Origin of the sequence: Ferruginibacter sp., from assembly GCF_049840995.1 — a bacterium.
Lineage (GTDB): Bacteria > Bacteroidota > Bacteroidia > Chitinophagales > Chitinophagaceae > Ferruginibacter.
The window spans coordinates 461,372-512,726 of sequence record NZ_JASGIP010000007.1 but is presented as its reverse complement, the minus strand read 5'-3'; the positions used below and the strand labels follow the sequence as shown (position 1 = coordinate 512,726).

The 51,355-nt window shown below is 42.5% G+C and carries 49 protein-coding genes, 1 tRNA gene and 1 pseudogene (1 of these 51 only partly in view); 25 read left to right on the top strand and 26 right to left on the bottom strand.

The genetic code is table 11. The features are described 5' to 3' along the window. Window positions 1–58: 58 nt before the first annotated feature. The 3 genes from QM738_RS20765 (at window position 59) to QM738_RS20755 (ending at window position 2,157) form a co-directional block, all read left to right on the top strand. Window positions 59–289 carry a hypothetical protein gene (locus QM738_RS20765; RefSeq protein ID WP_462278666.1) on the top strand — a complete coding sequence of 77 codons (231 nt, stop codon included), beginning with the start codon at window positions 59–61 and terminating at the stop codon, window positions 287–289. A gap of 292 nt (window positions 290–581) precedes the next feature. Then, window positions 582–1,448, top strand: a complete 867-nt coding sequence (locus QM738_RS20760) for a dihydrofolate reductase family protein (RefSeq protein WP_462278665.1) — start codon at window positions 582–584, stop codon at window positions 1,446–1,448. Window positions 1,449–1,812: 364 nt separating this feature from the next. Continuing rightward, a complete protein-coding gene (locus QM738_RS20755; protein WP_462278664.1) occupies window positions 1,813–2,157 on the top strand; it encodes a DUF5763 domain-containing protein in 345 nt (114 codons plus the stop codon). A gap of 22 nt (window positions 2,158–2,179) precedes the next feature. On the opposite strand, the gene QM738_RS20750 is transcribed toward QM738_RS20755, so the two are convergent. Both QM738_RS20750 and QM738_RS20745 read right to left on the bottom strand, forming a co-directional pair. After that, on the bottom strand, window positions 2,180–2,827 hold the full coding sequence (locus QM738_RS20750) for a hypothetical protein (protein WP_462278663.1): 648 nt from the start codon (window positions 2,825–2,827) through the stop codon (window positions 2,180–2,182). Between the two features lie 706 nt (window positions 2,828–3,533). Beyond that, entirely contained in the window at window positions 3,534–3,794 is a 261-nt protein-coding gene (locus QM738_RS20745) for a hypothetical protein (RefSeq protein ID WP_462278662.1), read from the bottom strand. Between the two features lie 10 nt (window positions 3,795–3,804). On the opposite strand from QM738_RS20745, the gene QM738_RS20740 reads away from it, so the two are divergent. From QM738_RS20740 to QM738_RS20705, 8 genes are all read left to right on the top strand, one after another. Then, complete coding sequence (locus tag QM738_RS20740; RefSeq protein WP_462278661.1) at window positions 3,805–4,818, top strand: hypothetical protein; 1,014 nt, start codon at window positions 3,805–3,807, stop codon at window positions 4,816–4,818. 99 nt (window positions 4,819–4,917) lie between these two features. Continuing rightward, window positions 4,918–5,382, top strand: coding sequence for a sensor histidine kinase (locus QM738_RS20735; protein ID WP_462278660.1), 465 nt, complete (start codon window positions 4,918–4,920; stop codon window positions 5,380–5,382). A gap of 264 nt (window positions 5,383–5,646) precedes the next feature. Further along, the gene (locus QM738_RS20730; protein WP_462278659.1) at window positions 5,647–5,853 is read left to right on the top strand and encodes a response regulator; all 207 of its coding nucleotides are present in this window, start codon (window positions 5,647–5,649) and stop codon (window positions 5,851–5,853) included. A gap of 450 nt (window positions 5,854–6,303) precedes the next feature. Next, window positions 6,304–6,993 carry a syntaxin family protein gene (locus tag QM738_RS20725; RefSeq protein WP_462278658.1) on the top strand — a complete coding sequence of 230 codons (690 nt, stop codon included), beginning with the start codon at window positions 6,304–6,306 and terminating at the stop codon, window positions 6,991–6,993. A 944-nt stretch (window positions 6,994–7,937) separates the two neighbouring features. After that, entirely contained in the window at window positions 7,938–8,486 is a 549-nt protein-coding gene (locus QM738_RS20720) for a hypothetical protein (RefSeq protein WP_462278657.1), read from the top strand. Window positions 8,487–8,901: 415 nt separating this feature from the next. Then, entirely contained in the window at window positions 8,902–9,219 is a 318-nt protein-coding gene (locus QM738_RS20715; protein ID WP_462278656.1) for a hypothetical protein, read from the top strand. A gap of 42 nt (window positions 9,220–9,261) precedes the next feature. Then, a complete protein-coding gene (locus QM738_RS20710; protein WP_462278655.1) occupies window positions 9,262–10,032 on the top strand; it encodes a type I restriction enzyme HsdR N-terminal domain-containing protein in 771 nt (256 codons plus the stop codon). A gap of 31 nt (window positions 10,033–10,063) precedes the next feature. Continuing rightward, window positions 10,064–10,411: a hypothetical protein gene (locus QM738_RS20705; protein WP_462278654.1), complete on the top strand. Its 348-nt coding sequence runs from the start codon at window positions 10,064–10,066 to the stop codon at window positions 10,409–10,411. A gap of 15 nt (window positions 10,412–10,426) precedes the next feature. On the opposite strand, the gene QM738_RS20700 is transcribed toward QM738_RS20705, so the two are convergent. After that, complete coding sequence (locus tag QM738_RS20700) at window positions 10,427–10,852, bottom strand: ABC transporter permease (RefSeq protein ID WP_462278653.1); 426 nt, start codon at window positions 10,850–10,852, stop codon at window positions 10,427–10,429. 165 nt (window positions 10,853–11,017) lie between these two features. Continuing rightward, entirely contained in the window at window positions 11,018–12,823 is a 1,806-nt protein-coding gene (locus tag QM738_RS20695) for an ABC transporter permease (protein ID WP_462278652.1), read from the bottom strand. A 240-nt stretch (window positions 12,824–13,063) separates the two neighbouring features. Between QM738_RS20695 and QM738_RS20690 the strand changes: the two genes are divergently transcribed. Further along, window positions 13,064–13,390, top strand: coding sequence for an ArsR/SmtB family transcription factor (locus QM738_RS20690; RefSeq protein ID WP_462278651.1), 327 nt, complete (start codon window positions 13,064–13,066; stop codon window positions 13,388–13,390). A gap of 737 nt (window positions 13,391–14,127) precedes the next feature. On the opposite strand, the gene QM738_RS20685 is transcribed toward QM738_RS20690, so the two are convergent. Both QM738_RS20685 and QM738_RS20680 read right to left on the bottom strand, forming a co-directional pair. Continuing rightward, the gene (locus QM738_RS20685) at window positions 14,128–14,964 is read right to left on the bottom strand and encodes a family 43 glycosylhydrolase (RefSeq protein WP_462278650.1); all 837 of its coding nucleotides are present in this window, start codon (window positions 14,962–14,964) and stop codon (window positions 14,128–14,130) included. Next, complete coding sequence (locus QM738_RS20680) at window positions 14,945–15,646, bottom strand: family 43 glycosylhydrolase (RefSeq protein ID WP_462278649.1); 702 nt, start codon at window positions 15,644–15,646, stop codon at window positions 14,945–14,947. The genes QM738_RS20685 and QM738_RS20680 overlap by 20 nt, the downstream gene beginning before the upstream one ends. A gap of 315 nt (window positions 15,647–15,961) precedes the next feature. Here QM738_RS20680 and QM738_RS20675 point away from each other — a divergent pair, with 315 nt between their 5' ends. Then, entirely contained in the window at window positions 15,962–17,422 is a 1,461-nt protein-coding gene (locus tag QM738_RS20675; protein WP_462278648.1) for a hypothetical protein, read from the top strand. Between the two features lie 15 nt (window positions 17,423–17,437). Here the strand turns inward: QM738_RS20675 and QM738_RS20670 are convergent, their stop codons facing one another. The 16 genes from QM738_RS20670 to QM738_RS20595 form a co-directional block, all read right to left on the bottom strand. Next, window positions 17,438–18,208, bottom strand: coding sequence for an ABC transporter permease (locus tag QM738_RS20670; RefSeq protein WP_462278647.1), 771 nt, complete (start codon window positions 18,206–18,208; stop codon window positions 17,438–17,440). Then, window positions 18,205–19,119, bottom strand: a complete 915-nt coding sequence (locus tag QM738_RS20665) for an ATP-binding cassette domain-containing protein (protein WP_462278646.1) — start codon at window positions 19,117–19,119, stop codon at window positions 18,205–18,207. Before QM738_RS20665 ends, QM738_RS20670 begins: the two co-directional genes overlap by 4 nt. 45 nt (window positions 19,120–19,164) lie before the next feature. Continuing rightward, the gene (locus QM738_RS20660; protein ID WP_462278645.1) at window positions 19,165–21,606 is read right to left on the bottom strand and encodes a TonB-dependent receptor domain-containing protein; all 2,442 of its coding nucleotides are present in this window, start codon (window positions 21,604–21,606) and stop codon (window positions 19,165–19,167) included. A gap of 85 nt (window positions 21,607–21,691) precedes the next feature. Further along, window positions 21,692–22,390, bottom strand: a complete 699-nt coding sequence (locus tag QM738_RS20655) for a hypothetical protein (RefSeq protein ID WP_462278644.1) — start codon at window positions 22,388–22,390, stop codon at window positions 21,692–21,694. After that, entirely contained in the window at window positions 22,377–22,754 is a 378-nt protein-coding gene (locus QM738_RS20650) for a GntR family transcriptional regulator (protein WP_462278643.1), read from the bottom strand. Before QM738_RS20650 ends, QM738_RS20655 begins: the two co-directional genes overlap by 14 nt. A gap of 17 nt (window positions 22,755–22,771) precedes the next feature. After that, window positions 22,772–23,593 (bottom strand): hypothetical protein, encoded by an 822-nt coding sequence (locus QM738_RS20645; RefSeq protein ID WP_462278642.1) that lies wholly within the window; start codon window positions 23,591–23,593, stop codon window positions 22,772–22,774. 9 nt (window positions 23,594–23,602) lie between these two features. Further along, complete coding sequence (locus tag QM738_RS20640) at window positions 23,603–24,436, bottom strand: ABC transporter ATP-binding protein (RefSeq protein ID WP_462278641.1); 834 nt, start codon at window positions 24,434–24,436, stop codon at window positions 23,603–23,605. A 300-nt stretch (window positions 24,437–24,736) separates the two neighbouring features. Next, window positions 24,737–25,423, bottom strand: a complete 687-nt coding sequence (locus QM738_RS20635; protein ID WP_462278640.1) for a hypothetical protein — start codon at window positions 25,421–25,423, stop codon at window positions 24,737–24,739. Continuing rightward, complete coding sequence (locus QM738_RS20630) at window positions 25,420–25,935, bottom strand: hypothetical protein (RefSeq protein WP_462278639.1); 516 nt, start codon at window positions 25,933–25,935, stop codon at window positions 25,420–25,422. The genes QM738_RS20635 and QM738_RS20630 overlap by 4 nt, the downstream gene beginning before the upstream one ends. A 96-nt stretch (window positions 25,936–26,031) precedes the next feature. Beyond that, window positions 26,032–26,472: an EthD family reductase gene (locus tag QM738_RS20625; protein WP_462278638.1), complete on the bottom strand. Its 441-nt coding sequence runs from the start codon at window positions 26,470–26,472 to the stop codon at window positions 26,032–26,034. Between the two features lie 268 nt (window positions 26,473–26,740). After that, window positions 26,741–28,942: a DUF5916 domain-containing protein gene (locus QM738_RS20620; RefSeq protein WP_462278637.1), complete on the bottom strand. Its 2,202-nt coding sequence runs from the start codon at window positions 28,940–28,942 to the stop codon at window positions 26,741–26,743. Between the two features lie 8 nt (window positions 28,943–28,950). Then, window positions 28,951–30,246 carry a DUF3526 domain-containing protein gene (locus tag QM738_RS20615; protein ID WP_462278636.1) on the bottom strand — a complete coding sequence of 432 codons (1,296 nt, stop codon included), beginning with the start codon at window positions 30,244–30,246 and terminating at the stop codon, window positions 28,951–28,953. A gap of 48 nt (window positions 30,247–30,294) precedes the next feature. Then, window positions 30,295–31,743: a DUF3526 domain-containing protein gene (locus QM738_RS20610; protein WP_462278635.1), complete on the bottom strand. Its 1,449-nt coding sequence runs from the start codon at window positions 31,741–31,743 to the stop codon at window positions 30,295–30,297. Window positions 31,744–31,778: 35 nt separating this feature from the next. After that, entirely contained in the window at window positions 31,779–33,368 is a 1,590-nt protein-coding gene (locus tag QM738_RS20605) for a TonB-dependent siderophore receptor (RefSeq protein ID WP_462278634.1), read from the bottom strand. A 38-nt stretch (window positions 33,369–33,406) separates the two neighbouring features. Continuing rightward, complete coding sequence (locus tag QM738_RS20600) at window positions 33,407–34,273, bottom strand: TonB-dependent receptor plug domain-containing protein (protein WP_462278633.1); 867 nt, start codon at window positions 34,271–34,273, stop codon at window positions 33,407–33,409. A 19-nt stretch (window positions 34,274–34,292) separates the two neighbouring features. After that, window positions 34,293–34,994, bottom strand: a complete 702-nt coding sequence (locus tag QM738_RS20595) for an ABC transporter ATP-binding protein (protein WP_462278632.1) — start codon at window positions 34,992–34,994, stop codon at window positions 34,293–34,295. Window positions 34,995–35,797: 803 nt separating this feature from the next. Between QM738_RS20595 and QM738_RS20590 the strand changes: the two genes are divergently transcribed. The 3 genes from QM738_RS20590 to QM738_RS20580 are packed head-to-tail and all read left to right on the top strand — an operon-like array spanning window position 35,798 to window position 38,331. Next, window positions 35,798–36,862 carry a hypothetical protein gene (locus QM738_RS20590; RefSeq protein ID WP_462278631.1) on the top strand — a complete coding sequence of 355 codons (1,065 nt, stop codon included), beginning with the start codon at window positions 35,798–35,800 and terminating at the stop codon, window positions 36,860–36,862. Beyond that, window positions 36,859–37,521, top strand: coding sequence for an MBOAT family O-acyltransferase (locus QM738_RS20585; RefSeq protein ID WP_462278630.1), 663 nt, complete (start codon window positions 36,859–36,861; stop codon window positions 37,519–37,521). The genes QM738_RS20590 and QM738_RS20585 overlap by 4 nt, the downstream gene beginning before the upstream one ends. 42 nt (window positions 37,522–37,563) lie before the next feature. Beyond that, complete coding sequence (locus QM738_RS20580; RefSeq protein WP_462278674.1) at window positions 37,564–38,331, top strand: MBOAT family O-acyltransferase; 768 nt, start codon at window positions 37,564–37,566, stop codon at window positions 38,329–38,331. 102 nt (window positions 38,332–38,433) lie between these two features. Here the strand turns inward: QM738_RS20580 and QM738_RS20575 are convergent, their stop codons facing one another. From QM738_RS20575 to QM738_RS20565, 3 genes and pseudogenes are all read right to left on the bottom strand, one after another. Then, complete coding sequence (locus QM738_RS20575; RefSeq protein WP_462278673.1) at window positions 38,434–38,922, bottom strand: FIST C-terminal domain-containing protein; 489 nt, start codon at window positions 38,920–38,922, stop codon at window positions 38,434–38,436. A gap of 66 nt (window positions 38,923–38,988) precedes the next feature. Further along, a pseudogene (locus QM738_RS20570) lies at window positions 38,989–39,572 on the bottom strand (FIST N-terminal domain-containing protein); the annotation flags it as partial. A gap of 202 nt (window positions 39,573–39,774) precedes the next feature. Continuing rightward, on the bottom strand, window positions 39,775–40,731 hold the full coding sequence (locus QM738_RS20565) for an FIST signal transduction protein (RefSeq protein WP_462278629.1): 957 nt from the start codon (window positions 40,729–40,731) through the stop codon (window positions 39,775–39,777). A gap of 801 nt (window positions 40,732–41,532) precedes the next feature. Here QM738_RS20565 and QM738_RS20560 point away from each other — a divergent pair. From QM738_RS20560 to QM738_RS20530, 7 genes are all read left to right on the top strand, one after another. Further along, window positions 41,533–43,014, top strand: a complete 1,482-nt coding sequence (locus QM738_RS20560; RefSeq protein ID WP_462278628.1) for a SusC/RagA family TonB-linked outer membrane protein — start codon at window positions 41,533–41,535, stop codon at window positions 43,012–43,014. After that, complete coding sequence (locus tag QM738_RS20555) at window positions 42,956–44,611, top strand: SusC/RagA family TonB-linked outer membrane protein (RefSeq protein ID WP_462278627.1); 1,656 nt, start codon at window positions 42,956–42,958, stop codon at window positions 44,609–44,611. The genes QM738_RS20560 and QM738_RS20555 overlap by 59 nt, the downstream gene beginning before the upstream one ends. Window positions 44,612–44,708: 97 nt before the next feature. Further along, the gene (locus QM738_RS20550) at window positions 44,709–46,436 is read left to right on the top strand and encodes a RagB/SusD family nutrient uptake outer membrane protein (protein WP_462278626.1); all 1,728 of its coding nucleotides are present in this window, start codon (window positions 44,709–44,711) and stop codon (window positions 46,434–46,436) included. Window positions 46,437–46,470: 34 nt separating this feature from the next. Next, entirely contained in the window at window positions 46,471–47,409 is a 939-nt protein-coding gene (locus QM738_RS20545; protein WP_462278625.1) for a BT_3987 domain-containing protein, read from the top strand. A gap of 220 nt (window positions 47,410–47,629) precedes the next feature. Continuing rightward, the gene (locus QM738_RS20540) at window positions 47,630–48,085 is read left to right on the top strand and encodes a helix-turn-helix domain-containing protein (protein ID WP_462278624.1); all 456 of its coding nucleotides are present in this window, start codon (window positions 47,630–47,632) and stop codon (window positions 48,083–48,085) included. An 84-nt stretch (window positions 48,086–48,169) separates the two neighbouring features. Then, window positions 48,170–48,487 (top strand): PIN domain-containing protein, encoded by a 318-nt coding sequence (locus tag QM738_RS20535; protein ID WP_462278623.1) that lies wholly within the window; start codon window positions 48,170–48,172, stop codon window positions 48,485–48,487. Between the two features lie 666 nt (window positions 48,488–49,153). Beyond that, a complete protein-coding gene (locus QM738_RS20530; protein WP_462278622.1) occupies window positions 49,154–49,516 on the top strand; it encodes a hypothetical protein in 363 nt (120 codons plus the stop codon). Window positions 49,517–49,781: 265 nt separating this feature from the next. Here the strand turns inward: QM738_RS20530 and QM738_RS20525 are convergent. After that, window positions 49,782–49,852 (bottom strand) — tRNA-Cys (locus tag QM738_RS20525). Window positions 49,853–50,006: 154 nt separating this feature from the next. Here QM738_RS20525 and QM738_RS20520 point away from each other — a divergent pair. Continuing rightward, on the top strand, window positions 50,007–50,885 hold the full coding sequence (locus QM738_RS20520; RefSeq protein ID WP_462278621.1) for a nucleoside phosphorylase: 879 nt from the start codon (window positions 50,007–50,009) through the stop codon (window positions 50,883–50,885). A gap of 57 nt (window positions 50,886–50,942) precedes the next feature. Next, on the top strand, window positions 50,943–51,355 hold the 5' portion of the coding sequence (dapF, locus tag QM738_RS20515) for a diaminopimelate epimerase (RefSeq protein WP_462278620.1). The gene runs 376 nt beyond the window's last position; only the first 413 of its 789 coding nucleotides appear in the window; the start codon lies at window positions 50,943–50,945; the stop codon falls past the right edge of the window.

Genomic DNA, 51,355 nt, shown 5'->3' with positions numbered 1-51,355 from the left:
TATTGCTTAAGGTTAATAGGGAAACACGATAGAATCCGAACAGCACCTGATAATCGATATGTTGAATCCCGAATTAATTATACTCGGCAGTATTTATGGACGCGCCTCTTCCCTGATAGATGAAGCTATGTGGAATGCGATCCGGCGGGAAGCATTTCATGATTCAGTGGAGGCATGCCGGGTTGTCAAGGCCGGGTTGGGTGAAAGCATTGGAGATATTGCGGCATTAGCTTTAGGTGCTATGGCAGCTGAAGAAGATGCATTGCTACCTAAACTTATTGTCAGCTGATAAAGGTTGTATCATAAGCAATCAATCGTTTACTTATCCAGCCCTCCTGTTCAGGAGGGCTGCTTGTATTGGTGCTGTCCGCAGCCAGAGGCTGCGGACAGCACCAATACAAGAATTTTTAGTCTCAACTACCAAAAATTACTCATTAATATATCAACTTTTAATATTCCACAACTTTTTTGCAGAACATAATCTTTCGCACTACTTAATCTATAATACGCTGGTTTATCTACAAGTCCTGCGACGACTGGATTATTATGTATATAGTTGATTTTTTGCAATATGAACACTGATGTACAACACTCTTTCGGATGGTTATCCTGTCAAACAGGTAAACGTGGCACTTAAAGCTAGAATATTCCGCGCGACAACCCTTAACTTAGAACTGGAAATAAAATATAAAAAAATGGGTAAAGTTAAAGTGGCTGCATTCACGATTTCGCTGGATGGCTATGGCGCAGGTGCATACCAGGACCTGGCGAACCCGATGGGTATTGGTACGAAGGAGTTGCATGCATGGATGCTATCGACGAAGATGTTTATGAAGATGACGGGAAGAGAAGGCGGCTCCGAAGGAGTTGATAATGATTTTGCAGAACAATCTATGCAGGGTCTTGGGGCGTGGATCATGGGGCGAAATATGTTTGGCCCGGTACGCGGACCCTGGCCGGATGAGGAATGGAAGGGCTGGTGGGGAAAGAATCCACCGTATCATGTGCCGGTGTATGTGTTGACGCAATATCCCAGGGATCCGGTTCATATGGAAGGTGATACTGTTTTTCATTTTGTGACGGATGGAATAGAATCTGCGCTGGCTAAAGCGAAAGTAGCTGCCGGTGATAAAGACATCCGGATTGGTGGAGGCGTATCGACGGTGCGGCAGTTTTTAAAGGCAGGATTGATCGATGAGATACATTTGGTGGTGTCGCCGGTTATTGTAGGCTCGGGAGAGAATTTGTGGGAAGGGATTGATTTGATTAAGATGGGGTTTGAGGTAAAAAGAAGGTGGTGGGCGCGAATGGCACCCACGTTATCCTGGAAAAAAAATAAGGCTAATACAAATATTGAGAAACAACTTTCAAGTTTAATATTTGCGTGCATAAGCATTTTTCACACGAGTATTAATAAAGCTATTCAGACCGCTCCCATTTCTCGCTAAAATTTTCATTTGCTCGACATTAGAACTGCCTACGCTTCCGTAAGTATATACGTATGTCGTTCCGTCACTAAATTGCACATGAATTTCATCTGCGCTGATTTGAAATCCATACACTCCTGATTGCCCTGATCGATTTCTATAAATTTCCATGACTAATATTTTCAGCGAATTACGCTGAATTAACTCATCAAAAAATACGGAAACCCGTACTCAAAAATATTTACCAAAATCAAAAAAGTATTTTCAGTATACTCAACGCTTGCATCTGATTTTAACTCAGATTATCTTAGAGCAAGAGATTGTCCAAATACTACGTAATTGGATTATCAATACTATATCTTAAATTATTAAACAAGACTTAAAAATGAAGTGGTTCCTATTCCTCCTGGCCGCATCTTCATTAATAGTCGGAGGTTACATTTTAAGGAATACAAATACCCGCAAAGACACGCATATGACCGAAAAAGTCGTGTCAACTTGTTATGGCTATACTCCATGTACCGCATGTTCTTCATGTAATTATTGTAAATGGTGTAAGGCAGGTGGTACCTGTGGTATTTGTGCGAATACAGAAAAGAAAAAAGATATCCCATTACAATCAAAGCCCCAGTTTCGATCTTCAAAACAGTGCCAGGCAACTACAAAAAAAGGAACAAGGTGCTCACGTTCTTCACGTAGTGGAGGATATTGCTGGCAACATGGTGGGTAAATCCCAATTGATGCACATGTTGTTATTTTGAAATTTTCACTGACGAGTCAGTTTTCGAAATTTGATATTTAACACTGTTATCACTAAGGTATTTATTGTACATATAATCTGTTAACCGATCTAAGTCACGTTTCGGATTCAGTGGATCAGGACAACCATATGTGTAATAGTCAATGCTGTCTTTACTTCTCTTTTTGTACCAAATACTACCAATGTGTTTTTCAGTAATTGTATCACGTTGTTTTATCCTACGCAACTTGTTTAAAATATTTTCCTCCACCCCAATTACTAATTTGCCAGGTACAGAAGAATCACATGCTATTCGTTCGTAATGATCATCCATCCAAATCATACATTGTTGCGAATTTGATCCTCTGGTGCTATAATAACCTCCGCCTATAATCGCTAACAAAATACCAATAACTCCCGCAATTTTCCATTTCCTTTTTGGGTCAATTGTATTGCTATTCTTTTTCAAGATCTGATTTGGCGAAAGGCTTTCAGTAGTGGTGTCAATGATATTAGAGCCATCTTCCTTATCTGTCGTATCAACAGAATCGCTCTCAATTTTATCTTTCTTAGATTTTTCTGATTCAATAGGATAAATGAGTTCATAATTGTAACCATCATCATACGGTCTTTTTGGAAAGTCCAGCAACCACGCCAGCAATTCAATAGTTGAGCGCTATATCCGGTTTTTCAGTTGACTCTTTTAGAAAATTTACAATTGGTCTAAACCTATCCCTATTAATGTTCTTTAAAGTTCGGGGCATTTCGCTTTCCTGTTTCTCTCCGAAAAAGTTTCTAAGTGTTTCGGCGTCTCTCGGACTGTTCCGGGTCATATAGACCGATATACACTCTTTTTTTATGTTTCCCGGGGTGGGATTTAATAATCGATGAGCAAGTTGCCTGGTTTGCCTCCTGCTTTTGTAGAATCTGAAAATCGCTTTACGATATTCTATATGATAATACATGACCGGAATTTTAGGAATTTTTTGTTTTTATTCTATTCTGATACAGCCTAACTCAATAATATCCGGTCTGAGATTATATTCCATTCGTTTCGAAACTAATGGCGTACTAAACTATCTAATATAATAACGGTTCGCCTCAAATAAAAGGGGGCGGAACCAACGGAAAAACAGGAAATACCGGAACGTCATATAAACCAACGCCTTACCTCACCATAGATTTGTGTCAGAGATTTTTCAATGCTAAGTAGCTACGGCATTAAAAATCCTAAAGGAGTGAAAATACGATGCTGGCTTACCGGCCAGGGAAGCAGTAATCCGGATCGTATTTCAGCTCCACTTCCCCAGGCGGCGCAATAATGCCCGCTTCCATTCTCACAAATCTTAAACAATGAGTTATATCATTTATCTGGTATGGGCAATGCTATGCCATAATCCCAACCATATACCCGGAAAAACAAACTGCAAATTGATACACGTTGTGACGGCCAATTCAGAGGGCAACGGCGATACCGGCAATACACCGCCCAAGCCACCAACCCCTCCACCACCTCCGCCACCAACATCCTGATTACTGAAAACTTCAAGAAAGGCAGAAGTTTCTGCCTTTCTTTTTTTGATTTTATAACTAATTCCAGAAAAATGATGGACTTTCGATTTAATCAAAATTCATCCCTTGAAAGTTCAGCTGCTTTTTCTGGTTGCACTACTGATCTTAAGTTGCGGAGATAAAGAAACTGAGAAACCTGCGACACCAGTAGTTCCCACTTCTCCGGATTTTCTTAAAGGAGAAAATTTTTTCTCTGCTAATAAACGGGATTCAGCATTTTATTATTTCAACAATGTGACTGAAGGTTCAAAAGATAAGTTCTTAAAAGCTATGGCTTATGCATACATGGCTTTTATACAAAAAGATGCTGGCGACTATTTCGGAGGACAAGAAAGCGCTCTTTCAGGTATTCAATTGATAAATAAAGACAGCGCTGTTCAACTTTACACGCTGGCATCCCTATACAATATTCTGGCGAGAAGCAACCTGAGCCTGAAAAATTATGATGATGCTATCAGATATTTCAAGTTGTCGTTGGAAATTCAGCCTGACCCTGTCCAGAAGAATATCGTAAAAAATAATCTCGCAGTAGCATTACGAGACAAAGGTGAATATTCAGCAGCACTTGGTGAGTTCCTGTCAATCCAGGCTGATCCAAAAGAAGATAAAGCAGATTACGCACGAAGGATCACCAATTTTGCAAGCCTGAAATGGAAGGCTGACAAACAGTACAATCCGGTACCGGATTTAATGAATGCACTAAAAATTCGCATTGATTCAAATGATGAAATTGGTGCCACTGCCAGTTACAACCACCTGGCCGACTATTACCTGTCAAAGAACACTGATTCAGCTCTCCTATATTCCAGAAAGATGTATTCTCTTGCAAAACAAACAAACAGTGCGGAAGACCAGCTGGATGCTTTAAGGAAGCTAACAACACTTGTTCCAACCTCAGAGTTCCGGCCACTTTTTGAACGTTTTGTATTTCTTAGTGACAGTATGCAAAACGCACAAAATATTGCGAAGAATCAGTTTGCATTGATCAGGTATGAAACTGAAAAAAATAAAAAAGAAATTCTATTCTCCGGGAGAATATACTTCGCCAACGTATTTGGATATATGGCAGCATACTATTGATAGTGCTTATTGTAATTGGCGCAACCTGGTGGTATCGCAAAAAAACGCAACAGGTCAAATTGGAATCCCAGGCAGCTATCCAGGGAAAATCAACTAAAAATGTCCCAGAAAGTACATGATACTGTTGCGAATGGACTTTATCGGATGATGAGTGAAATTGAATACACAGAGAAAATCGACAAAGAACCTTTATTGGATAAGATCGAATTGCTTTATGAAAAATCCAGAGATTTATCATATGAAGGAGTAGCGACCGAAAACAATACGGTAGAACGGATACGTCAGCTTCTCATATCGTTTGCTATACCCACTACAAAAGTTTCTATCGTGGGAAACCAAAATGAGCTGTGGTCGACCATTTCCCCTATCATTGTCAAAGAGCTCGAACAGGTGTTACAGGAATTGATGATCAACATGAAAAAGCACAGCGGTGCCCATCATGTGATTGTTCATTTTTCCATAACAAACGATAAATTAAAAATTCTGTATAAAGATGAACGGTCGTGGTTTCCCTCCAAATATCAAAAAAGGGAATGGTTTAACAAGTACGGAAAACCGTATTAATGAACTAAATGGCCGGATTACTTTCACAGAGCATTCTGGCGCAGGTGCCGAATTGTCAATCCTGGTTCCAATTAATACGCAATGATCAGAAAAGTCCTAATTGCTGAAGATCACGAAAGTGCGAATATATCAGTTCAAAAGACCCTGGAAGAAATAGGTGTTCAGGAAATTGACTATGTCTATTATTGCGACGACGCTATGCTCAAAATAGAATATGCCATAAAGCCAATAACTCTTATGATTTACTGATAACAGACCTGTTTTTTGAACAGGATTACCAGGCGCAGAAAGATTTCAGGTGGTGCAGCACTGATCACTGTAGCAAGACAGGCTCAACCTGATTTGAAGGTTTTGGTATTCTCGGCAGAAAGTAAACCGGGAGTAATTGATTCCTTGTTTCGCAATCAGGGCATTGACGGCTTTGTTCGAAAGGCAAGAAATGATGCGAAGGAACTAAGGCATGGCTATTAAGAAAATAGAATCAAATCAACAGCATTTTCCCCACGGCATATTGCCGAATTGGTCGAAGCATCAACATTCCCACGACTTCACTGATTTGGATACTGCTATCATCTTCTCCTGGCACAAGGTATTCCCAAAAAAACATACCTGATTATCAACAACAGAATATCAACCATCGGGGCTTAGCCAATGTAGAGAAACGTCTTAATATTATCAAGAAGAGCTTTGATTTCTCAAAAAATGAGCAGTTGGTGGCTTTTTGTAAGGATATGGGGATAATATCTAAAAACTGAATATTTTAATGCTGAATAATTTGTAGATCTTCAATTTACTTCTGTCAAGTCGACATATTTAATTACGGATTCCCGTAAAGAAAATCAACGCTCCGACAGGTATTTTAGAGCTTCTTAATACCCTTAGTAATAATCTGATTTTAATTCTTCGAATCAACTACCAACAATGACAGAAAAAACAATTCAGAATACAATAAAGGAAGATGATGGAAAAATTACTTACGAGCAGTTTGGAGCCAGAGAAGCAGCTAATCGCCAAGGCAATCCGGAACAATTAAAAGAATCCCTTTCCATCATTTACGCTAAGATCGTAGAAGATGCAAGAATCGATAAACATGCTATTGTTAAACGGATAGAAACCAATAGCAAAGAAATTGTGGATCTGGAAAATAGAATCCATAGTCTCGAAGCAAAAAGAGTTTCGTTGCAAGATGAAGTTGATCTGGCAGAAAAACAAATCGAAGACATCGAGCAAAATCGAGGCAACGCTGATATTTTCCCTTTCATAATTGCCACCATCATCACTGTTCTCTTGACTTTTTACTTATGGGCTTTCTATGCTGCGAGCGGCTACGCGGCGTTGAATGGAGTTAAAGAAGGCAAAACAGGATTTTCAGGCATTTTTTCCGCTTTGGCTGACGCGTTTAACAAAGGAGGCTTTGTCGTTGTTCTCACCGTTTTATTCCCGATCATCTTTTTAGGATTAGGGTTTCTAATCCATGATGCACTTGAGAAGAAAAAATATGGAATGATTTTCATTTTACTGCTATTTACGCTATGCTTCGATGCAATCATTGGATATAATATTTCTAAACATATTTATATCAATGAATATAACACAGAGCAACCGAGATAATCTGGAGTGGTAAATACATATTTTATGATATCAATTTCTATCTGGTCCTAGCTTCTGGATTTGTTTGTTACGTTATGTGGGGGTTTCTTCTCAATTACACCTTAACAAAGCAAAAAGAAATACAGCCGGACGCACGAATTGCGAGACTGAAAAGAAAAATAACGGAGATCAAAGCAGATATACAACACACTTTAGCTGAAATAAGTGGATGTGAGAATAACATACTCAAACTTAGAAAAGATATCGCAGACCTCGAAAATGGCAAAGTAATAATTAACATAACTAGGTTAAAGGCGCTAATTGGGGAATTCCTGAGTGGTTGGGTAGCCTGGTTGGTGCTTATGCGAAAATCCGAGTCCGAATATTTAGCTAATCGTGCCACATTAATGAAAGAGGAATGGCTAACACAAAAGATCTCTGAACTAGAAAAGGATTAACTCATGAAAACTAATCGAAAAATATGGCTCTATCTCGTAGCAATATGTGTCGTCTTCGGAATATTTATATTCTTGTTGCTTCGTCCATCACAACAATCTAAAGCTATCTCAGAAATCAATGATTGTATATCAATTGAAGACGTCAAAGCGGTATGGTATAAGTTTCGACATGACCTGATGGATGATCAGGATTTCTGTAGGCAGCAAGGGACAAGCTATTTACCTATAATCCTTCTGAAGCACAAATTAATGAAATAAGAACATGGCTTCCGCCAAAGACTGACAATCTCAACGTCATAGTCATCCCAGATCTTTCTTTAAGAATAAATGACTCAATAAATAACCTGGGGCAAGTTCAGTCAGATACTATGATTTTAAGTGAAATCTGGAAATGTTTTGAAAAAAAAGTACGTCTAAAAAGCAATTCAAAAGATCGACTTATAATCGATGTATCAGACCGTGGTCAAGGTAATGGTCAATTTGAAACAATTGCCAACAATCTTGTATTTGACCTTTCAAATCATAAAAACAAAAGTAATAGATTCTACTTCACGCAGAGTTGGTCGCCAGTTTTCAGAAAACGTTGAGAAATTATACAATTTAGCAGCTATAAAAACCACTGGAGCCAACTTCGTCTACTATCTAACTGACAGACTCCAAACACAAATAAAGAAATCGACTATTAATGACAGTTACAGAAATGTGGTTATCATCTTAACAGATGGCTATCTTGAGCTGTCTATGCCAAATAAGCAAAAGCGGTCAATTTCTCCTGAGGCGCTAGATTTAAACAGGTTCTGTACCGATGGAAATGCAGCCATATTTACATACCCAACAAATACCCTGGGTTTAACTTATAAAAATTGCGAGATATACCTGCTGGAATTCAATGAAAAAAAATCCGGCGAAGGATGCCATTTCAAAGCACTACAACAATGGTGGACAAATTGGATAAAAACAATGGAATTCTCAAATGTCAATAACGGTTTCATCTTCAGGAAAAGAGCAGCTACTGACCTAACAAAAAAAGATGTGCAAGGTATTTTCGGGTTATAATCACGAGTGTAATCAACGAAATAATAAAAATAGGGTTTGAAATATCTAAATCAACCAACATGGACTCCCAATCTAACTTTATTGCAATCATTATCGGATTTCTAATCTGGCTATTTATTATGTATAATTTAATCCGTGGGGCAGTCTTGCCGCGGTTCAAGATCAGCTCAAACTCGCCAGGGTTAATCAAAGGATACAAATTAGCAGACTGGTCAAAGAGGGATTCACAAAACAAGAAATCCGTAGGATATTAACTGACACAGATGATCAATTTTGGAATAATATCCCAACATCTCCCAGTTTAACAAGCGATACTTCATCCAACAGTGCTGAAAAATGAATAAAAAACTACCGTATTTACACCCTATGTAAATTCAAAAACTGAAAAATACTTTTATATCAAAACCTTGAATCTATGGGATTTATAGTATTGTGGCTCATACTTGCATTAGTGATTGGCTTAATAGCAGAAGGCCGAACAATTGGATTTTTGGGAGGTTTTTTTCTTTCACTGCTGCTTTCCCCTCTAATCGGACTAATCATCGCTCTTTTATCCAAGACAAAAACTCAGGCTGCAATTGAAACCGGACTCCTAAATAAACTCTCAGAGGCACCTCAAAAGAATTTTGATCTAATAGAAACAAAATTGAAAAAAATTGAGGATATGAAGGCAAACAACCTGATATCGGAAAACGAATCCAAACTGATGCGCAACGAGGTGCTAAAAGGTTGAAAAATCAATCCAAAATATAACCGAACTCAAAATATACTAACGATGCTGACAGCCACCAAACTGCAAAAATTAACCGACAATCTGAAATCCTATCACAAGAGATTTCTATCAGGTAACCGCACCGAACTGGACGAAAGCGGCACTCGTATCATGATCAATCATTTCCTCAGCGATGTACTGGGATACGCTCCATTGGAGGAGGTGCGAACAGAATATATGATTAAAGGTACTTATGCTGACTATATCATTCAAGTTGATGGTAAACGTCACTTTCTTGTAGAAGTCAAAGCCTTCTCACTAACACTAAACGAAAGTCATTTACGACAGGCAGTAAATTATGGGGCAAATGAAGGCATTGAATGGGCACTGCTTACGAATGGCAAACAATTTGACTTCTATAAAATCCTTTTTGAAAAACCAATTCAGCATAAACGAGTATTTTCAGTTGATATTATAGAATCATCGTCTCTAAAAGCTGCAGTCGAAGTTCTTCAGTACGTGAGTAGAGATGCTGTACTGAAAAAAGGATTGGACACACTTTGGAATAAAGCCCTTGCTTTAACTCCCATGACGATTTCCAAAATTCTACTATCGTCGGATATTGTAATACCTGTTAGAAAATCAGTAAACAGGATGTTTGATACAAAATTCTCAGATGAACAGATACAAGAATGTCTACTAAATATTATCACAGAGAAAATAGAACTCGAGAATCTCCGAATGCCCAGGCTAACAAAAAAAGACAAGCCAGAAAAAAAAATGAGTCCTGCAGACTTCTCTGCAAATATTAGCGAAGAGAAAGTGGAGGGCTAAAAGGAGTTACTATGGGAATTTAACGAACATTATGAATATCGTTCTCTTATACACATATGCATTAGCTTCCCTTATATTATTTGCTGGTTGCGAAACACCGAAAAGTAAGGTGCATGCGGGAGAACTGAAATATCCCGATGGCAAATACTGTGCAACGGTTGATTATCACAATCCAAGAACAGGCACGGAGTCATCTTACATCCTAAAAGTGGATATAGAAAGCTGCGAACTCATCAAAATTTACTGGCCTAATGGTGGGTGGCTTGACAATTCTCATTTCACACCTACTGATATCAGCGATGGTACAGCAAGTTTTGAATCTGACCTGAACGTAGAATATACAGTCAGTCTAATTAGTGAAGAAAGTGAATGCAATTAAATAACCTATTCAGTTTCACTCGCTCCTCAAACTCCTCACCGGGTTCCCCAACGCTACTTTCACCGCCTGGAAGCTGACCGTAACCAATGCTATCAACAACACGATCGCACAAGCCGACCCGATCATCCACCACTGCACTGTAATGCGATACGGATAATTTTCCAGCCACCTGTTCGCAGCCAGCCACGCCAGCGGCATCGACACCAGCACCGAAATGATCACCAGCTTCAGAAAGTCGCGGGTCAGGATCGTCACCACCCCATTCACCGACGCACCCAGCACTTTGCGGATACCCACTTCCTTCGCGCGTTTCTCTGCAGCCAGTACGGATAACCCGAATAATCCTATACACGAAATGAATATCGTCAGTATCGCACTAAACAACATGATCTGCTTCCACTTCGCTTCTGAATTGTATGCCCGCAGATTCTCCTGATCCATGAACCGGTACGAGTACGGACTGATGGGAATAATTTCTTGTACACTTTTTCAATATGGCTCAACGCATTTGTTTCAGTGCCTGGTTTGATCTTAATGAACACTTTGCCATACTGGATCCCCGGCTTCATCGTAAACAACTGCTTGCCGATCTTCGTGCTCATCGATTCATAATGATAATCCTTCACCACCCCCACCACCGTATACTTCTCCCCCTTCATTATACCAGAAGTTAACCACCTGGCCAATTGGATCCTTCCAGCCAGCTTCCCGGGCAAACGTTTCATTAACCAGCACCGACCGTGTAGAATCCGAAGGAAATTCCGCAGAAAAATTCCTGCCCTTCACCACCGGTATCTTCATCATCCGTAGGTAAGCGGTATCAATTATTTCATATGCAAACTCCATCTGCATATCTCCATTCACCTTCGCACCCGTCCCCCACGATCCTCCGTTCTTCGGCGCCACACCGATAATGCTCGGATTCTTCATCAACTCTTCTTTCAGCAGCTTTGCATCCGCCCTGCTCATCTCCCACTTCTCCACCATCACGATATTGCTATCGTCATAGCCCTTATCCTGCGACGTTAAAAAATTGAATTGCGAGAATATCGTCAGCGTCGCCATGATCAGGAAAGAAGCCAGTGCAAACTGCAGTACGACCAGTGATTTCTGCAAATAGCTTTTACCCGACAGCACAAAACGACTGTACAATGTTTCTACCGGATTATAACCCGATAAGATCAATGCCGGGTAGAACCCGGCCAGGAAGCTCGTCACCACAAAAAGCAGCGCGTAACCGGCAACCAGCTTCGCATCAAACAGGTAATTCAATGCAAGCGCTTTATTCGACAAATCATTGAACACCGGCAATACCAATTGCACCATCACCAGAGCGAGCATAAACGCGATAAAACAAAGAATGGATGATTCCCCAAGGAATTGCATGATCAATCCTTTTCGCTGGCCACCCACAACTTTACGGATCCCGATCTCTTTCGCCCGGCGTACTGATCTTGCAATCGTAAGATTAACGAAATTGATACATGCTATCAACAGTATGAACACCGCAATACCCGTCAGGATGTAGGAGTAAACCGGGTTGCTCGCGTCCTGCAATCCGTTCGACGCACTCAACTCCGTACTTAAATGCATATCCACAAACGGCTGCAGGAAATACACAGCCTTCGTCTTTACATCATACTTCTCCGCCAGTATTTTCTCTGTTGGGCCCGCATCAGCAGCATAGATCTGTTTCATCTTCTGCTCCACCGTAGCTATGTTCGCTCCTTTCTGCAATACCACAAATGTGTTCAGAAAGAAATTAAACCAGTTTTCCTGGTTGGCCGCCTCTTCATTCGACATCGTAAAAGCTATCATCGCGTCAAACTTGATGGAAGAATTCTGTGGGCATGTTTTTGAAACACCTGTGACCTCGAACGGAACAAAATCATCGTCCTTTTTAAGCAACATGATCTTACCCAATGCATCAGTAGTCCCGAATTTCGCTCTTGCCACCTTCTCGGAAATCACAATTCCATTCGGTTGCTGCAATGCTGTTTTGGGATTTCCTTTTAGCAATGGAAAACTAAACGCCGAAAAGAATGCAGTATCTGCTTCATACACTTCCTGGGGCTGGATATCCGTCCCCATCTTCAAGTCGAACTGGTTCTGCCTGTAACGGACATAATGTTTGATCTCCGGTATGCCCGCGGCAAACTTTGGCCCCTGGAAATAACCGGAAAAACCATTGATATTCTCTACCGTGCTGTCTCCTCTTACATTTTTATTGACGATCCGGTATAACTGTTTTGTCTCTGCATGAAACCGGTCATAACTCACTTCATCTTTTACATACAACAGGATCAACATAGCGGCGGCCAGTCCAAGGCTCAACCCCATGATATTGATGAAAGCATACCCTTTATTTCGTTTGAGATTCCGGACAGCGGTCTTGAAGTAGTTTTTAAACATGGCGTTTGTTTTTGAAAACAGATGACAATTTTGGTATCCCGGCTGGGTACCCCAACAAGGGATGTGCCAGCACTTAACCGCTTGAGATACAGGTTGAACATTATTAATTTGCCAGCAGATGTACGAAACCGGGCGTACACTGTCCGGAAACGGACATTCCTGCCGGTTACTCGTCAGTCATTACAATGCATGAAATAAATTTGGGTGTATGAAATATATTATCGTAATATTGCGATTAATATGGGTCTGACAAAAACTGAAATGTTCACTGAAAAGCAAAACAGGATGGCTTCCATGCTAAAGGCATTGGCGCATCCTGCACGCATCGCCATCATCCAACATCTCGTAAAAGCAGATGCCTGTATCTGTGGTGAGCTCGTGGATGAACTGGGATTGGCCCAGGCTACGATCAGCCAGCATTTGAAAGAATTAAAGAATGCCGGGCTTATCCAAGGGACCATTGAAGGAACCAGCGTTTGCTATTGTATCGACCCCAAAGTCTGGAAACAGTATAAAGCAACGATGGAAGAATTTTTCACAGCAAAGATCAGCAACAGTTGCTGTTGATTTTTTTTGAACATATTCATCGTAATATTACGTTTAAATAATAAACTTTATAAATAAATGGAAACTCAACAACAAATCAAAGAAATGGTCCGGCAGAAATACAGCGAAATCGCTTTGCGGGACAAAAACGAAAATACTTCCTCCTGCTGCGGATCAGGCGGATGCTCCACCGAAGTGTACACTATCATGTTCGTACACTCCCAACAAAATCGTGAATCTTGTAATTAAGAGACACCGGGTCTTATATTCTGCAAACTGTTAGGGTTTGTGTAACTGGCCCGGTGTGACAAGGTAGTAAGGAAGTGTCGCATACGACATTTAACAATGACGCTGCCGGCCGGTGTGACAAAGTGGGTGGTAACGATGTTGCAGACGACATTTTAGGGCGCCTGCATGAAACTTGTACTTAGTATGTCACCCCGGGCCGGGTTGAATGAAGGTAACTGTAATGAGGTTGCAAGACCCGGGGTCTCTAACAAGGATTAGGGTTTGAGTAAATTCAAGCTTGCCTATAACAATTAAAGTATTTTTCGTACACTCCCAACAAAATAGTGAATCTTGTAATTAAGAGACACCGGGTCTTATATTCTGCAAACTGTTAGGGTTTGTATAACTGGCCCGGTGTGACAAGGTAGCAAGGAAGTGTTCGCATACGACATTTAACAATGACGCTGCCGGCCCGGTGTGACAAAGTAGGCGGTAACGATGTTGCCGGCCACAATTAATTATACAGCGGTTTATTTCAGGTTCACCAAATCAAACCTCCCAAACGAAGCATCCTGCGTCGCATCCCCTTTAAAAAACAAACCCACCCGCGGCGCCCTATCCCACTGTGGTAAAAAATCGACGGATATATTTTCACTTCCTTTCAATTCATTCCAACTGCCAACTCCGCCCTGCCTGTAAAAAGCCCTTGCCGTTTTATCAGGCAACATCTCCATTTTCAATTCCAGCGGCGCACCTGTATTCGTTGTAAATACAACAGAATCGATATTATCTGTCACGCCTGCTTTAACCCTCCAGAATGTAAGAACATTATTTCTATATCCAATACCTATCGCATTATCGAAAGTGCCATAAAATGATAGTCCTTTCACCGCATCATTATCATTAGTCACCGTCGTGCTTATACTATAATGAGCTGTATACGGCCGGACTCCATATAAAATACCAGTAGTGTTACCAGCAATCATATTCCCCGATAAAATAAGATTCCCATTCTCCTGCCTGACCACCGGGATACTCTTATGCAGATCATAACGCCAGTACAACCCCGGAGTTTTCCCATTGAAATCATCATGTATCTCCGGAACAGGCAATTCAGTTGCCACGGCATTCATCACCGGCCAGTCTTTTCCTTTGGGCCAGGACAACGTTGATAACATTCCCTGTCTGCCCGTATAAATATCACTGACCTCATTATAGGCATGTGATAAAAAATAATAAACCCCGGACGCAGATTGCACAAACGTACCATGCCCTATGCATTTCCAGCCTGCTGAAGGCCTAAGCAATTCACCACCATTATATTTTTCATAAGGACCAGCAAAATTCTTAGATCTTGCGACACGCATATGATAACTGCCAGCCACCCCCACAACATCCACCTGCAGAGTAAAAAATATAATAATAACCGTTCTGCTTCATGATCGCCTGTCCTTCCAACCCAATCCGCTCATCATCTTTCAGCAATGAAAATGATTCACCTTCCGTTTTCAATCCATCCGCAGAAAGTTTCTTCGCCAGCAATTCAATCGGGCGATTATCCAATCCGTATGCTTTATAGGTGATATACAATTGTCCATTTTCATTGACGATAAATGCATCTATAGCTTCTTTATCATGCTCAACAACTACACCATGATCAATAAAGTCACGGTCGGGATATCTTGAAGTAGCCACGCCTATACAGGAGATATTATCAGACCTCCTGCGTGCCGTATAATAGATATAATAGGTATCCCCGATCTTATAATACTCAGGCGCCCAAAATGACCCGGCAGTCCATTCCGGCGCCTTCTCAAACACATTACCAACCTGTTTCCATTTTTTCAGATCACTGGAAAAATAAATCGGGTACACTGGTGCCCACTCGGATGAAGTGCCTGCTGCATAATAACCTTTTGACGTCCGGATTATCGACGGATCAGGGAAATCACCCGGTATAACTGATGGAGTAGTTTGGGCAATTGCGATAGTACCGCACAAGCAAGTCAATAGCAGGGAGAATATCTTTGAAAAAAAGGCTAGTTTCATTGTTGAAATATCTGATTTTTTTTCGAGGTGGAGATGATTAAATTGCATCGCAGCATCTTAAATGCTTAAAATCCCATCTTTGTTGCCATGCAAAAAAAGTTCAGCAAAATATTCAGCACATATATACCGGTAAGCCTGGTATGCATCATACTGCTTTCCTCTTACAACAATAGCAATAAAAACGAACATTCGGATGATCCTGGCGATTCACCTAAAATCGTCAACATCGTCAACTTTATCCGCTTGCTTGAACCCCGCGATCCTGCTATCACCCAGGAAGTATTATACCAGACTGTCGTGAAGCAAATCGAAATAATGCAGCGGTATAAACTCGGTGGTACATTTTTATTGCAATATGATGCGTTGATGGAACCTAAATATCAACAACTGCTCAAAAAGCTTCCTAAAAATTCATTTGAGATCGGTGCATGGTGGGAAATTCCTCAGCCACTGGTTGAAAAAGCAGGTTTGAAATGGCGTGGTCGTTATCCATGGGACTGGCATGCCGATGTAGGCTTCTCCACAGGCTATACTCCAGCAGAAAGAGAATTGCTGATCGATGCTTACATGAGCGATTTCAAAAAAATCTTTGGCTATTATCCCAAATCCGTTGCTTCCTGGTTCATCGATGCGCATAGCCTGAGCTACATGCATGAAAAATACCACATCATTGCTTCAGCGAATTGTAAAGATCAATATGGTACCGATGGATACACCCTGTGGGGTGGTTACTGGAACCAGGCATATTACCCCAGCAAGATCAATTCCTATATGCCTGCGCAATATGAAAGCGCACAAATTCCAGTTCCCATTTTCAGGATGCTGGGCAGCGATCCTATCCGGCAATATGATCAGGACCTGGGCAGCCAGCGCCAGGGTGTTATAACGCTCGAGCCAGTCTACAATTTTGGCGGTGGCGACTCTGCCTGGGTCAATTGGTTTTTGAAATCCTTTGTGAACGATCCGTCCGTTGGGTTCAACTATACACAGGCCGGACAGGAAAATTCATTTACCTGGGACGCGATGAAAAAAGGGTTTGAGATCCAAATGCCGCTGCTCGCCAAACTGCGTAATGAAAAAAAAATAAGAGTGGAAACTTTGGAAGCATCCGGCCGATGGTTCCGGGATAAATACAGCGTTACCCCTGCGACATCCTTTTCAGTAAGCAAGGATATCGCCGGCAGCAATTTGAAAACCACCTGGTACAATAGTCGTTTCTATCGGGTAAACTTATTGTGGGAAAACAATTCATTACGCGTCCGCGATATTCACCTGTTCAATGAAAAGTTGCTCTCCATTTATGAAAAACAAAAAGCCACATCCAATGAATGCAGCTTTTTCACCCTACCGGTAGTGGACGGATATCTCTGGAGCGAGCCGGATAAACTCGCGGGGTTGCGGCTCAAAGCAAACGTCAACGGCAATGAAGTAAACATTGAGGGTAAAGACCCCGTGTTTAGAACAACCGGAACGTCTTCGATGCATATCTCCTGGCCATTGACAACAGTCAATGGAAGTTTTGAAATTGATCTGGGTGAGCAGCAAATCACCATAAAACTGGTTTCCGCTGCTGCAATTGATTGGTATTTCGACCTGGACGCACCTAAGAAAGATAAATTACCATTCACCAATGTTGAATCGAAAGCTATTCATTGCAGTTTTGAAAATCTCGAATACACGTTCAAGGTCAACACCGGTACGTTTTCAAAACCAGTGAATGGATCAGTATTTAGAGTTAAGCCACAATCCAATCAAATCCGATTGCAGCTTAACTAATAAATGTCATTGCTGTTACTTCAATTTCTTCCTTCTCCTGAAATCTCCAAAACCAACAACCAGGAACAGGATGGAATATGCAAACGATATCCATTCGACCCGGTCAAGCTGGGGATTAAATCGCGGTGAAAGACGAATGGCCGGGAAACAGTAAGGGAAATACGGTGACGCGGTGGATTCATATTCAAACACCATCATTGACCCCAGTATCCAGCATGCAACGCCAATCGCAACAGGGGCAATGAAATTCCTGGATCGCAGTCCAATCCAAAATTGAAGTGCACAAATACCCAGACCTGATAAATAGATATGCGCATTCGCCGAAAGGATTTTTCCGGCATCAAATGAATGATCCAGGATGTTGTACTGTGGCAGAATAAAATGAGCCGCAATAATCACTACCCAGGTAAAAATGTGGCTGATCAATAAAAACAACACCATCATCAGGTGAATATTCAGAAACTTCGCTACAAATACATCCTCTTTTTTCTGTGGAGAAGTCAACACCTGTTTCCATGTCGAATTCTTAAATTCTATTTGTGGCAATAGGGTACAGATCAAAACGATAAACAAAGGAAATATCATCAGTCCTACCATGTTGGATGATAAATTAAACAGCGCATTGACAGGGTCTTTAGCGGTCCTTTCTGCTTCTGGCAAACCATGTGAAGCAATAGTGAACAAAATAAGAAAGGGAACCGTCGCAGCGCCAATCAGTGTAAAATAGAATGCAGCTGTACGTTTTGATTTCAATATTTCTGAACGAAGTGAAACTAACAGGCTCATGATTGTGAAGATGTAAGGTCAATAAATAATTGTTCGAGATCGTTTTTCTGGGGATTCAGCAAGTAAACATCCAGTCCTTGCTGCATCAGTGTACGGTTAATCGTCGCAATCTGGTGATCGTCATGGAAAGCTACAGATACAGCTCCGTCTGTCTTTAAAGGTTGCTGGTCCTGCAGCAATTGATACGCCCGTTCATTGTCTGATGTCCGGATAAACAGTCTTGAACCTTTTTGCTGAAATGAATGGAGTTCTGACAAGGTTCCCTGGAACAGCATTCTTCCTTTGAGAATAATCCCGACATGACTCACCATTTTCTCCACTTCACCCAAAAGGTGACTGGAAATGAGTATTGTCATTCCATGTTCTTTATTCAATCTCTTTATCAACTCACGTAACTCGATGATACCCGCAGGATCCAATCCATTCGATGGTTCGTCGAGAACCAGCAATTCGGGAGTTGGCAGCAATGCCAGCGCAATGGATAATCGTTGTTTCATCCCCAGCGAAAATTTCTTTACCGTCTTTTTACCGGCGTCTCCCAGGCCAACGATCTGTAACACTTCGTCAACCCTGGCTTTGGTTGCACCGTAGACAGCGCGATAGACCTCGAGGTTCTCTTTGGCAGTGAGATGTCCATATAGTGAAGATGATTCGATCAGTGAACCGATTTTTTTCAGAATGCCTATACGGTTTGCATAAAGATGCTCGCCAAAAATTTCAATGCTGCCATGTGGCGATTCCAGCAATCCAAGTAGCAGGCTTAATGTCGTTGTCTTGCCTGAACCATTTGGACCAAGAAAGCCGTACACACTCCCCTGCTCTACCCGCAGGTTTATTTCTGAAAGCGTTTTCTCCTGGGCAGAATAATAATAGGATAGCGCCTGGGTTTTAATGATTGCCGAGTTATCCATCTTTAATTAATTATCTTTATGATTCCGTATTTAAATCGTTACTGTCTAATTACCGCCGCCACCAATCCGGCTTTGCTCGTCATTTACGCCGCCACCTGTTCTTTTCACTGGCGCCACTTTCTTTCCTTTACTGAAATTGTAGGTAACACCAAGCGTGATGATTTGTGTATCACTTTGCTGACGGATGCTCACGTCGACATTACTGTACCGGCTTTTTCCCTTGAACTTTTGCGTATAGAAAATATCGCGTGCGGTCAACCGGACTGTACCCTTACCTTTCAATACCTGCTGACTTACACCGGCGCCAATCAGTCCAACGGGTTTAACCCTGATTACCCCTTCCAGCCATCCGCTCCTGTACATACCGTTCAGTTCTGCGCTGAATGTTTTACTTATTTTGAATTGTTGCGTACCGTTAAGCGCAAAAGATGTAGCTGATAGGCGGATCGGGTCACCATTCACAACTCCATTATACCTGTCATGATTGACACTAATGTTGATATTGCCCGTCCACCATTTGGTGATGAGCGTGTTTGCATTTATGGCAATTCCGAAATTTTTCATCGATGAAACATTATCCGGCATGTTGTATGCCTCCTCTCCTCTCTGCTGAATGATCTCCTGGATGATATCCTTTGTACGGGAATAGTTCAGCGTCGTAGTGATCTGGTTGTTCCACGTATGCGTGAGCTCGATATTATTGCTTGTAGAAGGTTTGAGATTTGGATTACCCTGGCTATAGGTATACCTGTCTAAAAAACGAATGAAGGGATTCAGGCTCTGGTAGCTGGGACGACGAACGCGTCTACCGAAATTTACTCCGAAATTATTCTTGTCATTTGCCTTGTATTGGAAGTATGCAGTAGGGAATAATTGCGTATAGTGACGGTCAAAATTTTCACCGGTTGATTTCTGTCTGCCCGTCGCATTGGTATTTTCCAGGCGCAAACCAAACTGTGCTGTTATTTTTTTCGATAACGGAGCGCTTAGATTAAGATAGGCCGCATTGATATTCTCCTGGTAGATAAAATGATTGCTGCGGTTCAAATCTGGAATTATCTGCCCGTACTGGATACTGTCATAACGCGCATTGTTATCCGTGCGCACAATACTTGTCTTAATACCCGCTTCAAATCTTGCGTCTTTTTTCAAAGGATGCAGGTAGTCTGCTTTCGCGCTGTATACATCGATCTCCTGTGGCAGGAGCCCCGTCAGTGTATCTGCCTTGCTGATCGCATCACCGGCTGCATTGGTGTATGAATTGACCATGAACAGGTCATTGTCCGTACTGTGCTTTACAAAGTCAATGTCTGATGTGAGCTCTTTTCCTTTTCCATCCAGAATTCTGCGGAAATTGAGATTCGCATTAATGCTTTTCCAGTCGCTCTTTGTATTTACAAACGCATTGGTTACAGATTCCAGTTCCTTCGCAGCATTCGAGATATTGGTGATATTGGGATTATTGAATGTGATCTCTCTTGCGCTGAGATTTACGACAGTGCCGAATGTAGTACGCTTGCTGGCAAAAAAGTCGGCGCCGAATTTTGCAGCATAAGCATTGCCTGCTCCAATCCTGTCGGTAACCTGGTTGAATATTTTAACCACTGACTGATCATTATCATCCAGGATATTCCTGTCGAGACGCATGGTTTGAAACCGCTTCTGGTAATTATGACTAAGGTTCGTGAAGAGATTCCATTTTGCATTGCGGTAGTTGAAATTGAAGCCTTCGTTGGTTTTAGGATATTTCCCCTGGGAGTAAGCAAGGCTTGCTGATCCGTTAAAACCTGCGGTAAGCGCTTTTTTCGTCTTGATATTAATGATGCCTGCCGTACCCGCAGCTTCATACTTTGCAGGCGGATTGGTCATGATTTCAACCTGGTCCAGCTGACTGGAGTTCATGTTACGTAAAAGATTGGCAAGGTCGGCACCGCTTAATTGAGTAGGACGCCCATCAACCATGATCATTACACCATCTTTCCCTTTGAGACTGATATTACCGTCACGATCAACTGTTACACCCGGCGCCTTTTCCAGAACTTCAAGAGCCGAAGTGCCGATATTGGTAATGGATGCTTCGACATTTACGATGGTGCGGTCGATGCGCTGTTCCACCAAAGGCCGCTTTGATGTAACTGTTACGGCAGCGAGATCCTTGCTGATTGGAGCAAGGCTGATCGATGGAACCTGCGCTGATAGTGATGGTGAAGAAAGTTCAATAACCGGCGACCATGCTTTCTGATGTCCAACAGCCGTTACAGAAAGAAGATACCTTCCTTCGACAATATTGTCAAAAGCATATGCTCCTTCTTTACTTACTGCTGTTAGCTTGACTGTTGCAGAATCTTTCGCACGCAAGAGGCTGACAGTTGCTCCTTCTGCAGGCTTCTCATTTTTCAGGATGGTGCCTGAAATCTTGCCGGTATTTTGCGCCAAAGCGCCGATGGCAGATAACAAAAAGCTGAAGAATAAAATTTTAATTTTCATGGCTATACTTTTAAAGAGTTGGGACATGGCGCGGCCAGTTGGCACTTTTGGGTAGCCAGCACAATGGTTGTCTATTGAATGATTGTTATGGGTTACTAGGGACCGAAGTAATTTTTGCTTTTAATAAATGTTTGGACTGAAGTATAAATCGGGAGCTGGAATCAGTTGCGATCGACAATTGACCGATGTCACCTTCCCTGTATTCGAGTGCGGAATTCCTTAATAGTATTTCAAGATTGCTGACTTGCGTATAACCTTCGAAGAGGGCTAGCGAATTATCTGATGCGAATACTTTAACATTTCCCAGCTGAATGGGTTTTCTTGTATAGCCAAAATCAATATGTGATTTTTGTAAATAGAATGTGGGATTGGTTGTGGAATCGTCTTTGCCTTTGTCAAAATAGATAAAGGAATTAAGCGCAGAAATTGTCACGTTACGTGGCAAGGTAAAGCGCACTTCATTGGGGCCACCGACCTGACCTTTTATACCACGTCCGGTAATGATCACGCTATCACCTTTCTTAACTGTTTCTATGATTTCTTCTTTTCCTTTCTCAACTTCCAGGGCATCACCGAAAATAATGCTGGCGCCACTGACATTCTGCATCATTATGACCGATACTTCAGGGAATGATTGCATGGTGCCTTTGCCACGTTTATTATCAGGTTGAGAGATGGTATAATGTCCGTTCCTGTATTTGGCATACAGAGCTATGTGAATTCCTGTGATGAGCAATACCACAGTAAGGAAACCGCCTAATAATATTCTGTTACTCTTTTTCATAATTCTGTTTTTTGAACTTCTCATATTGTGGTTTTAACTCATCGACATCCATATCCAGCAGGTAGATGTTCCTGAAAATAGCAGGGAGCTCTTTTTCTATAAATTCGGTCTTACGATATTCTGTGGCGTGTTTAACACCATCACTGCTCACGAAATAGCCTATCCCTCTTTGGTTTTGAATGATGTTTTGTCCCTGCAAAAACTCATATGTGCGCATGACGGTATTGGGATTCACCTCCAGTTGTACCGCTAACTCGCGCACAGCCGGTATACGTTCATCTGGTTTCCATTTTTTCAAAAGGATGTGTTCGCAGATGAAATCAGCTATTTGCAGGTATATGGCTCTTGATTCTCTGAATTGCATGATATTTTTTTTAAAGGCTACACTTGTTTTTCCTTCAGCCGGTAATAGCTGACGATCCAAAAAAATGGTGCAAGTGCATACAGCAGGATAAATCGAAGAATGTCACCTATCCAGTGTGGTATTTGCACGAGATGGTTATCGGGTCCATTTGTTGTAATCTCGTACGATGTAAGAAATCCGCTTTTGTAATCACCCTCCGGCATCAGGTGTTCGTATAACAAAAAGATGACACAAAAAATCAGGAAGAATATTACGAAACCGCTGATAACAGTTTTGACGAATCCATATTTACTGAAATAAATGGACCCAAGCAAAAAGATGGATTGCAGCGAAAAGAATATCATCACAACATTGAGCCTCGAGTGATTATCTATAGGAACAATGGCCGCACGGAACACGTTAAAGACCTTTGTCTGTTGGATCGGATCGTTTGTGACCAAAAATTTGTTGGCTATTGCAACCATAATTACATCTACGAGGTAGAATGCAGCCAGGAAAACACCGAAGAATAATACAACTGTATACAGGATACTGCAAAGGATTTTTTCAAATGCGGAAGCAGGTACCAGTAAAAAGTTGATTCCTTTTGCCCGCGAACCGAGATCACGGAAATACTGGCTGGCATAAAAGGAACCCACGCCGAAAAGAGAGAAAAAGAAAGTGATCAATTGCATTTCTTCTTCCATGGGTTTATTCCCATCGACCAGCATTGTAAAGGTGAACCAGACAATCAGCAGTATGATAAATCCGGTGATAGCTAACAGGTAGCGTTTTTTATTATCAGCCCAGTGCTTTCCTACCAATAAAGAAAATCTTCTGACACTAAAGAATTGGTTCATAAAAGAGATTTACGATTGAAACAGTTTCGTGATGTTACCGCTGTTGGTCACGATGGCTTTATAAAGTAGTTCGAGGTCGAGCTTGGTTTCCTCTCCCTCAATGTTGGGAGTAACGATAACATTCCCCGCGAGTGATGATTCTTTGTATAGAGCAGTTGCGAGATCAGACTCGTTATTAGCAAACCGGAAAGATAATTTTTGAGAAATATCATCTACATTCTGGTCAAAAAGGATTTTTCCATCGTCAATGACGGTGATCCTGTCGATGAGATTCTCGAGATCTTTTACCTGGTGCGTACTGATGATGATGCAACGTTCTTCATCAAGTGCCTGTGCGAGAATTTTTCTTAACTGGCTTTTACTCATGATATCGAGGCCGTTGGTGGGTTCGTCCATGAGCAAGAGCTTGGCGTTGCTTGCAAGTGCGAAGGAGATCAGGACTTTCTTTTTTTGTCCATAACTCATATTCTGCAGTGTGCTGTCCGAAGGAATTTCGAAAACAGACATATAGTCCCTGAACTTATCGTTATTAAAACAGGGATAGAAGGGAACATAGCTTTTTATGAAACCGGCAACCGGAATATCGGGCAGATAGAATTCTTCAGGTACCATAAATACGTCTTGCAGAAAATCCGGAAGGCGGTCGGCTGGTGTAAACCCATTGACGGAGATGGTTCCTTTTTGGGGAAACAAAAGTCCGGCAATATTGCGCAGGAGGCTGGATTTACCAGTGCCATTTTTTCCGAGAAGGCCATATACATGACCTGCCTGGAAGTTGAGATTCAAGCCATTAAATACCGGCTTCTTCCTGTAAGCGAATGAAACATTTTGTATGCTAACCATGCTGGTGATTTAGTGTACTATATATCTAGTACACATCAAAGATAGATGTTCTTTTGATTAAAGATAGATGTTCTTTTGATTTGCGCAAATGTTTTTTGGGATGGGAATGTTTATGGCTGAGATCCAGTCAATTGATCGTTTACAGTTTTTGAAAAACCTGTCAGTCCATTTTTATCCAGCGGGTCTATTTCGACCAGTTTCAGCGATTTGACAATCTTCATTGTCTTGCATTGCAGGAAATGTGGCGTTATTAAGCGTGATGTGGCTTCCTCTTTCAGGGTAGTATTGTATTTCTTTAGTTTACTCACCATGTACGAGTTCCTGTAAACCTCCAATGATGGTGCTAATTTTCCGTTGCTCAGCGAATTCGAGGTGAGCGGATATCCATTCTTCAAGGTATGGGTGGGCAAGCAATTCATTAAAATGATCTCTCAGAAATACTCTTAACTGCTCAGGTGCTTGTTTCATTTCCGAATAGATTGAGGGACGAGCATTAAGTACATAAACTATATCCTCGAAATCCGTACTAAAACGACCATCTCCTTTACCCCGATCCCGAAACGCTTCCACCTTGCTGGCCATAAAATAATCCGGACGAAGGATTTTTATCATATGTGAATCATCGAGCTGAAAATCTATTGCGTTTTGGTAGCCTTCCGTATACCATTGGTTGGAGAATCCGAGTACACGGCTATCAGTCGGCATGATATCAACTATAATTCCATGTAAACGATATCGGCAGATGACACCGGATTCGATATCATTGACAAAGCCTTTCTGCCTAAGTCTTTCTTCAATATGAGCATATCCATGGTAATTCATTAGCTCAATAAGTACATCGACATCTTCAGTCGGTCGCACTTCACTCGCTGGACGTTCGCTATAAAGATCAACTGTTGCGCCACCAACAAAGACACAAGTGGGTGCCAAATCTTCCAAAGCATCATACACTGCTTTTATCCGTGTTATGTTTTCCTGTCTGCTCAACTGAGGATATGCTGTTCTAATACTTCTTTTGCCACTTTTAATTCCCTAACACGACCAACCCGGTATATATCAATTGCTGCTAACAATAAATATAATGTTTCGTCTATCAGAACCGCTTCAGCTACATTCTTGTATAAAGGAGTAATGGCGAGTCCGCGTTCATCTCCTTTGTCTGCGTCCCACACATACTGAAACTCGGCTTTAAATTTCTTTTTGAAAAAAGGATGTGAATGGGCAGTAGGTATACCAGTAACCATTGTCCCTGGAAGGACAGGAAAAACATAATGCAGTCCATGTTCAATAAACTCCATCAAATTTTCACGATATACTTTCTTTTTTGTATCATCAATCAATCCTGCAATATGACTCCGTTGAAGTGATTCGGAAATCTCCGAAAGGCTAAGCTTTAGTGCGATGGCAACATCACGATACTGCCAATTGGGTTCGGGAATCTTCAATACTTTAAGAAGTACAACTATATCCTGCGGACGCATTCCGTTGTGGGATTTCATATATCTAAGATACGTTTTTTGTTCGCAATTTGCAAACAGCAAACGTAAAATCATAAACATGTTAAAATCAATTATTTATTTCCTTACATTGTAAATTTATTGGTTCTTATCAGCGTTATAAACCACCTGCTTTATTTCACTCACCTGTACAACAGGCACAATGTTCGTATAATTCTTAATGTCGCCTAATATCTCCTCTCTATTCTGCGCAATGGCTTTACCATACTCAGCAACATCAGCGATGTAAAAAGTTCCTATGGCAACAAATGGCGCTTTATCATTGGGTGTTCTCCCTCCTATTCCTTTGACTATCTCATAGTATCTCAAATTCTTGCCCAAATGCCGGGCTACCATCGGCATGTGTTTCTTTTCGTAGTAGTCCATGTCGAAAGTTTTATCCTCGCCTGCAGGGTAAAGAACTTCAACCTTGAATGTTCCGGCTTCTGACTGTGAACATTCGCCATGATTGTTAATTTTGAAACTTGTAAAACTTGCTACTGCGAATACCAGCAGGATGAATTTTAGTTGTGTTGACATCTGGATATGGTTTAAAGATTGTTTATATTACTGTAGCATATTGCTTCTATATACCCTTCATCCGCCTCTTGTTTATCGTCATAGACAGAACGAAGCTTGTTTAGATTTCAGAATAAGCGCAACTCTTTTCTATACTTCCATTTCGAACGAAGATCGCACCTGCCAAAGAAAGCAATTACTTTTCTCCTCATAATTGCGATCTTGCATTTCACCTGGGCACGTCGGTATAATACATGTCATAAAGCACCTGCCCAGACTGCAGCCCAATTTAAAACTGTTTCAGGTAAGAAAACTTAAAAATAACACTCTGATTCCTGGCAGGACTGCTGTCGAATCTATTTTCATTATAAACAATGTACAGAAAACTCAAAGGTGCGACTTCCCAGCTACCCCGAAAGTTCCATCTTCCCTGGTTATCAAACGTATTATACTGATAGAACCCACTCAGTTGAATTCTTGGATTCGCAGCCAGCCTGCACCCCGCCGTCCAAAGATGAATCTCTTCATTCACGTTGTTGATCCCCAAAGACCGGATTTTATTCAGTTGATAGCTCCCCGTAAAATTGACTTTCGGATGCGGTGCAATCCTTACACTCAGATTGAGCTCATCCAATGAGGCGTCATAATACTTACCCCAATAATAGTTTACCGTGCCTGATAGTTTCTTACTTGCATCTGACAAATATCTCACCTGCTTCCTCGTGAAGAAATAATTCCCGGGTTTTACATCGAATCCCAGGGGGTTAAAGAAAAAATGTTCCCAGGTTGGATAGATTGCTCCTTCCAGGGTGCTGTTGTCCTTAAAAATTACATATAATGGAAAGAAGTAAATGTTTCCGCTCTGGAATTTCATATTCCTCCCATCCTGGTACGTTTCAACAAAAATGCCCGGATCCCAGCGCCGGATTATTTTTCCCAACAACCCTTTATTTGGTCTCCAAATAAGGTAGCCTCCTCCGTTATTGTAAAAAGTATTGTTGGTAAAAACGAAACCCATCCCTGGAACATACTTGTCATCGATATAAGTTGTTTTCCAAAATGCGTAAAGCTTATTAGGCGTATATTCTATCCAGAAATTTCCCGCGACTCCAATACTGTCATCCCTGTTATCACGCGAAGCCGTAACCAGGTATTGAATGTTAAAGTCGTCTCTCGGCCGGATAAATCCATCAATTGTTATTGTAGTATTCGAGCGTTGAACAAAGCCTTTATTCTTATCTGATTCGTCCAGGCGGTGAGTGATCATTGCCCCTACATTGCTTTGTTTCCCATAATTCCGAAGATACCTGAACACACTAAAATTGCTTGCCGGTTGCAAATCAGTATCTCGTTGATGAACATATAACGCAGCTATAGCCTGCTTTTGATTTCTATTTGTAAACCGTACCCCGGCATCAAGAGGAACCGGGTCGGCATTATACTGTGTGTTCGATAAACCGATGCTCCTGCTAAAAAAAGGTTTCAACCCCCGTACATCTGCTCCCGCATAGATTCCGCTATTCTCGAGAAAAAATTGCCTGCGCTCCGGAAATAATACATTAAATCTTGTCAGGTTATTTACAACACGATCAACATCTGCTTGCGCAAAGTCAGTATTAAACGTCAGGTCAAGTACCGACTGTGGATTGATTGCCCACTTCATTTCACCACCGGTCTTAAATTTTGAACTCTTGTTGGCAATCCCCTGTGAACTGACGGACCTGTCATTTTGAAACAATAAATATGGTTGCACACGAATATTTGTTGATGGTGCGGGTAGCTCAAGTCCTTTCAATTGCGCCGCATATGTCATTCGCTGCGGTGTAAATGTTTGGGGAATGGCCGGATAAACCGTTTTCTCATAATCCTTTCTTGCCAATCTCGAAAAAGTGATACCCCAGGTGACAGAATCTGTTTCGGCTGGTTTATCATATCGCAAGCTCGAAAAAGGAATAGCCATTTCAGCATACCAGCCGCTGTCCGTTATTGACGTTCTGACTTTCCATAACGCATCCCAATCCAGGTCACGAAACGCATCGTCAAATACCTGCACATCCCGAACATTACCAAGAGGTGTGGTCATGAAGGAGACACAAAACCTCTTCGTGTTTTGCGGGTCCAGCGACACATAAAAATTGTCGCTTCCCGAGTAGTCCCAATCCCGTTTCAAATCCTGGACCCTCATTCCTTTTCTTCCAGAACTGTCTTTGCAAAACGCACCGACATAAACATTTTTACTGTCGAATACTACACGGACTTGCGTTTCGTACAGTATACGCCCACCCTGCCGGGGTTCCATTCTGAAAAAATCTTTCACTATCGGTGCCTGCTGCCAACACAATTCATCGAGCCTGCCATCTATTACAACAGCTTGTTTAGCGCGGGTAGCAAAAACTGCAGGCGGATTTTCAGGTGGCGGAAAATTCAGCGTATCCTGCGCAATCGCGTGCCCGAAAGCCAAAACCAGCAGACATAGTAGAAATTTTCGCATAGGCCGTTTTAAAATGTTTTATTTAATCGCGCGAAACCCAAACCACCGATTACCAAAACGAATAATCCAACATATGCGCTCTTCACCAATGAAACCGGGTTTTTGATCTCGCAATACCGGGGTTGGTGTTTTTTCCAATCTTCCTGCATCACTGGCGAGCCAGTGAATATTTTTGGATAGAAGTACTTCCGTAATCTCTCGTGGAAATCTGAAGTGTTACGCAAAAAAATGAGGTGATTCGTAAGACTGGTTTGAGCGACTTCTGAATTATAGAGTTGAGTGTAGAGTGACGGAACAAGCCAGCTGATCTGTTCACTTAAGTTTTGGCGTTGCCTGAGCTTTTCCATAAACAGGTCTTTATCTGGCCGCGCATCCACATCGCCAAGATGCTGCATGGCATAATACCAAAGCCAGTTAAAGCCTTCGTGTGTCCATTTAAAGGACGAATATTCAGGATATTCTTTAAAAAACATACCCATGCTGCTATCTTCAGGTATGTCCCACTTTTTGTGATATCCATCCCGTTGTTTCAGCATCATGCTGAGTGATTCCGGAACAGGATACTTTCCGGAAATAAAATTGCTTGCAGCAGCAGGAAGTAATAATACGATCATGATCCAACTCCCCAGAAGGAATATCGCATTGTTACTACTGGTTTGAAAGAAGGAGATGAGCAGTAACACAACGGCGAACCAAAAACAGATGTACAGAAAATTGCTCAGGATAAACGCGAGGAATCCCCTGTCAAGCGGTAATTTTACAATCACTGCCGAAAGCAAAATCAATAATAAGAATACACCTGACACAAAGAGAAAAGGCACTGACAGCTTCTTCAACAGGTATTTTCGGGGGCTGAAATTTTGGGAACATATCAATGCCCATGTACCACGCTCCTTTTCCTCACTGTATAGATTGAAAGTCAAACCGATTATTACTAGCGGAAATAAAAATAAAACCACAAAACTCAGATCAAAATTTCCCATCATAGACCGGTACGGGTTCTGAATATCCGTATCATGCTTTTGTGCCTCCAGCGTTCTGATTGTAGGAAATTGAATGCTGCTGTTGATATCACGCTGGCCGATGGAAACAGCAGCCAGCTTCGATGCCGGGTTGATGTAAGCAAACCTGAGGTAATAAAGCAACAAACCCATTTCATCACTATGATATTCAACCAGGCGGTCAATCTTGTCTTGTTGATGCTTAGCAGTCTCTTCGATCAGGGACTGCTGCTGATCCAAAAAATGTTTGCCAACCACGATGCTGACAATTCCAGCCGCGAGTAGCATACTCAATGCAGCCATCACAAACCTGTTTCTTAAAAACTGAATTATTAGTAGACGATACATAGGTTATCCGATGATTTTAATCTGTTTGCTAACAGACATGAGAAGAATAAAAGAAAGCACCAGCCAGAATATCATTGCTGCAACTGAACTCATCTCCATCTTGAAAATATCTTTGAGAGATAAATATTTATAGTCGAAATCCTTCAATCCGGACCAATGCTCCTTATCGATATGTAACGAGTGTGTGCCCCCGGATGGCCGAATGTTGCTAACAAACTCCATTTGCAAATCATTCATTTTTTGGGCGAGCTCATACCGGTAAGCTTCTGCCTGCTGCTGGAAGTTGACGTATGCTTCAAAATCGCTCCCTGCCAATGACATCGAACTGGATTTGATCATCATAAAGGGGTTGATCCATGACATCGACTTTGCGACATTGTTCTGTCTTCTGTGTAATTGAGTTAAACGATCCTGGTGCCGGACATATGTTTCACTACTTAACCGCTCACTGGCCTTACCAACGAGTCCTCCATAGTTGAAGGGTAATTTGTGAACGCTGTCTACGTTGTACTTCGCCAGAACGCTGTCCCGTAAACTTCTAAAGAATGCGTCATCCGGGTTGTGACTGTCGCCCTGTTTCAGAATATCTTCTTCTATTGCTGATTCGAAGCTCAGTTTAGTCGGGGAGGGATACATTTCGTTGCTGACTACCTGGACTAATCTCGGGAGCACCATGGCAAAAACTATCCAGATCCCAAGGAGCTTTACCAACGCTGACCGGGCTGTCATACTTGACGCAGACACAGAGACAGCTACCATTGCGATAATCCAGTAAAATATTGTATAGGAAAGAAAAATAAGAGAAAGCCTGCTTAATGGCTGAGACCCATCAATAGCATTGTGCGTCAGGAGTAGTGTTACAGTTATTAGAAATGCGGGAATAAAAAACAGTGAGCTTAATATCCACAGGCCTACAGCTCTTCCGAAAAGTATAGTTCTTACCCCGGCACCCTGGCTCACCAGGATTTTTAAAGTGCCATTTTCCCTGTCAGCTGCAATGCTATTGAATCCAAGGAAAAAAATAATCAGAGGAAGAAGTGTTTGCAAGAGCATGGCAATGCTCATCTCACCAAGTCGCAACAAACCGGTGCTAAAGCTTGCTTCACTGAAGTTTACTGAATTTTGTTTATGAGCTTCCAAAAAAACAATACTACCGGCATAGTTCTCCATTCCAAAATCGAAGAAGCTTAGGGGATGCCGTATTCTAAATGCAAAGCTTCCAAAGTGGGCCATTCGATGAGGATGCTTGTCGGGGTTGTCTAACCAGCTTTTTCTTGCATAATCCTGGTATGTGTGCATCATTTCATTTTGAGCTTTCGTTTGATGATGGCCCGTTGTCCCTGCATATATCAGAAGTATGAGAAAGATCAACCATAGAATAAAAAACGACCGTTGCTTAATAGTAGCTTTAAAAGTTTGCTTTGCCAGCAAAAAGGTGCGTGACGTGTTCATGGATAATTTATTGAACTCAATGTGAATGCCATGTGTTAAAACCGGTATGATGCAGTCAACATGATGTTTCTCGGTGCTCCCGGAAATAAGCGGACATAGTTTTGTGCCCCGATCCAATAAGTCTTGTTGAGTATATTATTAATGTTTAATGCCAGCTGCATATTTTGTTTCCCGGGTGAATAGTAAAAAGCAATATCTAATAGCGTGTAACCCGGTACTCTAAAGTCCCTGGTGAACCATGGAACACGATTCCCATTGTATTGCAGGCCTGCTCCAACACTAATATTTTTGAAAGTTGAGCTGCTTAAAAAATTATACCTTGTCCAGAGACTCGCACTGTTTATAGGAGTGTTCTGCTTTCGTGCACCTTTCAACGCCGGGTTATTGTCTTCGACAATCTCCGCGTCAATAAAAGAATACGATGCATTGATTTGCCAGTTGGATGTAACATAACCCGCCAGATCAAGCTCAAAACCTCTGCTTCGTTCAGCGCCACGTGTGACCAGTGAGTCGGGATAGGCAGGGATGTTTGCGTTTAAAAGAATGTTCTTCTGCCGGATCTCATAAGTGGCTGCATTCACCATCATTTTCCCTTTAAGCAACGAGGTCTTGATACCCATTTCCTTCAAATCACTTACCAGTGGTTTAAACCGGGAGGCGGACTCTGCTGTCCAAAAATAATTTCCTGTATTTGGCATCAACGTGACAGTATTGCTCTGTGGCTGGAACCCTTCGAGATAAGTCGCATAAACATTAATAGCTTTTGTAAGTGCATACGTAATGCCGATACGGGGGAGAAACTTTGAATTCGTGAAAGATAATTCCAAGGGCGCCTGGAAATTCGTGATATCTTTGAACCAATCATGCCTGATCCCAAGCAGTACAATGAATTTCTTCCATTTTAGTTGTTCCTGGAGATAAACGGAATGGTTTGTAGTAAGTGCAGGTGGAATAGCGGTTCGTGCATTTATCACATAATCGTCAATATTGCGAATTGAATAAACAGGATTAATAAGGTCAAAGTGGTTCACATTCGGTTTTGGCAGCACCTGCCCATTATAGCTGACAGTTTGATATAAAGCCGCATTCGCCACAACAAAGGAATTAGCTGTTGAACCGTCTTTTAATAGATATCCACGAGCCGAATTTTGTCCACCTCCTTTCAATTTCTCCCAACTGTGGAGATCATACCCGATCAGGAGCTGATGGGATATTGTGCCTGTATTGAAATCGAAGTTGAAATAGCTATTGATGTTGTCTATATTCCAGCTTTGTTTACGTTGCACGAGTTGCATCGCTACCAAAGAATTTACCGGTTCGGCGTTTATATCGGGAGCGAATGCATTATTCGTTCTGTGTTCAAGTAAATCCTCTTTCCACGTCTGCTTCATGTATGATGCATTAAAGCTGATTGCTTCTGAAAAGCGATGGGAGAAATTGGAGGTAACAATAAACTCCCTGGATTTAAAAAAATCATTCGGTGCTCCGAGGTTAAGACTCCATGGGGTACTATTAAGATTTGTTTGACCTGCAATGGCCCCAAATATCGGCTGCCCTCTATCGAGATTTCCATCCAGGTCTGTGAAGATGAGCTCTACGTTTACTGCTGTTTTATCATTTGGCATATACGAAAAGGAAGGGGACAGCAACAAAGAATTGTTTTTTACCAGGTCGCGGAAACTTCCGGCTTCCTGGTATGCTCCGTTAAACCGGTAAAGCAAGGTTTTTTCTTATTGAGCGGACCTGTGAAATCTATTGTCGCCCTGATGGTGCTAAAACTTCCGACCGACAGGTTAATTTCTTTCCGACTGTCAGCCAATGGCTTTTTTGTTACCATATTAATGCTGCCGCCTGGATCAACGCTTGCGAATGTCGCACTTGCTGGTCCCTTAATAACTTCCACCCTTTCGATATTACTTGTGACAGGCTGAAGAAAATAGTATTGCCTCGTACGCATGCCATTGATAATCTGTCCTTCTTCGTTTTGACTTATTCCACGAATTGAATATTGGTTGTAATAACTGGAAGGGATTACTCCGGGAATTACTTTGACAGCATCTGCTAATTGAAATGCCTGCCTGTCGGCCATTAATTCTTTAGTGACAGTATTAAGTGTTTGGGAAAGATCCTTATTAAGCGTGGCTGTTCTTGTTGCGCCGAAAGAGTAGTCACTGGTATATTTTCTGGCTGAGCGACCGACCACTTCAACCTTTTGTAATTGCAAAGCGGCCGGAGAGAGAACAAAATCAAATTCCTCTATGTCATTGACTATCTCGACATCCCGTGAAGAAGATTCGAAACCAATGGCTGAAACGGTGATTTGATAAGTGATTTTTTTCAGCCCTGTAATCTGATAGATGCCATTATGGTCAGCGACCTGGGTCGTACTGCTTTCAGTGCTTACCAACCTGATGGTTGCTGCCCCGATTGGCGTTTTATCCGCAGATAAAATTTTACCGCGTATGATGGATTGGCTTTGGGCTGTCGTGATGCAGAAAAAGGTTATAAGCAGTAGGATGGAATATTTCATATCCTGAGTGATGTGGTGATTAAATAGTTTCTAAATACAGTTTTTGTAGTTCAACGGCAGAAATGCCGGATGGAATGACTGAATGAACGAGTCTTCCTGCCTTCATGATTCCGATACGAGTTCCAACATTCACGGCATTAAAGATGTCATGTGTAGCCATGAGGACCGTTCTGCCTTCTGCAGCGAGCTCTTTACAAATGATTGTGAAGTCGTCAGTTGCTTTAGGATCGAGACCACTGGTAGGTTCATCCATTAAAATGATTTTTGCTTTTTTTGCAAGAGCGATTGCAATTCCGACTTTTTGACGCATTCCCTTGGAGTAGGCAGACAGTCTTTTATGATGCGCTTCTTCCTGAAGACCTGACTTAACGAGAAAGTCTCCTAATTCATTTTTAGAATAGTTGAAGCCTGCGATTCGGCTAAAGAATTCAAGATTTTCGATTCCGTTCAATGTCCCGTAGAGTTGCATGACTTCGGGGATGTAGGCAACATATCTTTTGCTTTCCAGGTCGTTTTTTTTGACCGCAATACCGTTGAGCATCACTTTACCGCCTGAAGCCCCGATGAAACCCAAAAGGATATTGATTGTTGTGGTTTTTCCTGCACCGTTCTGACCAAGGAGGCAAAAAACTTCTCCCTGGCCGATCGTGAGGTTTAAATTGTCCAATGCGAGGAATTGACCAAATCGCTTGGTAAGGTTTTCAATAAAAATTGTTTGCATGATTACCTGGTATGAATATTCATTCGCAGTGTATACACACTGACCTGTGACAATAACTTATTTGATGTTGTGTAAAGCCGCTAAAAGAGTATGTGCTATTATGCGCTGATAAGTACAACCAAGCGAGATCTGAATGGCATTGAGATCAGGCAATGCATCAGCAACAGGAACATGAAAATTTTATGTACTGCAAGACAGTAGCTTTACAAAAGAAGCTGATCAGCAATTGGGGGGACCGCGACTGGTAAAGTAGAAATAACGCTCAGCTGTAATTGAGTTCAGGCAAGCGCTCTCACACCGACTCAGAAACCGAACAGTAAGATTGATTGTCGTATGTGTATCGTCGGCGTATGTTGAATAATGATGGGAACATATCTGGCAATCTGAGTCTATGCTTTCCTGGTGAGCTTTCAGGATTTTTTCACCTGATATGGAATATTGTATTGCCGGTTCACAATTATTAAGATGCTGATGCCAGAGTTGAACCGGTGTGGCAATAAAGAGGTAGAGCGCCGCAAGAAAAGCAGCAATCCTTTGTTTGTATTTTACTTTTTTGGTCACTCTAATAATTGCAATACTGTTTGCAAATATATGGAAAATAGTAAGATGTCCAATAGTTAGTGCATGAATTCAATTAAAGAGTTCCGGCTTTCATCCCACTCACCACATTTGGGGATAGGAATCGCTCAAAATATTTCTTAGGTTAGCCAGTTTACAAACCACACGGTCCACATCTCCCGCCTTTTGATTACTGACCCTGGTTATTAGCATCTTACAACCATTCACCATATCAAACTACTGTTATGGAAAAGGGCCACTTTATCAAAGCCGGGATCCTCAGCGCACTGCTGGTCATCCTTTTTTTAGTTTTCCTGGAATATTACTGGCGAAGTAAGGGTTTGATTATTTCCTACAATGACGATAAAGTTATGTGGGCTGATCAGCGCCGGAAAGTTGATCGCTTAGAAAACCCGGGAACGGTTTTCTCAGGTGGATCGAGAATCAAGTTTGATCTCGATGTCGCGATGTGGAAAGAAGAAACCGGGGAAGATCCAATTCAGTTAGCAATCGTCGGCACTCCTGCCCGACTTGTCATATTTGATCTGGCGGAAGACAAAGATTTTCGGGGTAACGTGATAATAGATGTAGCGGAAGGACAATTTTTTTATCCACCGAATCCGCGAAGAGAGAAAATGGCAAAAGAGACACTGCAATATTTTCATGACCAGACACCAGCGCAACGTGCAAGTGCACAATTGAATTTTGCATTGGAATCAAAACTGGTATTGCTGGAAGAAAGCAGGCTTGGATTGAATGGGCTTTTGGAAGAAGTCAGGATCAGGAACCGGAAAGGTGTAGTGAGCATGCCTACCCAGGCGTTCGAAAATGGAATGGTGATTACAAACGCTGGCAGGCAAAACCTGATCACAGCGAGGTTTCTACGGGATACCATGGCACAACGTTTACAATCGGATTACTGGATGAAGGGCGGTGCTGCAAATATGGTAAGGAACCGTCCGCCTAAAGGTGATTCGCTCCTGCAGGTGTTCAAACTATATTCAGCAGCGATTGAAAAAATCCGTACGAGGGGTGGAAAAGTAATATTTGTAAGACCTCCATCAAGCGGCGCTTTCCTGGAACGGGAACGAAAAGCTTTTCCCGGTCCGAATACTGGGATCAATTGCTTGTACAAACTAAAACACCCGGAATTCATTTTATTGATTATCCTGTACTTGCTGGTTTGCAATGTGCGGAGCTATCGCACCTTTCACCGGCCAACGCGAAAATTTTTACAAGGGAACTGGTACGAATACTTAAAGAAGAACATGGTTGGAAATTTCCGGAATAACCTTAAACCTGCTTTATGATATTCAACTCCTTCATCTTTATAGCCTTCTTTGCTATCATGTTGATACTGCATAATCTGTCATTCACATGGAAGGTTAAAAAGATCAACCTGCTGCTCGCGAGTTATGTTTTCTATGCAGCCTGGAATCCACCGTTCATTTTATTACTATGGTTGTCTACAGTAGTAGATTTTTTTGTGGGACGGGCATTATACCGCCAGGAAAATAAGCGCAAACGAAAGTTGCTGCTGGTGATAAGTCTCATTGGCAATTTGGGGATGCTTTGCTTCTTCAAGTATGGCACTTTTCTCCTTGATAATTTTGTATCACTTGTAAACTTATTTGGCGTGGATTTTCACCCTGCCAAACCAGATATTATTTTACCAGCCGGTATCTCTTTCTACACGTTTACAACCCTTTGCTACACGATTGACATGTATAAACGTAAGAGTGAACCGGTTCGTTCGCTACTGGACTTTTCTCTCTTCGTAACATTCTTTCCGCACCTGGTCGCAGGTCCGATCGTACGCCCACCACAATTGGTTCCCCAGTTTGAAACACCACGCAAAGCAACCTCACAACAGCTAACACAAGGATTGTTTTTGCTTTCCCTCGGGCTCTTTATGAAGGTGCTTGTTGCCGATACACTATTGTCAGCCACTGCAGATTTCTATTTTTGATCCACAAATCCCCTCGCAAGTCTCGATGCATGGACAGGTGTCCTGGCATTTTCCGGCCAGATATTTTTTGACTTTGCAGGTTATTCCACCTGTGCGATTGGTGTAGCTTTGACACTTGGTTTTGTATTGCCGGAAAACTTTCGTTACCCCTATGCAGCTTCAGGTTTTTCCGATTTCTGGCGAAGATGGCATATTACATTATCAGCGTGGTTGCGCGACTATCTATATATTCCGCTGGGTGGAAACCGAAAAGGTGAAGCAAGAACCTACATCAACCTGATGATTACAATGCTGCTTGGTGGATTATGGCATGGCGCTTCATGGACGTTCGTCGTCTGGGGAGCATTGCATGGGTTCTATCTATGCATTGAAAGATTGATAAAAGAAAAATTCAGACCTACACCTGAACCTGTATTAGCAGACATCCCGGTACAAAGAGCAGGGATCGGTTTCGGACGATTTGGCAAACGGGGTAATGAATTGCTTTTGGTCTTATTGACGTTCTTCTGTGTGACGATCACCTGGGTATTCTTTCGGGCGCCTGATTTCACTTCAGCATGGCGGTTATTAACTTCGATGTTTGGCCAGGCAAGAGACGGTGTACCGATACTGCTAACGCTGGATATACTGAAAGTGGGTATAGTTGTTTTCTTTATGTTATCCTGTCACTGGCTGATGCGAAATACCAGCGTATTGCAGGTAGCGCGTAAAATAAACTGGTGGGTATTGGGAATTGTGTGGGCGTTGCTGCTGATGGGGGTGATCATTAGTCAGAAGAGCGGTGATTCGTTTATTTACTTCCAGTTTTAGAGGATATTCACTTTAATTTTCTTACCCAGCCCTACTTCAACGATTTTCCATAGCCTGATGTTCAGGTATTTGTAAAAAGTCAATATGCCGGAAGTGCTTTGATTACCTCTCTTTCAACACCACCCAGCTTACAGTCGTCCCATGAAATTCACAACGGCCTTCATCTAATTTTCCAAATTCTCCGAGGGAAAAAAATCCGACCATGGGTGTGTTCCATGTGGCTGCGAGTCCTTCTATTTCTGTTGAAATCATCGGACCAAATGATCCCAGCCTGCCAATGCAGGAAAAAACAAGCATGGCATCGGCATCGGGCATATTTCTTTCTTTAATGATCCTGGTGCTATCTACAACGGTGTCGATCGCATCGAAATCCGGTGGAAGTGAAAAGCGGAAGATATCTCCTTCTTTGACTTCACCTCCAATCATGACCGCTTTATTTTCCGTATTCCATATCAACACAGGCCGCATCATCGGTGTACCGGAAGCTCGTTGAAATTGCAAGGGATAACCTGCATCCAATGGAACGAGTCCCCTTGCCTGATTATCGAAAGTAATAATATCTCTTCCCAAAAATTTCTGGATCACGTCCATGGCAGGTTCATTGTCGATGGTGTGTACCCACCAGCCTTCGCACTTTGTAATCTTCTTGGTTGTACCGACAGGCTTCCATCCTGAAACCGCTAATCCATTAATGGAAACCCTGTCCTCGTCGACTATTAATGCGAGCAAACCTGCTTTGCTCGATAAATTGTTTGTGAATACAATCCGGAAAAATCGGCGGGATTACCCGCAACACCACCCATGACAGTCACGTCATGGCCTGCGGCATCCGTTAATCCCCTGATCAGATCTTCGCCGGACATACTGATATCGGCAGATGAAATAATGAAACCGGGGTTGGCAAATGTATTCAATCCAATCTCTCCTGCCTGGTGCGCGGCTTTATATTCAGATGATCCCTGGTAATCGTTTAAGACGATTCTAAAACTATCAGGGTTGATATCCATCAATAACACAATGATGTCATCGGCCTCCATACCCTGCTCTGTAAATTTTTGAGAGGTGCTGAGTCCGAAAATGGCAATACCATTGCTGTCAAATAGGGAATTCAGCTCTTCAGCGCTGCCAACAGTCGTTAAGATGATAATGGCAAGTGATGGTTTAAAGTTATCACGTCCGCTATCCTTTAACGCTTCCTTTATTTCAGCAGGTGTTTTTCCTTTGATTGATCTCGCTTGCATGATTACTTTTCTTTTAATACCACCAGGCAGCATGTGTTATTATGATAATCGTATTTACCGGTCCTGGATTTCCCATATTCTCCATAGGAGAAAAAGCCGGCCATAGGCGCATCCCAGATTTGTTGTTACCTGCTCGATCTCTTCTTTCATTACAATACCAAAAGATAAATATCTGCTTACGCATGAAAACATGATCAATGCGTCAGCCTCCTGTTGCACCTCTTCTTTGATGCTCTGCAATTGTAGCAACAACTTTATCGATGGAGTCGAAATCCGGAGGAAGCGAAAACCTGATTTTTGCGCCCTGTGGTACTTTCCCGGAGCAAATAAGCGAGCGTTCTTCACGGTTTGCAAACATGGCTGTTCGTATGACCGGATCGACATTGTCCCGCTCCACCTGCAATGGATAATACCAGGAGCTAAGAAAAGTCACGATGTCTTTATTCTCTTCCTGCTTTATCCCGACACCGAGATAGTTCATGAGTGTATCCAATGCCGGCTTATCGTCGATGGTATATATCACACTCCCTTCGCTTTTTGTTACAGTTTTTGTGGTACCAACAGCTTTCCAGCCACAGGTGGCAATACCGCTAACTTCAATTTTATCCTCATCAATAATCAGTGCAACCAATGCACTGTTGTTACCTTTTCCGTTAGTAAATACAAAAGTTGACTCTAACGCCAGGTCATCCCCTGCTTTGCCTCCAAAGATGGTCACTTCACCTTCCGAAGGTTTTCCAAATCCTTCGATGATACCTTCGACGATAGGGTCGCCATCCAGGGACACGCCGCTATTTGCAATAATAAATGCGGGGCTGGTAAACATTTTACCACCGGTTATGCCCAGTTTTGTTGAATCTTTGAAAGCAGTATCCTGGCTTGTTTCAATAAATTCTATTTTGAAACAGGCCGGGTTCATATCAAGCAAGAGGATAACGATGCTGCCACCTTCGATTTCGCCATCGATAAATTCACCGGCAGTGGTGGCGCCGAAAACCTGAATAGCTTTTTCGTCAAGTAGTCTGGAAATGGTTTGCCAGTCCTGTTTAACGGACATGAATACGATGGCCAAGGTTGGGATGAAGGCATCGGTGAAACTGCCAGTTAATGCAGAACGGATCTCTTCGGTGGATTTGCCTTTGAGGGATTTTGCTTGCATGGTGGTTTGGCTTCCAATTCATTTGAACCGGGCTGATACTTAAATATATGCCATCGGGGTTATTTTCCGGCAAAACTTACCTCTGAATAACACGAAAGCAGCTTGATGCTCCAGGTTGACGCCGATTGCTGGTTTTCTTTTATACACAAATCATATCGGTAGGTCATCAGGTTCTTTTTGCAGGCAATCAATCTTTCTATATCGGCACATTTTATTTTCAGTTGCCCGGTTTTGAGCCGTATAGTGACGCCGTCGTCCATGATAGAAAAACCGGGAATTTGCCTGCATGGTAATTGGAAGTGAAATCGAAAGTAACGGGAATCGCTGCATCACGTTTCAAAAATATTTTTTTTGTTGTTGTTAAAAAACCTTTTAACTTCCATTTGCTAAAACGATTTAAGAGTTTCTACCAATTGCCATATCCAGTGATCAATTTTCAACCAAATTGCTGCATAAGCCTCAGTCATGCCCCTATAAAACGGCCGGCGCTATATTCTCTTTTTTCTATATAAGTCACAAGGGCAAACCTGCCCACACATCTCTCATTCCAACCTACAACAACATTTTTCACCTTTTCAAATTGATTCGGCATGACCATGAAAAAGCTCATGTAAAATATTTGGGAAGAGTCCGTTTGTAAATATGTTTTGAAACCGGCAACCAACCTGACTCGTTTCCGGTTTGCTATTTACCCTGGCAAGGGTAGATATAGACAGTTTTTTGCCTTAACCGACCTATGCCAACACCACCCGAAAACTACATCCATAGAGTCCTTTTTTTACTACTATAAAAACTAACAGTATGCTGAAACCAATTTCACTTTTCAAAAAACGATGGCTTTTGCTAAGCATGTTACTGCTTGGTGCTATCAACCTGACTGCTCAGATTGAGAAGCAAAACATTTCCGGGCTGGTCAGGGACCGCGCCGGTTTGGCTATTTCCAACATTTCTGTCCAGGTGCAAGGATCAAATGTGGGCACCATTACTGATGCGAAAGGAGAATTTAATATCCAGGCGTCGAAAGTTGACAGCCTTGCTTTCTCCGGTGTTGGATATGTCGCACAAATTGTATTTGTAGGGAATAACCGGATTATCAATATCACTTTGGATGCAACTCAAAACTCATTAAACGAAGTGGTGGTTGTCGGCTTCGGACGACAAAGAAAGATAAGTGTCGTTGGCGCCCAGTCAACCATCAGCCCCGAAGAGCTCAATATGCCGGTGTCAAATATTACAACGTTACTCGCAGGTCGTCTCTCCGGTGTAATTGGGGTACAGCGGGGCGGTCAACCCGGTCGTAACGGAGCCGATATATGGATCCGCGGTATCTCTACGTTCGGTGGTGGATCGTCAGCGCCATTAGTGCTTGTTGACGGTGTCGAAAGGCCCATCGACAACATTGATCCCCAGGATATCGCCTCTTTCACTGTATTAAAAGATGCTGCAGGTACCGCTGTATATGGTGTTCGTGGCGCCAACGGTGTCATCCTCGTTACCACACGTACTGGTAAAGTAGGTAAACCAACGGTACAGGTTGATTTCAGCCAGGGTGTGTCCAGCTTCACACAAGTACCTAAAATGGCTGATGCTGCCACTTATATCACGGCTGCAAATGAATCATACACTGCGAGAGGGCAAGCCGCAAAATATTCGCAAGGTTATCTCGATAGTACCCTTGCAGGATATGATCCGGAATTATTCCCCAACGTTGACTGGTTTGACGCATTATTTAAGAAGAGAGGCTCTGTAAGAGCAGCGAATGTGAATGTAAGCGGCGGTTCTGATTTTGTCCGCTACTATGGTTCCGTTTCATACTTCGATGAATCTGGCCTAATGAAAACGGATAACCTGCAAACCTATAATGCCGACCTGAATTTCAGAAGATTCAATGTTACCTCAAATGTGAACATGAACATCACGCGGACTACCAAACTGGATGTGGGTATCAGAGGTTTCTTCAGCAATATCAACCAGCCATATATTTCGACACAAGACATCTTCGGTTCAGCAATGTCCACGCCTCCTACCGAATATCCATTGGAATATACCGGAGGATTTGTTCCGGGCAAAAACCCGAATGGTGGTTATCGTAACCCATGGGCAGATCTGACCCGTCGCGGATACTCTACTGAATTCAATAATCAGTTATTCTCTAACCTCCGGTTGTCGCAGGATTTTGGCTTCTTGCTAAAAGGTTTTAGTGCTACTTCCATGTACAGCTTCGATGCTTACAACACACAAAACATCAACCGCGGCAAACGTCGAGACCTTCTATTTTCCTGATCCGCAAAATCCAAGGAACCCTGATGGGTCACTTAATCTTACCAGAACATTCGTTGGCGGTGGTAACTATCTCAGCTACGAAAGAGGAAACTCCGGGCGCCGGAATTTCTATTGGGAATCATCCCTGAATTATGACAATACATTTGGCGATCACCGTGTAGGCGGCCTTGTTTTATTCTATACGTCCGACAAAACGGATGCTTTTGCCGGTGACTATACTACTGCCATTCCGCAACGCTACGTCGGTCTGGCCGGTAGAGTTACCTATTCATATAAAGACAGGTACTTCATCGAAGGTAACGTCGGGTATAACGGATCAGAGACCTTTGCGCCAGAAAACAGGTATGGATTCTTCCCTGCGTTTGGTGTGGGTTGGGTACCATCGAATGAAAAATTCTTCGAACCGATCAAGAATGTAATCAGCTATTTGAAGTTCAGGTATTCTGACGGTTTAACCGGTATCGGTGAAATTGGGGGAAGACGATTTGGCTACCTTACCATTGTTGCCGACAACCAACAGGGCTATCGCTTCTCACGCGACTTTGGATATATTCCTGGTATCAACGTAACAGAATTCGGTGCAGATGTGAAATGGGCACAGGCACGCAAACAGGATTTGGGCATGGGGGTTAAAACGCTCAATGACAAGCTTTCATTTATCGTTGACTTCTTCAAAGAAAGAAGAGAAGGCGTGTTCTTAAGAAGAGCTTCTTTACCAACATTCATGGGATTGAATAATCCTCCTTACGGTAATCTTGGTATAGTAGATAATAAAGGGATTGATGCAAGTGTCGAGTATAATGGCAACATCGGAGATTTCCAGGTTTCAGTTAGAGGAAACGTGACATACAATAAAGACAAAATGGTTGAAAACGATCAACCTGCTCCGAAATATGAATGGATGGATAGAAGAGGATACAATATCCTGGCGAGATTTGGTTATGTAGCAGAAGGCCTCTTCAGGGATCAGCGTGAGATTGATGCCAGCGCAGTACCTGGCGACCGTTCCACTATTTTACCTGGCGACATTAAATACAAAGATCTGAATGGTGACGGACTGATCAACAGTTATGACATGACATACATTGGTCATGGAGACGTTCCCTCGACCGTGTTTGGATTTGGATTTGGTGTTGGCTATAAAGGATTCCGTCTCGATGCGCTCTTTACAGGCCAGGCTGGTGCTGATATCTATATGGCAGGTGACGCGATTCAGCCTTTTGCAAATGGTGCGGGGATCTCAAACGTATTTGCGAATATCAATGACAGATGGACTGTAGACAATCCAAGACAGGACGTTTTCTATCCAAGACTGGCAAACGGTGAGGACCGTAACAGGAACAATGTACAAAACAGCTCATGGTGGATTCGCGATGCAGACTTTGTCCGGTTAAAAACTGTACAGTTAGGTTATACATTGCCTAAAAGGTTTTTAGGAAATGTTTTCAGAAATGCCATGATCTATATACAGGCTATCAATCCCGTTACGTTCAGCAAATTTGATTTGTGGGATCTTGAAAGCACGATTAATGTTGGTAACGGTACCCGTTATCCCAACATTAAATCATACTCACTTGGATTCAATGTAAGCTTCTAACCTGTAAAACAACTTCTATCATGAAATTTTCAAAAATAATATTATCGGTATTGTGTCTTGGTTTCCTGACGACAGGCTGTAAAAATATCTTGACCAGGTGCCTGATGACCGGTTAACACTGGAGGAAACGTTCAAGAGCCGTGCTACTGCGGAAAAATTCCTGGCAAGCGCCTATGCATTTATTCCGCGTGAACATACGCAACGTTTTGTTGGCAACTATAATTCAGGCCCGTGGACGGGAGCATCTGACGAAGCGGAATACCTCTGGGGCTTTGTAGAATCCAATCAAATGAACATTGGTAGCTGGGATGTAAGCAGTGGATTTACAAAAGCGTTCTGGCGCGATTTCTACAAAGGAATCCGTATCGCTACATTTTTCATTTCCAATATCGATAATGTAACGGTGGATATCAGCGCTGCGCAAAAAACGCAATACAAAGCGGAAGCGCGGGCATTACGTGCGATCTATTATTACTATCTGATGCGCATATATGGTCCTGTAGTGTTACTCGGTGATGAGGTTATTCCCGTTGACGCACCGCTGTCCGATATCCAGTTGCCAAGAAGCAGCGTCGATGAGTGTGTTGACTTTATCACTACGCAATTGGACCAGGCTGCTGCAGATCTGCCTGTAAGCTCTTCCAATGATGCGAACATCGCACGTATCACAAAACCTGTTGCGCTGGCCATAAAAGCGCAGACTTTGTTGTTTGCTGCAAGCCCTCTTTTCAATGGCAATCCGGATCTGGCGAACCTGAAAAATAAAGACGGCAAGCAATTGGTTCCACAAACACCTGATGCTTCGAAATGGCAAAGAGCTGCGACAGCTTACAAGGAATTTATCAATCAGTTTGTACCGAATGTTTTCGATTTATATAAGGTATCAAACGCTAATCCTTTTACTGCTGCATATCTTTCCTGCCGCGATGCGATACTGGTGGATTGGAACAAGGAAACCATTTTCGGCCGCCCTGATGATGATAATGCACGTAACTATGAAGTCACTCCTTACCATAATGGTTATGCTTCTGAAGTAAGAGGTAGTGGTGGTTTAGGTGCAACACAAAGACAGGTTGACGCATTCTTTATGGCAAATGGTAAACCAATTACTGATCCAACTTCGGGATACCAAACATCAGGAACTTCACAGTTCCAGGCGCCGGATGATAATGGTCCACGTGAAGTTTTCAATGAATGGGTAAACAGGGAGCCAAGATTCTATGTGAACATCACGTATGATAACAGGACCTTCCTGAATAAAAACTCAGGTGAAGCTATTACACGTCTTTATTTCAAAGCAAATTCCGGTAAAGGAACCAGTAACGACTACTGCCCTACCGGCTATGTTGTAAGAAAAGGTGCGCAGACAAGAGACTGGCACCAGGGGAACAGTGTTGTGATCCTGGTAAGGCTTGCCAATATCTACCTGGATTATGTAGAAGCATTGAATGAAGCCAATCCAGGTGATGCCGATATTCTCCTTTATCTTAACAAGATTCGTGAACGTGCAGGCATACCACAATACGGCACTCCTGAATTAGCTGCACCGGCCGGCCAAGCTGCCATGCGCACGGCAATCAGGCAGGAAAGACAGGTGGAGCTTTGCTTCGAGAATACACGGTATTTTGATACCCGCCGCTGGAAAATTGCCGAGCAAACTGATGGTGGTCCCGCAATGGGCCTCGATATCGACGCCACACTTCCCGGGTTTTATAACAAGAAAGCTTTTGAAACAAGAGTATTCAACAAAAGACATTATTTCTTCCCTATTCCTGAAGAAGACGTAAACAATGACGCACAACTGGTGCAAAACCCCGGATGGTAAACAGGTTTTAGTTTATTAAAATAAAACATCGAACATGAAACAAGTTTTTAACTGTCTATATATTTTGCTTTGCGCGTCACCACTTTTATTATCGTGCGGCAAAACCAAAGAGATCAAGTGGTCAGAAGAAGGAAAAATATATATGACCCAGGCCCAGGATTCGCGAAGCAATCTCACGGCTGTAATTGCAGATGCTGAACAAACTTTCAGCTTTGGCGCTTCTTACGGCGGATTGGAATATCCTTCACAGGACATCACGGTGAATTTCGAGCTGGCTACTGATCTTGTAGATGACTATAATGCGGCAAATGGCACTTCTTACCAGATCATGCCAACTGATAAATACACGATCTCCGGGCTCACTACAGTGATCCCTGCCGGCCGCACAACATCGGAAGGGCTGACTGTTTCCATCAAAACAAAGGACCTGGAAAAAGATGCCGAATATCTCTTTCCTATCGTGTTGAAAAGCGTTTCATCGGGCAATATCAACCCTGATTTGTCGACAGCATGGTTTCGCGTAAAAATAGTCCGTAAGGAAACAGATGTAACAGACACCGGGACATTAACCGTTTCGAAAGATAACGACGGCGGTCCGAATGCAGGTGAAGGTTCTTCCAAACTGATCGACAACAATCTCAATTCGAAATTCCTGGTATTTAATTTCCCTTCCGGTCTTTGGATGCAACTACAGCTTAGTGCACCACAGGTGATCGAGCAGTATAAATTGACATCGGGTAATGATGCCCCGGAGCGTGATCCGAAAAACTGGAAGTTCTTCGGATCAACCAATGGAACGGACTGGACACTGTTAGATGAAAAAACAGATCAGTCATTCAGTGGCCGGAACCAGACAATCAACTATGAGTTCGACAATGATACTCCTTACTCCTACTACCGCTGGCAGGTAGATGAGATCAATGGAGCGGATTTGTTCCAGATTAGTGAGTGGAGGATCGTGACGTTTAAGTGATAGGAATATCTTGTTTTCTTGTTTTGAAAAGCTGCAACCCGTAGCTTTTTATTTTAGCGTGTCGCAATAATCTGTTAGGAAATTACGGACAATTCTTATTCTTCGAGAGGTTTTATCTATTGACGATCAATTAATTAATATTCTCCAGGAGTGAAGATACGTTTCGATTATTTTGATTATTTCGTTTATTTCGTTTAAATTTGTTGTAAAACTTCGCAACATGAAAGGCTTAGAGCAAATAAGAAAGCCGTCTAAGGACGATCAGCGGATTGCCAGCGAGTCTTATAGTGCTTTGGCTGCAGCAATCGAGCAACTTGATTCGCAACAGCCGGAAATTGAAATTGAGGAAACAAACGATAAGATTAAAATTCCGCTCGGGGCTTTGCAACTTTTGGGTGAAATCGTGAAAGCGATGGCTAAAGGCAATATGATTTCTATAGTTCCGGTAGCAACGGAAGTAACTACACAGGCTGCCGCAGAAATTTTAGGTTGTTCAAGGCCTCATTTAGTAAAGTTGCTGGAAGAAGGAAAAATTGAATTCACAAAAGTAGGAAAGCATCGGAGGATAAAGTTTGATGATATTATGAAATACAAGCAACAATTAAAGCTTCAACAGAAACAAAATATCATCGATATTATGAATTCGGACGAAGAAAACGGTTTGTATGATTCATAGTGTTCGATTTACAGTTATCCTGGATACAAACGTCATTTACCCTATTATCATACGTGATATCCTGTTTGGTTTGCCCACTATGATTTGTATACACCTAAATGGAGCGAGCATATCTTCGATGAATGGAAAGATGTGATGGTCACAAAAGGAGTCTCTGTTGGAGATGCCAATAAGAGGATTAACAAAGCAAATGCTGCATTTCCAGATGCGCTGGTCAAGAATTATAAGGGATTAATAGACGGGTTAACATTAAAGGATCAGGATGATCGTCATGTATTGGCTGCTGCAATTAAAACGAATGCTAACCTGATTGTTACAAATAATATCAAAGATTTCCCTGAAGAATACCTTCAATCTTTTGGCTTAAGTGCAAAAAGTGCGGAAGGACGACTTTTTAACTGATATAATTGACTTAAATCAGGAGCAATCCATTGCCGCATTCAAAGAGATGGTCTTGAATAAGAAAAGCCCTAAGATGGATGAATTTGAGGTGCTTGATCAAATGAGAAATGCGGGATTAAAGGATACTGCTAACTACCTACATGCGCTGCTAGAACAAGTTTGAGCGGCTTGATACGTCTTATTTACGAACTATTTGTCCTTAAAAATCCTTGACGCTCTTTCCATCAAAACGATACACACCGCTTAATGAGCCAAACCAGATGTCTCCATCGTTTTTACTCTAAAATCCTGCAAAGCATACCCTGTTTTATCGGCATGATTTCAGAAAACTTACTACACTGACAGGGCTCTGGAATAGTGAATGGTGCCGAAGTCAGCTTAATTCTAAGAGAATAGACGTATTTTTCCTTCTGAAATAACTCATCATGAGCCAACCATTGCAAACCCGGCATTCCACATCCCCCAGGCGCATCAGTACCCTTTTCCTGCTATTATTTTCCGTCTTTAAAGGACTCACCACCCACGCACAGATGACAACCTCTCCCTGCCGCACCCGCTGATAAAGCAGTCGTCTATTTTGTAAGAGCGTCCGGCGTCGGATCACTCATTAACTTTACCTATTTCGACAGCGCGACTGTAGTAGGTCGCGCAAGTGGTACCAACTTCATGCGATATGAGTGCACCCCGGGCCGCCATCTTTTCTGGGGCAGGTCCGAGAACAGGGATTTTATCGAAGCTGATCTCGAAGCTGGAAAGATCTATTTCATCGAGGCAGTTCCACAGATGGGCGCGCTGAAAGCATCTCTCAACCTGAAAGCCATTAACCCCGACGCAGATGCGAAGGCCATGAAACGGATACTTAAAGTGATTCGGAAGAAAAAAGACAAAAGCAGTTCCGAAGAAGATCAGGCATCAGAAACTGAAGATCTCGGAGAAGTGATCAAAAGGGGATTGGAGCGTTACCAGGAAGTGAAAAATAAAAACAAGAAACTGGACCAGCTTCCGGCTAACTGGTATTATAAGGGTTGAACCGAAAAATCAGCCTGCAGTCAGGTAGGTAAACTTGCCGTACTTTCCCAAAAATAACCTCGCAGGTGCGGGGCTTTTGCTATTCATTGAGGTCCCTGGCGGATTGAATATCCGCATTGGATGGCCTAAAGTCAAAATGCAAAGTCAGCGACTATCGTCGCTGTTTTATTTTCCGTTCGTCCGCGATCAGACAGGCAAAGCTTGTCTTCCGCTTCCGGCCGAAAAATAAAAAGACCCGCCTTCGGCGAGTCCTTTGCATTCATTGAGGTCCCTAGCGGATTCGAACCGCTGTACGAGCTTTTGCAGAGCTCTGCCTAGCCACTCGGCCAAAGGACCCTACGTCCAAATTTTTGGACAGGCGCAAAAATAGGATATTTTTGCCAATTGCTTACCCTTTCATCATTAAGGTTTTACATCCGTTACACGATTCAACTGTACTCCTTAACTTGTACCTGGTCTAACGAATTCCTACCCACTAAATTTCATCCATATGAGCAAAATAGCCGAATCCGAACTGATCATCAACGCCCGCGGTGCCGTCTACCATCTCGACCTCCGACCCGATGAAATCGCCAACACAGTCATCACCGTCGGTGATCCCGACCGCGTCAAAGAAGTCAGCAAACATTTCGACTCCATCGAAGTCCGTTCCCAACACCGCGAATTCATCACCCATACCGGGTACGTCGGTAAAAAAAGACTCACTGTATTATCATCCGGCATCGGCCCCGATAATATCGATATCGTCATCAACGAGCTCGACGCACTCGCTAACATCGACTTCGAAACACGCACCATCAAACCACAATTAAAGCCGCTCAATATTATTCGTATTGGTACTTCAGGTTCGTTGCAGGAAGATATTCCGGTTGATAATTTCGTGGCGTCTACGCACGGGCTCGGTATCGACAACCTTCTCAATTTCTACCGCCACGAGCAAAATGAAGAAGAGAAACTATTGTTGCAGTCTTTTGTTACACATACACAGTTACACGGCCAGGTCGGGCATCCCTACATCAGCGGTGCCGCCGCTTCTTTATTGAAAAATTTCGTCAGCGGTTTCCACCAGGGAATCACCGTTACCTGTCCCGGTTTTTATGGACCACAGGGAAGAATCCTGCGTCTCGGCATCCAAAACCCTAACCTCATCAACCGCTTAACAGATTTTCGCTTCGGTCAGCACCGAATCACTAATTTTGAGATGGAAACCTCAGCCATCTATGGCCTGGGTAAATTGCTGGGTCACCACTGTCTTGCCATAAATGCGATCGTTGCCAACCGTGTCCGGAAAGAATTTTCCAAAGACGGAAAAGCGGCTGTCGAAAACCTGATCAAAAAATTTATTACGATTTTTGCAGACTCGATCTGATATGGCACACAAGACATGTTTCAAATAATCACGCAACACTCGCACTTACCCATACCTATGAACCTCCGATTCTATAAGTACCAGGGCACCGGCAACGACTTCATCATCGCCGACAACCGGAAAAATGAATACTCCCTCAATACCGACCAGATACGCCGTCTCTGCGACCGCCGCTTTGGCATTGGTGCCGACGGATTCATGTTATTGAATGAAAAAGCCGGTTACGATTTCGAAATGAAATACTACAACTCCGATGGCCGCGAAGGAAGCATGTGCGGCAATGGCGGACGCTGTATCGTCAAGTTTGCCTATCATCTCGGCATTCACCGCAATGAATATAAATTCATGGCAGTTGATGGCGAACATGAAGCAGAGATCGATACGGACGGAACAGTATCGTTAAAAATGAAAGATGTCGACAAGGTCCGCAAGATCCATGGTGATTTTGTGCTCGATACAGGATCCCCTCA

Excerpts from the sequence above, each read along its gene's own strand:
- QM738_RS20640 (WP_462278641.1), bottom strand. The coding sequence starts at position 24,436 with ATGGTTAGCATACAAAATGTTTCATTCGCTTACAGGAAGAAGCCGGTA.
- QM738_RS20710 (WP_462278655.1), top strand. The coding sequence starts at position 9,262 with ATGCTGACAGCCACCAAACTGCAAAAATTAACCGACAATCTGAAATCC.
- QM738_RS20605 (WP_462278634.1), bottom strand. The coding sequence starts at position 33,368 with ATGCCAAATGATAAAACAGCAGTAAACGTAGAGCTCATCTTCACAGAC.
- QM738_RS20630 (WP_462278639.1), bottom strand. The coding sequence starts at position 25,935 with ATGAAATCCCACAACGGAATGCGTCCGCAGGATATAGTTGTACTTCTT.
- QM738_RS20615 (WP_462278636.1), bottom strand. The coding sequence starts at position 30,246 with ATGGCTGCATTGAGTATGCTACTCGCGGCTGGAATTGTCAGCATCGTG.
- QM738_RS20530 (WP_462278622.1), top strand. The coding sequence starts at position 49,154 with ATGCGATATGAGTGCACCCCGGGCCGCCATCTTTTCTGGGGCAGGTCC.
- QM738_RS20585 (WP_462278630.1), top strand. The coding sequence starts at position 36,859 with ATGATATTCAACTCCTTCATCTTTATAGCCTTCTTTGCTATCATGTTG.
- QM738_RS20655 (WP_462278644.1), bottom strand. The coding sequence starts at position 22,390 with ATGAAAAAGAGTAACAGAATATTATTAGGCGGTTTCCTTACTGTGGTA.
- QM738_RS20645 (WP_462278642.1), bottom strand. The coding sequence starts at position 23,593 with ATGAACCAATTCTTTAGTGTCAGAAGATTTTCTTTATTGGTAGGAAAG.
- QM738_RS20660 (WP_462278645.1), bottom strand. The coding sequence starts at position 21,606 with ATGAAAATTAAAATTTTATTCTTCAGCTTTTTGTTATCTGCCATCGGC.
- QM738_RS20545 (WP_462278625.1), top strand. The coding sequence starts at position 46,471 with ATGAAACAAGTTTTTAACTGTCTATATATTTTGCTTTGCGCGTCACCA.
- QM738_RS20685 (WP_462278650.1), bottom strand. The coding sequence starts at position 14,964 with ATGCGTGTCGCAAGATCTAAGAATTTTGCTGGTCCTTATGAAAAATAT.
- QM738_RS20705 (WP_462278654.1), top strand. The coding sequence starts at position 10,064 with ATGAATATCGTTCTCTTATACACATATGCATTAGCTTCCCTTATATTA.
- QM738_RS20760 (WP_462278665.1), top strand. The coding sequence starts at position 582 with ATGTACAACACTCTTTCGGATGGTTATCCTGTCAAACAGGTAAACGTG.
- QM738_RS20540 (WP_462278624.1), top strand. The coding sequence starts at position 47,630 with ATGAAAGGCTTAGAGCAAATAAGAAAGCCGTCTAAGGACGATCAGCGG.
- QM738_RS20565 (WP_462278629.1), bottom strand. The coding sequence starts at position 40,731 with ATGCAAGCAAAATCCCTCAAAGGCAAATCCACCGAAGAGATCCGTTCT.
- QM738_RS20755 (WP_462278664.1), top strand. The coding sequence starts at position 1,813 with ATGAAGTGGTTCCTATTCCTCCTGGCCGCATCTTCATTAATAGTCGGA.
- QM738_RS20715 (WP_462278656.1), top strand. The coding sequence starts at position 8,902 with ATGGGATTTATAGTATTGTGGCTCATACTTGCATTAGTGATTGGCTTA.
- QM738_RS20600 (WP_462278633.1), bottom strand. The coding sequence starts at position 34,273 with ATGAAATATTCCATCCTACTGCTTATAACCTTTTTCTGCATCACGACA.
- QM738_RS20670 (WP_462278647.1), bottom strand. The coding sequence starts at position 18,208 with ATGAGCCTGTTAGTTTCACTTCGTTCAGAAATATTGAAATCAAAACGT.
- QM738_RS20560 (WP_462278628.1), top strand. The coding sequence starts at position 41,533 with ATGCTGAAACCAATTTCACTTTTCAAAAAACGATGGCTTTTGCTAAGC.
- QM738_RS20575 (WP_462278673.1), bottom strand. The coding sequence starts at position 38,922 with ATGGACGTGATCCAGAAATTTTTGGGAAGAGATATTATTACTTTCGAT.
- QM738_RS20735 (WP_462278660.1), top strand. The coding sequence starts at position 4,918 with ATGTCCCAGAAAGTACATGATACTGTTGCGAATGGACTTTATCGGATG.
- QM738_RS20620 (WP_462278637.1), bottom strand. The coding sequence starts at position 28,942 with ATGCGAAAATTTCTACTATGTCTGCTGGTTTTGGCTTTCGGGCACGCG.
- QM738_RS20610 (WP_462278635.1), bottom strand. The coding sequence starts at position 31,743 with ATGAACACGTCACGCACCTTTTTGCTGGCAAAGCAAACTTTTAAAGCT.
- QM738_RS20700 (WP_462278653.1), bottom strand. The coding sequence starts at position 10,852 with ATGGATCAGGAGAATCTGCGGGCATACAATTCAGAAGCGAAGTGGAAG.
- QM738_RS20650 (WP_462278643.1), bottom strand. The coding sequence starts at position 22,754 with ATGCAATTCAGAGAATCAAGAGCCATATACCTGCAAATAGCTGATTTC.
- QM738_RS20595 (WP_462278632.1), bottom strand. The coding sequence starts at position 34,994 with ATGCAAACAATTTTTATTGAAAACCTTACCAAGCGATTTGGTCAATTC.
- QM738_RS20765 (WP_462278666.1), top strand. The coding sequence starts at position 59 with ATGTTGAATCCCGAATTAATTATACTCGGCAGTATTTATGGACGCGCC.
- QM738_RS20665 (WP_462278646.1), bottom strand. The coding sequence starts at position 19,119 with ATGGATAACTCGGCAATCATTAAAACCCAGGCGCTATCCTATTATTAT.
- QM738_RS20555 (WP_462278627.1), top strand. The coding sequence starts at position 42,956 with ATGCTTACAACACACAAAACATCAACCGCGGCAAACGTCGAGACCTTC.
- QM738_RS20690 (WP_462278651.1), top strand. The coding sequence starts at position 13,064 with ATGGGTCTGACAAAAACTGAAATGTTCACTGAAAAGCAAAACAGGATG.
- QM738_RS20725 (WP_462278658.1), top strand. The coding sequence starts at position 6,304 with ATGACAGAAAAAACAATTCAGAATACAATAAAGGAAGATGATGGAAAA.
- QM738_RS20695 (WP_462278652.1), bottom strand. The coding sequence starts at position 12,823 with ATGTTTAAAAACTACTTCAAGACCGCTGTCCGGAATCTCAAACGAAAT.
- QM738_RS20680 (WP_462278649.1), bottom strand. The coding sequence starts at position 15,646 with ATGAAACTAGCCTTTTTTTCAAAGATATTCTCCCTGCTATTGACTTGC.
- QM738_RS20675 (WP_462278648.1), top strand. The coding sequence starts at position 15,962 with ATGCAGCGGTATAAACTCGGTGGTACATTTTTATTGCAATATGATGCG.
- QM738_RS20590 (WP_462278631.1), top strand. The coding sequence starts at position 35,798 with ATGGAAAAGGGCCACTTTATCAAAGCCGGGATCCTCAGCGCACTGCTG.
- QM738_RS20625 (WP_462278638.1), bottom strand. The coding sequence starts at position 26,472 with ATGTCAACACAACTAAAATTCATCCTGCTGGTATTCGCAGTAGCAAGT.
- QM738_RS20520 (WP_462278621.1), top strand. The coding sequence starts at position 50,007 with ATGAGCAAAATAGCCGAATCCGAACTGATCATCAACGCCCGCGGTGCC.